Below are 57,671 nucleotides of genomic sequence, written 5' to 3'. Positions count from 1 at the left end.
AGAGCGAGACGGAGGTCTCCTGGCGGAGACCGTCCTGGCGCAGGTTGATCAACGGGTCCTGCTCCGCGAGCTGTGTCAGGGCGACGTGCAGTGCTCCCTTGTCGGCGGGGCGAAGCGGCGCGACGATCGTCTCCAGGGTCGGCGGGGCGAAGTGGTGACCGTCCGGTCGCGTCGCGCGCGGAACGCCGATGGCGTCACCGATACGGACATCGCCGATTCCCCACAGCTTGCCGATCTGACCCGCGGTGAGGGCGTCACCCGGGACGTCCGAGCCGCGCTCGTAGACGCTGAGCGCGGTGACCTTCCCCTCCTCGTCCCCACGGAACGGCAGGCGGTCCCGCACCCGCACGGTCCCCGAGAACATCCGGACGTATGCGATCTTCTCCCCGGCAGAACCCCGTTCGACCTTGAAGACGGTGCCCGAGACCGGACCGTCGGCATCGTCCTCGGCGGTGGGCAGCAGTTCGGTGATCCCGGAGATCAGCGCATCGACCCCCGCACCGGTGATCGCCGAGCCGAAGAACACCGGATGCACCAGCGCCCGCTTCGTCTGCGCCGCGAGTTCGCCCCGCAGCCGGGGACAGGAGAGCGCGGCCTCGTCGTCGACATACGCTGCCAGCAGCGCTTCGTCGCGACCGGTGAGGAGATCGACGAGTCCGGACCTGAAATCGGCGTCGGCGGCGTTGTAGGGCCGGGACGTTGCGCCGCGCGTGCCGAGCGCGGTGGCCGGGCCCATCGAGATGCTCGCCGGAGCCAGTTTCTCGGCGATGCTACGGAGCACGTCGTCGTACTGGGCTCCACTGCGGTCGATCTTGTTGACGAAGATCAGCGTGGGAATCCCCAGCCGCTGCAGCGTGCGCATCAGCACACGGGTCTGCGCCTGCACGCCCTCCACGGCGGAGATGACCAGCACAGCTCCGTCGAGCACGTTCAGCACCCGCTCCACCTCGGCGATGAAATCCGGGTGGCCGGGGGTGTCGATCAGATTGACGGTGACGTCGTCGACGACGAACGAGGCGACGGCGGACTTGATGGTGATGCCGCGTTGCCGTTCCAGCGACATCGAATCGGTCTGCGTACTGCCGTCATCGACACGGCCGATCGTGTCGATGACCCCTGCGGCGTGGAGCAGCCGCTCGGTCAGGCTTGTCTTTCCGGCGTCAACATGCGCCAGGATTCCCAGGTTCAGCGTATGCACTCGGTGTCATGTCCTTGAGATAGATGGCAATTCCCTCCTGGATGGACATGAACGTTCCGCACATAATCGGGACTCCTGGATCGATCGGGCTGTCAAAGGGAAGTGCAGCAGACGGCCGCCCCGGGAGGCAACCGCTTTATGGCCCCGGGGTTCGAAGCACCGGAACGCCGACTGCCCACCGGCGAGGCCGGCGGGCAGTCGGAGAAATGCGGGCGGCATCGGCCGCTCAAGGTCAGGCGAAGTGGGCGTCCCGCACCGGGACGGCCTTGGGGTTCGGGCCGAACGCGTTCGTCTGCTGCTCGCTGTCGGCGCTCAGCATGACCAGCAGGCAGATGTCGCCAATGAGCGGGACGGCTCCGAGGAGCACCCACCACCCTCTGCGCCCGCTGTCGTGCAGCCGGCGGACGGTGACTCCCAAGGCGGGAAGGAATGTCGGAACGATGTACACCAGTACGAGCCACGGCGATCCGATCGCCCAGTCCAGGATCATCAGGGCGGCGATGATGATGCTGTGGAACAGGGTGAACATCCAGTATTCCCGGCACCGTGCGCGCCCGCCGAATACCGCATATTTCTTGAGTACGTCGAGGTAGTAGTGCATTTCGTCCCCCCATAGGACTGATAGGCCCGTCCTAGTGGATCAAGCCAGACGGGAGAACCATATGGGGGTGATGTGCACTGGTCAAGGGGAAATGTCCCCCTGGTTGAGGACCGGCTGGTCCCGGTCGGCGGGCAGGCTTCTCGCGGATCTTATGAGGCCCCCTGGCCCCTGGGTGCCAGGGGAACCGGGAGGGTCAGGGGGCTCAAGAGACGCGTGGAAGGAAGCTGTTGCCCGCCGGCCGGGATTGCGGTCAGAGCCTCGGGTCGACCGGTTCTGACTCCAGGGCCAGGACCGCGAAGACCGCCTCGTGGACACGCCACAGGGGTTCGCCCGCCGACAGTCGGTCCAGGGCTTCCAGGCCGAGGGCGTACTCGCGCAGCGCGAGTGAGCGCTTGTGGCCCAGGAAGCGGGAGCGCAGCTTGGTGAGGTTGTCCGGACGGGTGTACTCGGGGCCGTAGATGATCCGCAGGTACTCGCGGCCCCGGCACTTGATGCCGGGCTGGACGAGGCGCCCGTTCCCGCCCCGGACCAGGGCCTGGAGCGGCTTGACGACCATGCCCTCGCCGCCGGCGCCGGTCAGTTCCAGCCACCACTCGGTACCCGCCGCGACCGACTGCTCGTCGGCGGTGTCGACGACGATCCGCCGGGTCGCCTGCAGCAGTCCCGTCGGGTCGTTGGAGACCAGGCGGTCGATCAGCGTGAGCTGCTCGTCGTGCGGGAGCGCGGCGAGGCTGCGGCCCTGGACGGCCAGGATCTGGAAGGGCGCGAGACGCACCCCGTCCAGGCCCTCGGTCGGCCAGCAGTAGCGCCGGTACGCGTCGGTGAACGCGGCGGCGTCGGTGGCCCGGCCGCGCTGGCGCGCGAGCAGGTCCGACACCGCGGTGCCACGTGCGGAGGCGGCCTCCAGGGCGGCGATCGCGCCCGGGAACACCGCGCCCGACGCGGCGCCCACGGCGGCGTACTGCCGGCGCAGCAGACCGGACGCCTTCAGCGACCAGGGCATCAACTCGGCGTCGAGCAGCAGCCAGTCCGTCTCCAGTTCGTCCCACAGCCCGGCGGTGGTGACGGCTTCCCGCAGGCGGGCCAGGATCTGCTCGGTGACCGCCGGGTCGTCGAAGAACGGGCGCCCGGTGCGGGTGTGCAGCGCGCCGCTCACCCCCGGCTCGGTGACACCGAAGCGTGCCCGTGCCACCTCCGCGTCACGGCAGACCAGCGCCACCGCGCGCGAGCCCATGTGCTTCTCCTCGCACACCACCTGGCGCACACCGTCCGCACGGTAGGCCGCGAAGGCCTCGTGCGGGTGCTCCAGATAGCCCTCCTCCTGCGAGGTCGCGCAGGGCGACATCGTCGGCGGCAGGTAGGCGAGCAGCCGCGGGTCGACCGCGAACCGGCTCATGACCTCCAGCGCGGCGGCCGCGTTCTCCTCGCGGACCGCGACCCTGCCGTGCTGCGACGTCTCGACCGCGCGACGGCCCGCCACGTCGGCGAGGTCCAGCGGTCGGCCGTCGTGGCCGCCCGGTGTCTCGGTGACGAGCGGCTTCACCGGCTCGTACCAGACGCGCTCGGCCGGCACGTCGACGAGTTCGCGCTCGGGCCAGCGCAGCGCGGTCATCTTGCCGCCGAACACCGCGCCGGTGTCGAGGCAGATGGTGTTGTTGATCCACGACGTGTCGGGGACGGGCGTGTGCCCGTACACGACGGTGGCGCGGCCCCGGTAGTCCTCGGCCCACGGGTAGCGGACGGGCAGGCCGAACTCGTCGGTCTCGCCCGTGGTGTCGCCGTAGAGCGCGTGCGAGCGGACCCGGCCGGAGGTACGGCCGTGGTACTTCTCGGGCAGGCCGGCGTGGCAGACCACGAGCTTGCCCTCGTCGAGCACGTAGTGGCTGACGAGCGACTCGATGAACTCCAGCGCGCGGGCGGCGAACTCCGGCTCCTCGCCGGAGATCTTGTCCAACTGCTCGATGGTCTCGGCGAGCCCGTGGGTGTGCTGCACGTTGCGGCCCTTGAGGTAGCGGCCCAGCTTGTTCTCGTGGTTGCCCGGCACACACAGCGCCGAACCGGCGGCGACCATGCCCATGACGAGGCGCAGCACGCCGGGGCTGTCGGGACCGCGGTCGACGAGGTCCCCGACGAAAACGGCGGTGCGCCCGAGCGGGTGCACGGCGCCCACCGGCCGGCCCGCCGCGTCCCGTTCCAGGGCGTAGCCGAGCTTGTTGAGCAGCGTCTCCAGCTCGGAACGGCAGCCGTGGATGTCGCCGATGATGTCGAACGGCCCGCTCAGGTGCCGCAGGTCGTTGTAGCGGCGCTCCAGGACGATCTCGGCGTCGTCGATCTCCTCGGTACCGCGCAGGATGTGCACCTTGCGGAAGCCCTCACGCTCCAGTCCGCGCAGGGAGCGGCGCAGTTCGCGCTGGTGGCGCTGGACGACGTGCTTGGGCATGCCGGCCCGGTCGGGGCGCGCTGCGTTGCGCTCGGCGCAGATCTGCTCGGGCACGTCGAGGACGATGGCGATCGGCAGCACGTCGTACTGGCGGGCGAGGCCGATGAGCTGCTTGCGGCTCTCGCTCTGGACGCTGGTCGCGTCGATGACGGTCAGGCGTCCTGCGGCGAGCCGCTTGCCCGCGATGTAGTGCAGCACCTCGAAGGCGTCACGGCTGGAACCCTGGTCGTTCTCGTCGTCGCTGACCAGGCCGCGGCAGAAGTCGGAGGACAGGATCTCGGTGGGTTTGAAGTGACGGGCGGCGAACGTCGACTTGCCGGAGCCGGTGGCTCCGATGAGGACCACGAGGGACAGGTCGGTCACGGGAAGTGTGCGCTTGCTGGTCATGCGGCCGACTCCTCCTTCGGGGTCTGAGCGGTCGGTGAGGTCTGGTCGGATTTCCGGGTGAAGGCCGCCAGCTGCGTCGGCGGGCCGACCTCGGGGTCGTCCGGTCCTACCGGGACGTACGCCACGTGGTAGCCGTGCCGCTGCGCGACGCGGTCCGCCCAGTCGCGGAACTCCGCGCGGGTCCACTCGAACCGGTGGTCCGCGTGCCGGACGTGTCCCGCGGGCAGCGTCTCCCACCGCACGTTGTACTCGGAGTTCGGTGTCGTGACGATGACGGTCCCGGGCCGGGCGGCGCCGAAGACGGCGTACTCCAGGGCCGGCAGCCGCGGCAGGTCGAGGTGTTCGATGACCTCGCTGAGCACGGCGGCGTCATAGCCCTTGAGCCGGGTGTCGGTGTACGTCAGCGAGCCCTGCAGGAGCTTGACGCGGGCGGCCCGGTGTTCTCCCATCTGCTCCAGACGCAGCCGGCGGGACGCCGTGTGCAGCGCCCGCACCGATACGTCGACGCCGACGATCTCGGAGAAGCGGACGTCCTTCAGCAGTTCGCCGACCAGCTGACCCTGCCCGCAGCCGAGGTCCAGCACCCGGGCCGCGCCCGCGGAGCGCAGCGCTTCGAGGATCGCGTCGCGCCGCTGGGCTGCCAGCGGTGCCGGCTTCTCCTCGGTGTCGGTGCTCTCGTCGACCGCGTTGTCGATCTCCTCGACCTCGATGTCGTCGGCGTCCGCGAGCCGGGCCAGCTCCAGACGCTCCATGGCCTGGCGCGTCAGGGCCCGGCGGCGGGACAGATAGCGGCTGGCGATCAGCTGCTGCTCGGGGTGGTTCTCCAGCCAGCCCTCACCGAAGCGCAGCAGTTTGTCGACCTCGTCGGACGAGATCCAGTAGTGCTTGGAGTCGTCCAGGACCGGCAGCAGGACATACAGGTGCCGCAGCGCGTCCGACAGCCGCAGCTCACCCTCCAGCGTCAGCCGTACGTACCGCGAGTCGCCCCACTCGGGGAACTGCGGGTCCAGCGCGATGGGTTCGGCTCCGACGGTCCAGCCCAGCGGCTCGAACAGCGCCCGCACCAGGTCGGCGCCACCACGGGCGGGCAGCACCGGTACCTCGATGCGCAGCGGCAGCGGGGCCGCGGCGCGTTCGGGGTGCGTGCGGCACTCTCCGCGCAGGGCGCTGGAGAACACCGTGCGCAACGCGACGGCCAGCAGTGACGAGGCCGCGTACGGCCGGTCGTTCACATACTGCGCGAGCGCCGCGTCGGGCGCCCCGCCCCGGTCCTTGCCCGTGCCCTTGGCACGCCGCACCAGCGCCACCGGATCCACCTCCAGCAGGAGCGCTGCCGTGCAGATCTGTGCGGACGCCTCGGGGTAGAAGACGTGCGCGTCGCCGTAGGAGGTCGAGAAGGCCTGGGCCTTCTCCGGGTGCTTGTGCAGCAGGAAGCCGAGGTCCGTTGCGGGACGCTCGTCGTTGCCGGTGAGAGATATCGTCAGGAACACATGCACGAGTATTAATGGCTTCACCCGCTGCCACCAGGCATTTTGGTGACAGAACAGGCTCGGCGCCCCCTGCGGAGCGACGGCCCGGTGGTCAGACGCTCCGGGCGATGCGCTCGAGCAGCGGGATGGCGGCGGCCAGTTGTGCCCGCTCGGCAGGGGTCAGTTCCTCGGAGATGGCCCGGGTCAGCCGGCGGGCGCGTTCCTTGTGGGCCCCCAACAGGCCTTCCCGTCCCGCATCGGTGAGCGAGAGCACGATCCGGCGGCCGTCGTCCGGGTCCGGAGCCCGGGCCACCAGCCCACGCTCCTGCAGCCCGGAGATGATCGTGGACATCGACTGCGGGCGGATGCCCTCACCCGCGGCGAGCTCGGCCGCGGCGGCGGGGCCTTCGCGGCCGAGCCGCACCAGTACCGAGGTCTGCGACAGGGTCAGTTCGCCGTCCGGCTTCACCTGCCGCAGTCTGCGAACCATCGGCCCCAGACAGGCGCGCAGGTCGGCCGCGATGCGTGCCGCGTCACTCTGGATCATCACAGTCATCAGTATAAACTTATCAGTTCTCCCTTATGATATAGGTGTCTCATGAGTGATTCCCTGACTGCCGAAACCATCCGGATCACCGGGCACGGCGGCGACGAGATGGAGGCGTACCTGGCCCGGCCCCACGGCCAGGAGCAGCGTGGTGGTGTGGTCGTCATCCACCACATGCCCGGCTACGACCGAGGCACCAAGGAGATCGTCCGCCGCTTCGCCGAGCTCGGCTACGACGCGATCTGCCCCAACCTCTACTTCCGCGAGGCACCGGGCGCCGCTCCCGATGACGCGGCGGCGGTGGGCAGGGCGAACGGCGGAGTCCCGGACGCGCGGCTGATCGGCGACGTCGCCGCCACGGCGGCCCACCTGCGGGCGCTGCCCACCAGCAACGGCAAGGTCGGCGTGATCGGCTACTGCTCGGGCGGCCGGCAGAGTGTGCTGGCGGCCTGCAACCTGGACCTGGACGCCGCGGTGGACTGCTACGGCGCGTTCGTCACCGGCACCGTGCCGGCGGAGTTCCCGCTGCGGATCACCAACCTGGTCGACCAGCTGCCCCGGCTCCGCGCTCCGCTGCTCGGGCTGTTCGGCGCCGAGGACAAGTACCCCACCCCCGAGCAGGTGGCCGAACTGGGGCAGATCCTGACCGCCAACGGCAAGGACTTCGAGTTCCACAGCTATGAGGGCGCGGGCCACGCCTTCTTCTCGACGGACCGCCCCGCCTACAACGTGGCGGCGGCCAACGACGGCTGGGAACGGATCACCGCCTTCTACGCCGACCACCTGGGGGCCTGAGCATGTGCACCTACACGACCGTCAAGGACTCCGTCGACGGCAGCGCCAAGGGGCCGAACGGCTCCTGGTTCCATGTCACCGATGTGACGGTGTACTTCGACCACCCCGTGCACGCCATGGCCGAGCACACCCTCAACATCGACTTCGCCGACCCCTCCAAGGGCCCCTCGGCGCGCGTCGCCCTCGAACTGACCGAGGAATCCGGCCGCCGGCTGATCGCCGCCATCCAGGAAGCCCTGGCGGCGGTCCCGGCCGAGCTGGCGGTCTGACGGCGGGTCGCTGCAGCCTTCTCGTGGCCGCCGACGATTGACCAGGCGGGAGCCGTAGGGCGCTCGTCAGCCGTGTGTGGTGTCGATGACGCAGAAGCGGTTGCCCTCCGGGTCGGCGAGCACGATGAAATCCGCGTCGTCGGGATAGAAGTCCCAGTCGACGCGCTCGGCGCCGAGGGACACCAACCGCTCGACCTCGGCGGCCTGGTCGGCCGCGTCTCCGGCGTAGAGGTCGAGATGGATCCGCGGCTGGTCCTGGACCGGCGTCTCGCTGCGGCCGAGGGACAGCTGTGCCCCGGTGCCTTCCGCCGGTACCAGGACCACCCAGTCGTCCTCGGCCTCTTCACGCGGCACGTATCCCAGGGCTTCCATCCAGAAGGCCGCCGCGCGCGGCACGTCCGAGACACCCAGCACGATGGAGCCGATTCGCAGCATGGGTCGATTCTGGCAGTCGCCGGCAGCCGGCGGCAGCACCGGCACAGCGACTGAGCCGCGCGGACGGGGAGCCCTCGTCGCGTCGGGCCCCGGCTCTCAGGCGTCCGCCGCGTAGCGCCAGAAGTCCCGCATCACGGCGGGCGGGGTCGGGCCGGACATCTCCAGTTGGCTGAGCAGGATGGTGACCGCGCCGGTGGACGGGGTGATGTGAGCCGCCGTTCCGGTGCCGCCGACCCAGCCGTAGCGTCCCGGCACGTTCCACGGGTCGACGGCCGCGACGTCGACGGAGCCGCCGAAGCCCCAGCCCTGGCCCTCGAGGAACAGCAGGCCGGCATCGCGCTGCGACCGGGTGAGGTGGTCGGTGGTCATCTGCCGCACCGATGCGGAGGACAGCAACCGGCGGCCGTCGACGGTTCCGTCGGCGAGCAGCAGCCGGGCGAAGGCGTAGTAGTCGTCGACGGTCGAGACCAGTCCGCCGGCGCCGGACGGGAAGGCCGGCGGGCTGCTCCACTGCCCGTCGGGGGCGTCGACCAGCTCGGGTCCGCCTGCCGGATCGGTTCGGTAGTAGCTGGTGAACCGGTCGAGTTTGCCGGCCGGTACGTCGAATCCCGTGTCGGCCATGCCGAGCGGCTCGAAGAGCCGGTCGGCCAGGAACTCGGGCAACGGACGGCCCGCAACCCGGGCGATCAGCACACCCAGGATGTCGGAGCAGGTGTTGTACAGCCAGACCTCGCCCGGCTGGTGGAGCAGCGGAATGCCGGCGAGCGTCGCCATCCAGGCGTCCGGCGCCGCGGTGAGCTGCGGCTGGGGCGGTCCTTGCTTCAGCTCGCTGAACAGCAGACCGACCGCGGGCAGCGAGAAGTCGGACGGGAAGCCGTACCCGGCGCGGAAGGTGAGCAGATCGGCCACCGTGATCGCTCTGGCGGCCGGGACCACATCGTCGACCGGGCCGGCCGGGGTACGGACGACCGTCGGCGACGCCAGTTCCGGCAGCCACTGCCCGACCGGGTTGTCCAGCGCGATCCGGCCGTCGTCGACGAGCATCATGAGCGCCGCGGCAATCACGGGTTTGGTGATCGAAGCGATGCGGAAGATCGAATCCCTCACCATCGGAGAGATGCCGTCGACGTCGGCGGAACCGACGACCTGCACCTCCACCTGGTCGCCGCGAGCCACCAGACCCACCGCTCCCGGCGTCGGCCCGTCGCTGACATGCGTTTTGAGGATGTCGTGCAGGTTCGTCATCGGTCCACCTTCTCGAGTGTGCGGTCGGAAACAGGACTCCCGGCGCGGCACGGAGTCATCGGTCCCGAGCCGTCCGATTCGATCCGGCCCGGCGCGACCCCGGTCCAGCCGCCCGCCCAACCCCCCGTCACGACAGTGGCTTGTCCAGCACCGCCTTGCTGTGGCTGAAGGTGTCGATCGAGTACTCGCCGTGATACCGGCCCATCCCGCTCTCGCCGACGCCGCCGAAGGGGAGTTCCGGGGCGGTGAGGTGAGCCACCGGGATGCCGAAGGTGAGCGCGCCGGAGGAGGTCTCGGTCAGCAGGCGCTGCTTGGTGTCGTCGGACGCGGTGAACGCGTACAGGGCGAGCGGCTTGTCGCGCTCGTTGATGAACGCGATCGCGGCGTCGAGGTCCGGCACGGACACGATGGGCAGGACCGGGCCGAAGATCTCCTCCTTCATGACGGGGGAGTCGGGGGCGACATCGGCGAGCACGGTGGGTGCCAGGTAACGCGTCGCGCGGTCGTGCGTGCCGCCGGTCACGGTGCGTCCGCTGTCGAGGAGGCCGGTGAGCCGGTCGAAGTGCCGCTCGTTGACGATGCGCCCGTATTCGGCGGAAGCGGCGGGGTCGGCGCCGTACAGATCGTGCACGGCCGAGGCGAGGTACGGCTCGACGGCCTTGGCCGTGTCGCCGATGGCCAGCACGTAGTCGGGGGCGACGCAGGTCTGGCCGGCGTTGAGGAACTTCCCGAACGCGATCCGCTGCGCGGCCGCGGCCAGATCGGCGTCCTGGTCGAGGACCACGGGGCTCTTGCCGCCGAGCTCCAGCGTGACCGGCGTCAGGTGCTTGGCGGCGGCGGTCATGACGATCCGGCCGACGGCACCGTTGCCGGTGTAGAAGATGTGGTCGAAATGCTGCTCCAGCAGCGCGGTGGTCTCCGGGATCGCGCCTTCGACGACCGCCACGGCCTCGGTGTCGAGGTAGCGGGGGAGGAGCCGGGCCATCGCGGCGGAGGTCGCGGGCGCCAGCTCGCTGGGCTTGACGACGACGCAATTGCCGGCCGCCAGCGCTCCGACCACCGGCGTCAGGGCGAGCTGGAGGGGATAGTTCCACGGCGCGATGACCAGGACCACGCCGAGCGGGTCACGGACGACGTACGCCTGCGCCGGCAGGAGCTTGTCGGGAAGCGCGGCGGGGCGCGGGGCCAGCCAGGTGTCGAGGTGTGCGAGGGTGTGGTCGATCTCGTTGATCGTGAAGCCCACCTCCGTCCGGTAGCCCTCCTTGAGGCCCTTTCCCAGGTCCGATCGCAGAGCAGCGGTGATCTCGTCGCTGTTGTCCACGAGGAGGGTGCGCAGGGCTTCGAGCTGGGCGCGGCGCCAGGCCGTCGGCTTGGTGCGACCGGTGGCGAAGGCGGAGCGCAGGCGGTCGACGACGCCGGTGGCGTCCAGGTCCGGGGTTTCGTCATGGTGTGTCATGAGACCCAACGGTACACAAAACGAAAAGCTTTCGTTTCGTATACCCTGATGACGTGACCGAGCACACCGAGAACGATTCCCCCGTACGGGGCAGGCGCCGTGACATCGGCCGTGACCGCGTCCTGCTCGAAGCCACCCTCGAGGTCCTGTACGAGAAGGGCTACGGCGGGCTGACGACGGCCGAGGTCGCCAAACGGGCCGGCGTGTCCACGGCGACGCTCTACCGCCGGTGGAGCTCGAAGCAGGACCTGGTCATCGGCACGGCCACCCAGTGGGCCCGTGACCTCGGACCGGGCGAGGACACCGGCACCCTCGACGGAGACCTCACCGCGCTCCTGCGGGACAAGGCGAGAACCCTGGACGGACCGGGAGGCCGGCTGCTGCACGTCCTGATCGGTGAGGCAGCCCACAACCCGGCGCTGGCCCAGGTCCTCGACGACGCCGTCGTCCAGCCCGTCCGGGACCGGGCCGCCGCGCTGGTGGCGCGCGCGGTCGGGCGGGGCGACATCCCGCCCCTGGAGGACACGCACGTGCTGGCCGACCTGGTGGTGGGAGCGATGGTCAGCCGGGTGTTCCTGACGCCCGGCCCGTCCTCGCCGTCACCCACGGGCGAAGCGATGGCCCGCGAACTGCGCCCGTTCCTGCTGCGAGCCCTCGGGGCCCGCCCCGCCTGACCGCCGGGTCCGCCGATCGTCCGCTCCCGCCTTCAGACATCGTCGAGCAGTGCGAGAACCCGTTGGAGACCGTCCTCGCCCACCGGCACCTGCAGGACGAGCAGCAGGTCGGGATCCTCGACCGGGCGCACCTGGTAGATCTCCAGGTCCAGCCGCCCGATCCGGGGGTGATCGATCGCCGTTGTGGCCGGGCGGAAATAGCGGACCGGGTACTCCGCCCACCACGCCCGGAACTCCGGGCTGGCCTCGGACAGCTCGGCCACCATGACGGCGGATCGCGGATCGTCCGGCTGCTCCCCGACGGCGGCCCGGAACTGGCTGAGCACCGCACGCGCGGCCGTGCTCGGTGCCGGAGGTCCGCCCGACCAGGCGGAGATCGCGGCGATCCGGGCCCGTCACGACATCCAGCAACTCACCCCGCTCACCACCACGCCGCCCACGCGCTGAGCGAGTCGAAGGCCGCCCCCAAGATCCCCGGGGGCGGCCTTCCTTCGGGGTTCTCTACCGCGCGGTGTTCGTGCGGGCCTTGCGGCGGTGGATCAGCAGCGCGAGGCCGGCGCCGCCGGCCGCGAGTACTCCGGCGGTGATGCCGAAGGGGAGGACGGCCGAGGAGGAACCGGTGTCGGCGAGCGTCTGCGGAGCCATGTTGCTGGCCGGACCCGTGGACGCTGACGGCGCGGGCACCGGCACCGGGTTCTTGGGGATGTCCTTGACGGACGTCACCGAGCCGTCCGTGTTGAGCAGCACCTGCTTGCCGTTGGGGTGCTGGAAGTCGAAGGCCGACGCGAGCGATCCGGCACGGGTGTCGAAGGAGGCGTCGCCGATGCGGTCGGTGTGCCAGTTGTCCTCGATGAACCGGGTGATCGAGGCCTGCTCGGTGCGGGTGTGGTCAACGGAGTTGACCTTGCTGTAGGGGGAGATGACCAGTAGCGGCTGACGCGTGCCGGGGCCGCAGCGGTCGGCGTAGCCACCGGCCGCGGCGGGGCCGGCCTGGCAGGCGGGGCTGTCGACCGTCTTGCCGTTGGAGCCGATCGCGGTGTTCTTCGAGCCGTTCGCCGGCTTGGCGTAGGCATGGTCGTACCAGCCGTCGGAGTCGTCGTAGGCGACGACAACGGCGGTGTCCTTCCACTGCGGCGACTGCTGCACCTTGTTGATCTGCTCGACGAGGAAGTGCTGCTCATCGATCGGGTCGGAGTAGGCGGCGTGGCCGTCCTGGAATTCCGGCGCCTTGAGGAAGCTGACCGAGGGCAGGTTCCCCGCCTTCAGCGCGCTGTCGAAGTCGGTGAGGTCGTAGGTGTGGTTGGCCGGCCCGTTGTGGCCGATCTCGGCGACGCTCGCGGGCGCCAGGTGGTGCGGGTTCGACGTCGACCTGTAGTACTGGAACGGCGAGTGGTGCGGGCTGTAGTCAACGACCTGGGCGCCGCCCAGGTTGGCGTGGGTGGTGCCGGCGCACTTCGCGTAGTGGCCCTGCTGCCCGTCCCAGGCGGTACTGGGGCGGAATCCGCCCTGGAACCAGCCCCAGCTGACCTTCTGGGCGTTGAGCAGATCACCGATGTTGCGGCCCTGCAGAACCGCGAGGGCGTTCTTGCTGCTGTGGTCGGCGTCCGAGCAGTCGTCGAAGGCCGGGTCCGGGTCGTTGATCAACGTGCCGACGCCCTTGGCGTCGGGCGAGACGACGGCGTACGGGTCGGGCGTCGCCGTCTGCTTCGGGTGCTCGGTGCCGGAGGCCGGGTCGACGGAGATCACTCCGTGGGTCTGCGCGGAGATCAGATTGATGGCCCCGGGGGTCGACGGTCCGTAGGTCGTGCCGTAGGAGTTGTCGCCGAGCGAGTAGTGCTGGGCGTAGTTCCACATCGCGGTGACGGTGTTGCCGTCGTAGTAGTCCATGACCAGGCCGGGCTCGCCGAACAGGTTGCCGGAGCACTTGCCGGAGTCGGTGTTCTGGACGTACTCGTCGGCCTTGCCGCCGTTGGCCGCGTACTGCTCGGGGCCGTAGTTGTGGTTCTGGTCGCAGGTCATGGCCTGCTCCGGGCCGAGGCGCTTGGGCAGGTACTGGTTCGGGTTCTTCTTCAGCAGGCCGGCGGTGCGCAGGGTGTCGATGTTCTTCGGGGTGCGCTTGTCCGCGGTGAACGTCGTACCGTCGGTGTTCGCCGCCACCGGGTAGGTGCCGAAGTAGTGGTCGAACGAGACGTTCTCCTGGAAGATGACCACCAGATGCTTGACCGGGGTGGTCGTCGCGGCGCCGCCGGGGTGGTAGTCGGGGGAGTCCGCCCGGGCGGGGCCCGCCCCGCTGAGGAGGGTGAGTGCCGCGGCACCTGCGCATGCTCCCCAGCGCGCGGCCCGGCGTCCGGGATCCGTCGCTCTTCCTGCGTTGCCCATGTTCTGTCAGCCTCCGCTGTCGACCGGTCGCGATGTAGGTTACGGAACGCGATCCTTCGTTCGGCCCGCGACACCCTGACCGCCTATCAGTGTCGTGCGGATGAACAGCCGGTCAGGAACAACAGGCCAACGCTTGACTTGCCGTTGACCGTTCCGGGCGGGGCGTCACCGAAGTCTTCGACTGCTATGGGCGTATATGCGGGTTCTGGGTGAGCAGGGCCCGTCCCAGCCAGTCGGTGCGGTCCCGGACTCCGGGCAGGACGAAGAAGTAGCCGCCCCCGAACGGCTGGACGTAGTCCACCAACGGCTCGCCCGCGAGGCGCTTCTGCACGGTCTCGAACTGCCGGACCAGGTCCTGCTGGTAGCAGGAGAAGATCAGCCCCATGTCGAGGTTGCCGTTGCTGTCCATGCCCCGGTCGTAGTTGTAGCCGCGGCGCAGGATGCGCTGGCCCTCGGTCTGCGGGGTGCGGGGGTTGGCGAGGCGGATATGACTGTCGAGCGGGATCACATCGCCTTTGGGATCCTGCGTGTACCTGGGCGCGTCGAACTCGGCGTCACCGTCCAGCGGCGCGCCGGTGTCGCGGCTGCGGCCGAACATCCGTTCCTGCTCGGTGATCGAGACCCGGTCCCAGAACTCGACGAGCATCCGGATCAGCCGCACCACCTGGTAGGTGCCGCCGGCGGTCCACCGCGGTTCGGCGCCCGCGCCCACCCAGAGCAGCCGGTCCGCCTCGGTCGCCTTCGCCGTGTCCGGGTTGGCGGTGCCGTCCTTGAACCCGAGGTGGTTGCGGGGCGTGCCGCTCGGGCGGGGCGGGCTGGTGAAGCCGTCCATCCGCCAGCGCACCTGCAGACCGCCGCGGGTGTGGCGGGCGATGTCACGCAGCGCGTGCAGCACGACGTCCGGGCTGGACGCGGACAGCTGCAGGCTCAGATCGCCGTGGCACCAGGCCGGGTCCAGATCGTCGTCGGGGAACGACGGCATCACGCCCAGCCGCGACGGCTTGAGATCCGTCAGTCCGAAGCGGCCGTCGAACAGGGAGCTCCCCACCCCGGCCGTGACGGTCAGACCACCTGACGGGACCTGCGGGCCGAGCACGCCGGAGTCGGACGGCGGTGCGGTGATCCCGACCGGGGGCGGGGTCCCGCCGGCGGCCAGGAACCGGGCCCGGTCGGTGAGCGTACGGAGGAGCTCCGTCAGCTCCCGGCGGCCCTCGGCGGTCACGTCGAACGAGACCATCGCCGTGGCGCGCTGCGGCGGCGTGAGGATTCCGCCCTGGTGCGCACCGTGGAAGTCACCGGGCGCGGTGGGCGTGTCCGTGGAGTCGGCGGCGGACGTGGCCGCGCTGGGCCCGGCGTCCGACACGGCGGCTCCCGACACCGCGGCTCCGGCCACCGCCGTACCGATACCGGCGGCCGCACCGCGCAGGAGTCCGCGTCGTCGCACCTGGCTCATGTCGTTCTCCGTACATCGCACAGGGCCGCCACCGGGGCCAGCCGCTCCACCAGTTCACTCATGTCGCTGTTGATCCGCTGCCGGTCCGCGCGGGGCAGCGTGCCCAGCGGAGCCCAGGTCCCGTCGTAGTCGAAGGAGTCGAGGGTGTGCTGGGTGCGGTCCAACCAGGCGTCCAGTCGCGGCAGTTCAGGGAACCGGGTCGCCAGCAGCGGGTGCAGCCGGCCGAGCAGCTCACGTGTCCCGTCGAGATTGGCGCGGGCGGTGGCGAGGTTGCTGCCGCTGCCGTAGTCGGTGCGTCCGGTCAGTTCCCGCTGCACGGTGTTCTCCAGGATCTCGTGCGCGCGCAGCCCCAGATCCCCCGGATCCATCCGCTCCTGCGGCCACCCGTCCCGCAGCGCCCGCACCGCCTCGGCGAGAGCGTCAGCGGGCCCGCGCAGCGACGCCGCGGACTCCCCGTGCCACAGCCCGTACTCGACGCGGTGGAACCCCGCGAAGCCGGGGTCGGCAAGGCTGCCGGGCAGCCCTGCCGTCGTTCCGTTGATCGCGGAGTCCGCGTCCCCGAACGTTCCGTACGCCGCGCCCATCCGCTCGTAGACCAGATGCGCGGGCAGCCACGCGCGCCGGGCCGCCGCCAGGTCGCCGGCGTCGACGGCGTCCTTCAGCGCAGCGGTCCGCTCCGCCAGCTCGACGGTTCTGGCCTGGATCCACTGCTGGTAGGCCAACGTCGGCGGGATGAGATCGTGCGCCGTCACGGGCACGGCGGCCGGTCCCCGCGCGGCCGACCCTCCGCTCACCCGTACCGTGGGACCGGTGACGGCGTCCGCGTCGTCGGGCAAGCACTTGAACGCGTACGTACCGTTCCCCAGCAGCACGCGCATCGGCCGGGTCGTGCCGGGCGCCAACCCCTCCACCTCGCCGTAGACCGCGCCGGTGGCCGGATCCAGGAGGTCGACCTCGGCGGCCCCGCTGGAGGTGTTGCGGAGATCGAACACCTGCGTCCCCGGCTGCGGGCGTACCCAGCCCTGTCCGCAGCTGCTCCGCGACACCTCCACGGAGGTGTGCGGCAGACCATCGTCCGCGTGCGGCGGCGCGGGGTCGTCCGCCGTCTGCGGGCCGTCCGGCGACCCCGCCCACAGGGCGACCCCCGCGATCAGTGCCACGGAGGCGACCACGCCTCCCGCCAGCCACACCTGCCGGCGGCGTCGGTGCCACGGCGGCCGGCCAGGATCTCCGACCTGCCCCGCAGGATCGTCGGTGTCCTGGCCGGGGTCGGAGACGGGGCCGGGGCCGGGCACAGCGGGCCTCCAAGGATGTCGGCGGTGGGAAGGCGGCGTCGTTGCATGGTAGGGCGAAGCGCGGGAGTCGAAGGACGGGTTTACGCTGGTAGTGAGGTCCGCTCCGGAGGTGCGCTGTGCCCCGACGACATCATTTCCACCTGGATCATCTCGGCCATTCGATCACCGTCAATATCCGCTCCGGCGTGAGCCGTGACGTCGAGGTGTTGGTCGACGGCAAGGAAGTCGCCCACCAGCGTGTCCGCGCCGGGTCGAGTGTGCTGACGGCCGAACTGCCGGAAGACCCCGCCCAGCCGTTCCAGATCCGCATCCACCAGCCACGCTTCGGCTCCAGCGTGCCCCAGTGCGTCCTGAGCCTGGACGACGTGGACCGGACGATGCCGCCCCGCCTCGTGGCGTGAGCCTCCGTTACTTCACCCTGTGCAGGCCGGCAACGACGGGACGGCGCGCTGCACTCCGTGGTTCTGATCCACGAGGGTGATCCGTCGCAGGTGTCATGGTTGAAGTCCGGTCAACGGCCGGGTCCCGGGGCGTGATGGTGCGCCCTCGGGGCCCGGCCGCGCTGTTTGATCCAGCCCGTGATCCACCTCGTGATCCACCTCCGCGTCCGCCGCCGCGGCGCTCCTGGCGGCCGGTCCGCTGCTCACCGTCGAACACTTTTGCGTCGTGATCTTTTGGTGGGGGACATCACCATAATTCCCGTACAACCCGAGGATTTGTCGCTCCTTCGGCTTCATTCAGGAGATTTTCGCGTCCGAACCCGTATAGCGCCGGACGTTCTGCAAGATCCACTCCGTTCAACTTTCCACATCTTGCGAGGGAATGTCCGGTAAGGAGCCAACGGGTAAGACACTCCTTTCCACTCGCGGCCGCCGCCTGCGAACATCCCGGTCGGGAGATCACGAAATGTGACTACCCGTTGGGATTCCTGCCTTCTGGGGTCGATGTACCCGAAGGCGACAAGATGGGGGCCGTACATGTCTGAACTCACCCGCCGCAGCGTGCTGCGCGGCGCCGTCACGGGCGTTGCCGCCGCCGCGTTCACCGGGGTCGCGCTGGGCCTGCCGGTGGCGCTGGCCGCCCGGGGCACCGGGAACGACACCGGGAACGACATCGACAACACCGCGGGGTCCGTCCCGCACACCGGACCTGAGGCGTTCGACGAGACCTACCGGGGCCGGCGCATACACGGCGCGCCGCGGGCCGCCGGCGGACACCACCACGGGGGGCCGGGCTACGCGGTGTTCGTGGACGGCAAGGAACTGCATGTGATGCAGAACGCCGACTCCTCCTGGATCAGCGTCGTGAACCACTACGAGACGTTCGCCACGCCGCGTGCTGCGGCCCGGGCCGCGGTGCTCGAACTGCAGGGCGCCGCGCTCGTCCCGGTCGCTGTCTGACCCGATCGTCGCCCGACCCGAACCGCCGCACCTTAATCCGACCCGTCGCGACGCGACCCGTCGGAACCCGAACCACCCGCAAAGGACGAAGACTCTTCATGGCAGTCCGTCAGAACCAAGCGAACCTCACCGCCGCACAGAAGCGTGCCTTCACCGACGCCGTACTGGAACTCAAGCGCAGTGGCCGGTACGACGATTTCGTCACCACGCACAACGCGTTCATCATGTCCGACGTCGACAACGGGGAGCGGGTCGGCCACCGATCGCCGTCCTTCCTGCCCTGGCACCGCAGATTCCTTCTCGAGTTCGAGCAGGCGCTGCAGTCCGTCGACTCCTCGGTCATGCTGCCGTACTGGGACTGGACCCGGGACCGTACGGCGTCCGCCTCCCTGTGGGGCGCGGACTTCCTCGGCGGCGACGGGCGCGCCAGCGACGCGCAGGTGACCACCGGCCCGTTCGCCTTCAACTCCGGACGGTGGGCGGTGAACGTCCGCGTCGACTCCCGCAACTATCTGCGCCGCCAGCTCGGCGGCGGAGGCCGCCCCCTGCCGACCCGGGCCGAGGTCGATTCCGTCCTCGCCATGCCCGTGTACGACATGGCGCCGTGGAACAGCCAGTCGAACGGCTTCCGCAACCACCTGGAGGGCTGGCGCGGAGTCAATCTGCACAACCGGGTCCATGTGTGGGTCGGCGGCCAGATGGGCACCGGCGTGTCGCCCAACGACCCGGTGTTCTGGCTGCACCACTGCTTCATAGACAAGCTGTGGGCGGACTGGCAGCGACTGCACCCGACCTCGCCGTACCTGCCGGCCGCGGGGACGCCGGACGTCGTCGACCTGCGCGACACCATGAAGCCGTGGAACGACATCACCCCGGCCGACCTGCTCGACCACACCTCCCGCTACACGTACGCGTGACCTGACCCGCCCGGCGGCGGAGGCGCGGACCAGGAGCGGTGGCGCTGTCGGAGGTGCGGTCTATCGTGACGTCATGAGCGCTTTGAGCCATGACCGCCATTGCTCCGAGATCGTCGCGCAGACCGGCTTGTTGTACGCCTCCATCGAGGGTGCGGACCTCACGGTCCCGGTGCCCTCCTGCCCCGGGTGGAACGCCGGCCAGCTGCTGCGGCACCTCGGCGGCGGCCAGCGCTGGGCCGAGGAAGTGGTCCGGAAGCGGGTCCTGGAGCCGATCCCGGACGATCACTTCCGTGATCTGTCCGCGTACACCCACGAGGATCCCGCGGTGCTCGGACCGTGGCTCGTCGAGGGCGCCGCGCAGCTGGCGGAAACGCTGCGCGGCGCCGGGCCGGACACGAAGGTGTGGACCCCGGTCACCGGGGGCACCACCGCGTTCTACGCGCGCCGGTTCCTGCACGAGACGGTCATCCACCGGGCCGACGCGACCCTGGCGATCGGCAAGAAGTTCACCGCCGAGCAGGAGGTCGCCCTCGACGGCATCGACGAGTGGATGGAGCTCGGCGCTCTGCCGATGCACTTCGAGGTCCACCCCTGGATGCGCGAACTCCTCGGCCCCGGCCGCACTCTGCACTTCCACGCCACGGACACCCCGCCGCAGGCGGCGGCGGAGTGGCTGATCGATCTCACCGGCGACGCCATCGTCTGGCGCCGGGCCCATGAGAAAGCCGCAGTCGCCGTACGCGGCCCGCTGTCCGACCTCCTGCTGATCATCTACAAACGCCTCCCGGCCCGGACCGAAGGCATCGAGATCATCGGCGACGTGGAACTGCTCGACTTCTGGCTGGAACGCATCGGCTTCGGGTGACGCGCCCTCCCGGATTTCGACGCGGTATCGGGCCATCGACCGCGATCCGGCCGAGCCCGTCCCGGCGCTGTCCGGCGGGTTCTCGCCGAAGGGCGTAGGTTCCGGCAACTTCCTCCCCCCGCTGGATCTCCAGGCCGACCCGGCGCTCGCCGGGGAACTGCGCACCCTGGTCGCCCGTGCCACGCCGGCCCGTCCGCCGACGTGGCTGACGGATCCGGTGGTGGTGTGTCGCGTGGGCCAAGCATCCCTCCCGGCCGGCGCGGACGGCGCCCTGGCCCAACCTCGTGTCCCGCTGCGCCCCGGAGTCGTGGAAGCCCTGGCGGGCGGGTTGGCCGTGCAGGTGGCGTGGGGTCATGTGGCACTGGCCACCACCGAGTCGGGCCTGTCCCATGCGGGCAACAGCTGGTCCACCGCACTGCAGGTCGGGTGGAGTGCGGCGGTGGCGGCGCTCCTGGCGGTCTCGGGCCGGCGGTACGCCGAGTTCCGGCGAGCCGGCGGGAACGTCCGCGGCCTGCCGGCACTTGTCGGGCTCGCTCTCGGCCTGGGACTGTGGCGGGCCGGTTCCTGGATCTCGACACCGGCGTCAGCAGCCGGTCACTGCCGTTGACCTGGATCGGAGCGATCGACGCGCTGTTGCTGCTCGGCTTCTCGGTGGGGCTCGCCACCTGGGTGGCCTACCTGGCCGGCGCCGGGCTCGGGATCCCGGTCGGAGCAGGTCGCAGTCAGGTCCCGGAGGGCCCGAACGGCAGGCCGGGCGGTGCCCTTTGTCGTCGCGGTCGCGTGTGTCGCTCATGGCGGCCACGCCGGCGGCTTCGCGGGACGTGCTCAAGGTCGGCGAGGTGTCCCGGACCACGCCCGTGGGACGGGGCGGCGGAACTGCACATCTGGGTCGTCGGAGGCGGGGACCGGCGGAAGCAGCTGCTGACGATGATGATCGATTCGCTGACCCACTGATGCGGCTGCGGGCCGGGGTCCCCGGTCCGCACCACCCTCCCGATGGGGTCAGGCAGTTCGGGGGCGGGGCTTGAGGACGGCGAAGGGCGCGCCGAACGGGTCGGCGAGCCAGGCGATCCGGCCGACGTCCGGTACGTCCTCGGCGGGTGCGAGGACGGTGCCGCCGTTCTCCTGCACCCGGGTGACGATGTCGTCCGCGTCAGCCGCGTCGAAGTACGGAATCCAGCGCGGCTCCATGCTCCCCTGGGCGGCGACCATTCCGCCGAACGAAGCGTCCTCCTGCTCGCCCTCGGCGGTGGAGAGCACGGTGTAGGTCATTCCGGGCATCTTCATCTCGCTCGACCGCCAGCCGAAGAGCGAACGGTAGAAGGACAGCGCGGCCGACGGGTCAGGAACGTGCAGCTCGACCCAGAGCAGCGTGTTGTGTTCCGACGTCTTCTCCAGGCCTTTGACCGCCCCCGGCTGCCAGACGGCGAACTCGGCGCCGCCCGGGTCGGTGAGGCAGGACATCCGTCCCGCGTCCATGACGTCGAAGGGCTCGACCCGCACGGTCCCACCGGCCTGCTCGACCGCCTTGGCGGTGGCGTCCGCGTCCGGGGTCCGGAAGTACACCGTCCAGGCCGGGGCGGCGCCCTCCTCGGTGAGCTGCCCCAGGGCCGCGACCGTCTTGCCGTCCTTCTGGAACAAGCCGTAGCCGCCCGCGTCGGGGCCGGCGGACTCGAAGGTCCAGCCGAAGACCGCCGCGTAGAAGCCGGCCGTCGCCGTGGTGTCGGGGCTGGCGAGGTCGAGCCAGTTGGGTGCGCCGGTGGTGAAGTCGGTCGTGAGCATCGTGACGATCCTGCCTCTCGCGAATGCGGTCGGAGCATGAGCGCGGGGAGATCCACCCCGAGGTGAACGATCCCTAGCGGATCGTAGCGAAACGCCCACCGGAGGACATCGCGAATGGCGGAGCGGCGGCCTCGAAAACGGGGGCCGGCGGCTCCTGTGGGCCTGGAGCCGCCGGCCCGCCGGCCGCGCGGTGCGGGGTCCGCGGTGCGGGGTCCGGGTCCTGGGCGGGTCAGATGCCGTCGGTGAACAGCAGCTTGTTGGGGGAGGTCTTGCTGACCGAGCTCAGGACGCCCTTGGTGGCGGTGTCCGCCAACCAGGCCGTGATGTCCTGCGGAGTCGCGGCCGGATGGGTGGTCTTGTACAGCAGCGCGGTCCCGGCGACATGCGGAGAGGCCATGGAGGTGCCGTCCAGAGCGACGCTGCCGCCGCCGAGCTTGGCCGACACGATGGCCTGTCCGGGGGCGTAGAGCGACACGCACTTGCCGTAGTTGGAGAAGTCGGTCTCCTGGTCCTGCCGGTTGCTCGCGCCGACGGCCACGACGCTCCCCGCCGACGCCGGGGAGGTGGTGCAGGCGTCGGTCGCTTCGTTGCCCGCCGCGACGACGGGCAGGACGCCCAGGTCGAGGAGGGAGCTGACGGCGCTGTTGACCATGGAGGACACCGGGCCGCCGAGTGAGGCGTTGAGGACCGCCGGCTTGCCGGGGTTCATCGCCGCGTTCGCTCCCGCCCATTCGAGTCCGGCGATGACTTTCAGACTGCTGCTCTTGCCGGCACAGTCGAGGACCCGGACGCTGATCAGCGTCGCCTGGCGTGCGACGCCGTACGTCTTGCCGCCGATGGTGCCCGCGACGTGGGTGCCGTGGCCCTCGCAGTCCGCTCCGTTGCGTCCCTGGGACGGGAACGCGTCGAAGCCGGGAACGGCGCGGCCCTCGAACTCACTGTGGTTGTAATCGATGCCGGAGTCGAGGACATAGGCGTTGGCGCCGGCACCCGTGGCGGTCACGGTGAAGGTGTTGTCCAGCGGCAGGTTCGGCTGGTCGATCCGGTCCAGGCCCCAGGACACCGAAGGCGCCACCGCGCCGGCGGCCGCGGTCGTCTTCGCCGGGGTGCCGGGCTCCGGCGCGCGGAACTCGGCGTCCTGCTCCACGGCCAGGACGTTCGGGTTCGCCCTGACCTTGGCCAGCTGAGCGGCCGACATCTTGGCGCCGAAGCCCCGGAGCACCCTGCTGAACCTGAACAGGGAGGACACCCCGGACTTGGTCACCGCATCGGCGACGTTGGCCTTCGGCTTGAGCTGGACGATGTACTGGTCGGCGATGGGGGACGACGCCGGGACGCGGAGCGGCGCGAGAACGGGTGCGCCCGCCCCGGCGGGGCCGGGCTTCGCGGCGGCGGACAGCGGACCTGCGGTCACCAGGGCAGCGGTGACGGCGGTCGCGATGGCGAGCTTGCTTCTGGTTTTCACTGGCGCAGGCAATCATGCGCGAACATTCATATTCCAGGTCATATGCCGCGAGTCGCGTAATTTCTGCGCGAGGGGCACGGGCCCGCTCCTCGAACCGTCAATGGAACGCAAACCGAATCGGGCCGAATGAGTTCGCCGGTAGCGGGTGCCTTGGGGAAGTCTGCGAGAAGTGCTGTGGAGGATAAGGGTTTCTCCTAATCTGTCCAGTGGGTGTTCGAGCCGTAGTGGCCAGGAAATGGATCTCGCGCTCCGCGGCGTGATCTTGGGGAATGTCCGGACCTGACTACGGCGCGAGTCCGTCCAAAACTCTGGGGGGAACCAGATCATGTCCCATCAGTCCGGCACCACACGGCCGAGCGCTCCGGAGCCGAGCGATCCGACCCCGGGCGATCCGACCCCGGGCAATCCGACGCCCGGTATTCCGCGACCGGGCAATCCGCCGCGACCGGTAAATCCACCGTAGGGTGCCCCGCCGAACGCGGCCGCCGGCCGGAGCGACCTCAACACGACGCTGACGAACATCAGAGAACTGCTGACCAACGTCGTCGGCATCGTCACCGTGCTGGCCTCCGCGCTGGCGACCTTCGGAGTCGGCGCCGTCGTCGGCCACAATGTCGCCTCGCCCGAGCCTGGCCCGACCATCACCGTCACGGCGCCGCCGGCCAAGGTGGCGACCCCGCCGACCACTCCCGGACCCGATCCGACCACTTCGTCGCCGGAGTCGCCGCCCGCCTCGACCAACGGAACGGTTCTCGGCAGCTACAGCGTCAATCTCGGTTTTGGCCACTCCATACCCCTTGGCCCCACGAAGCCCACGCAGTCCCAGTTCAGCACGACGGGATTAGGGGATCTGGGCACGGCCGCGCCCGCGGACCATCTGGTGTTCGTGCCCATCAACGGGGACAAGATGCTGAGTCTTCCAGCCGGCAGCACACCCAATTACGAGGCCTGTGCGAGTAACACCGTGTTCGCCAATCAGGCCGACAGTGCTCCGGGAACATCGTTCTGTCTGATCGAGAACGGCAGAATGGCCGGCGTCACGATCTCGTCGGCCCAGCCGGCCTATGTCGTACTGAACGTCACGGTGTGGGCGAACACCGCCTGATCGACGAGCGACCCGGGTGAAATCCGCCGGGTCGTGAATTCCGCGACCGAACGGTGTTCCCCCGGTTCACCCGGGGGAACACCGGTCCTTCAGGTGGGGAGATGCCACTGCTGGTTGGCGGCGGCGCTGTTGCAGGTCCAGATCTGCAGCCGGGTGCCGTTGGCGGAACTCGGTCCCGAGGCGTCGAGGCAGCGACCGGAACCGGCGTTGACCAGGGTGTTGTTGGTGCTCGGCGTCCACTTCTGAGCGGTGGTCCCGTTGCAGTCGTACAACTGGACCTTGGTGCCGTTCGCGGTACCGGCGGCAGTGACGTCCATGCACTTGCTCAGCGCCTTCACGCTGCCGTCCGCGCCCACCGCCCAGCTCTGCGCGCCGGTTCCGTTGCAGTCGTAGAGCTGCACCGCGGCACCGTTCGTGGAACTCGCACCCGCCACATCCACGCACTTACCGCCGTAGCCCGTGATCGCACCCGAGCCGCCGCCGGTGCCCGTCACCGTCAAGCTGTAGGTGGCTGTCTGGGCACCCGACGAGCCGGTGCCGGTGACGGTGATGGGGTACGTGCCAGGTGCGACCGCCGAGGTCGTGGCCACGGTCAGCGTCGAGCCGCCTCCCGAGGTCACCGACGCCGGGCTGAACGACACGGTCGCTCCCGACGGGGCACCGCTCGCGGTCAGCGCCACGCTCTGCGCCGTACCGCCGGACGTGACGGCCGTCGTGACCGTGGCGGTGGCCGACGCGCCGGGTGCCACCGTGCCCGAGGCGGGCGTCACGCCGAGCGTGAAGCCGGCACCCGGATTGGACGCACCGCCGCCACCGAGCCACTTGATGCCGTTGAGGAGGAACTGGTTCTGCTGGGCGCTCGCGAAGGTCGACGACAGCGCGGTGTTGGTGTCGTAGTTCATCGCGTTGTGACCGAAGTTCGCGTACAGCATCTTGTACTGGCGGTTGGTCCAGATGATCGGGTAGTAGCCGCTGTTCCAGGTCTGGGCGGGGTCCGTCCCGACCGGGAAGGTGGACGGGTCGAGGGAGGCCAGGATGTCGATGTTCGGGTTCTGGCGCAGATCGTTGTTCCAGCTGTACCACTCGCTGACCGACGAGGCGATGGTGGCCGGCAGCCCTGCCATCGACGGGTGTGCGTGGTCCTCGACCTTCAGCGTCTCGGCCGTCGGGCCCCAAGTGTTGCTCTTGAAGGTGCCGGTGCCCAGGAAGGTGTTGTGGTACCAGGACCAGCTGTTGGAAGTGGAGTCGTTGTAGGCCGAGACGTGGAAGCCCATCCAGCCGCCGCCGTTGTCCATGTACGTCTTGAACGCACTCTGCTGGGCTGCGGTCTGCGGGTGGTTGTCCAGGAACAGGACCACTTGGTACTTGGTCAGGTTCGCGGTGTTGAGCTGGCTCCAGTCACTGGTCGCGGTGTACGTGAAGCCGTTCTCCGCGGCGTGCTGCGGGAACCACTGGTTGGCCTCGTGGACGAAGCTGATGTGCGCCGCGTCGTAGGTGCCGTCGTAGAACGCCAGCACCTTGAAGGTGGGGGCCGCGTGCGCGGTGCCCGAGTCCGGGACGGCGGTGAGGCCGAGCAGGAGCATGCAGAGCGCGAGCAGCCGTATCAGTACGCGTTGCACGGGGAGTGCCGTGCGGGTTCGCAACATGGGACGGGGTTCCTCCTGGGCACGGCGGAGTGACAGTGGGGGGATCGTGCGGAGAGACCGAGGTGCGGGCGTCGGCAGCGAACAGGTCGGACGGCCTACCGACGTTCTCCTGACGGAGCATCAGTAGAAGACTTCACTTTGTTCACGACTTAATCCAGGTGGTGATTTAACCGAGGGGACACGACCCCGTCAAGACCTCGCACAGGCCCCGCAGTTGCCGCTCGCCGGCGATTGCCGGCGGCTCACGCAACCCATGGGGGCGCTGTACTGCACTGATGGCCCCGGAAAGGCGGGAAGGGGACGCCGTGGTCTTGACAGCGTCGTGGTCTAGTCCAAGCATGGTCGTGGTCGTACAGCGTTTCAGGACACTGTCCCGACCCGCTCGGGCCGCACCTCGACCGGCCGTACATCAACCGTGGGACTCTGCCTGGGGCTTGTCGTGTACCGACTGTTCCGACGCTGCGGGGCGCCGGAAGCGGTACCTTGCCTCAGCTGACCCCTCGTACCCGCGTGCCCGCACGGGCCGGTATGTGTAGCCCAGGTGTCGCCATGTCCCGTCCGTCATGCCCTGTCATGTTCTGTCGTACGACGAGGACGTGAGTGCTTACCCCCCGTCGTCTCTGTGCCCGGAACCCGCAGCCCCCCATCCGTGAAGCGAGGAGCACGACTGCCTTCCGGCTTTCCACCGTCCCCCACTGAGGAGCCCGTCATGTCGGCGTCACCCCCCACCCGACGCATCAGCCCCCGCCCCCTCGCACTGTTCGCCGCCGCCGTGCTCCTGCTCTGCGGCTGGCTCCAGCAGGCGCTGTCCCCCCAAGCCTCCGGAGCCGAGAACACGTCTCCCGCGGCGGCCGCCGCCACGTTCACCGATGACTTCAACGGTGCCGCGGGAAGCGCGGTCGACAGCTCCAAATGGGGCTACGAGACCGGCGACAACGTCAACAACCACGAGCGGGAGTACTACACGAGCGGTAACCACAACGCTGCCCTCGACGGCCAGGGCAATCTCGTCATCACCGCCCGCAAGGAGAACCCGGCCAACTACCAGTGCTGGTACGGCACCTGTCAGTACACCTCCGCCCGGCTCTCCACGCCCACCAAGTTCACCCAGGCGTACGGCCACTTCGAGACCCGCATGAAACTCCCGCGCGGCCAGGGCATGTGGCCCGCGTTCTGGATGCTCGGCAACGACATCGGCACGGCCGGCTGGCCCGGCAGTGGTGAGATCGACATCATGGAGAACGTCGGCTTCGAGCCCGGCTCCGTACACGGCACCATCCACGGCCCCGGCTACTCCGGAGCCGGCGGCATCGGTGCCGGTTTCACGCTCCCCGGCGGCCAGAGCTTCTCCGACGCCTTCCACACCTTCGCCGTCGACTGGGCGCCGAACTCCATCAAGTGGTCCGTCGACGGCAATGTCTACGAGACGCGCACCCCCGCCGACCTCAACGGCAACCGCTGGGTGTTCGACCACCCCTTCTACCTGCTCCTCAACCTCGCGGTGGGCGGTGACTGGCCCGGCGACCCCAACTCCGGCACCACGTTTCCGCAGCAGCTCGTCGTGGACTACGTGCACGTCACCACCAGCGACACCTCGGGCGGCGGCACCGGCCACCCGCTCACCGGAATCGGCAACAAGTGTGTCGACGTAGCGGCGTCGAACAGCGCCAACGGCACGCCCATACAGCTCTACGACTGCAACGGAACGGGCGCGCAGGCCTGGACCTCCTCGTCCGACGGCACCCTGCGAGCGCTCGGCAAGTGCATGGACGTCACCGCCGCGGGCACCGCTGACGGCACCAAGATCCAGCTCTACGACTGCAACGGCACCGCAGCGCAGAAGTGGACCGCGGGCGCCGGAAGCACTCTCGTCAACACGGGATCGGGCCGCTGCCTGGACGCCACCGGCGCCAGTTCCGCCAACGGCACCCGGCTCCAGATCTGGGCCTGCAACAGCTCCGCCGCCAACCAGCAGTGGCACCTCGCCACCTGACCGACACGTCGGAACGTCAGGTGCCCGGCCGGCCCTTGAGCCGGCCGGGCACATCTCGGAGCGCTACGGTCGTTCGCTCGGGACCGGCTGAATCGCGGACCACCGGGCGAGCATCCGCTGACGCATGTCCGTGCTGAGGCTGCTCACGCCCTGGAGCGAGGCATGGCCGGCGGCCATCCTGCCGACGACTCCGAGTCGGTGGACGAGCCGCTGCCGAGCGGTTGCCGTACCCCACTTCCAGTCCCGCCTCGGGACACGTGCCAGGTGGTCGGTGCCGTCGCGGTGTGCACGCTGGACCAGCGCGTCGCCGCGGATCAGCCAGCCGGCGCACGCGTCGGTGAGGTCGCCCTGGATCTCCGATCCGGTCGCCGCGCGCCACGCGGTTCGGTAGGCGTTCTCGGCCCGCTCCAGCAGCGGTTCGTTCGCCGAGGTGACGCACCAGCAGGTGGGAAATCCGATGCGCAGATAGGCGAGCTCCATGACGCCGCTGCCCAGCGAGGCCTGCTCGAAGTCGATGAACCTGACTCCCGCCGTGGTGTGCAGGTCGTTGCCAGGGCACGGATCCCCGTGCAGAAGCGCATGCCCGGGTGCTCGGTCGAGCCGGTCGATGAGGGCTTCGAGTTCTTCGGACACTCCGGGCGGCACGGGAGCCTCCAGCACCGCGGCCAACCGGAGGAACGCGTCGACGTCGTCCTGACCCGGACCCTGCCAGCGGGGGAGCACGCCGACATCCTGCGGACCGGTGGTGGTGTGCAGCTGGGCCAGCGCGGCGGCGTAGTCGACGATCCAGTCGCCGGCGGGTTGTTGGTGCTCCCAGTGCTCCAGCACCACCACACGCTCGCCGGGATCGGTGGCCAGCAGCGCGGGCACCACGGGTGATGCGGCCCGGCCGGCCAGCCGCAGAGCGGTCACCTCACGTGTGTACCGCTCGGCGGCGTCGGGGCCCTCCACGAACTGCTTCACCACGGCCGACGCTCCAGGCAGCTCAACGCGCCACACACGTGAGCGGGGGCTGCTGCCCAGTCTGCGTGAGCGACCGGGCGATCCCAGTTCACTCCTCAACTCGTCCCCGAACGGCAGCCGCGATCCCATGGGCCCATCCTTCCATGCGGCTCCGCGCCGGCCGGCTGCCCCTGGACCCTGGCGCTCCACCCTGCTGCGAGCGGGCTGGGCCGTCATGGTGAGGGGCGGACAGGCCCGACTGTTGATCATCGCACTGATGTTCCGAGCATGCGCGTCCAACGAGATCGTGATCTGTGACGGGAGTGATCTTGAGCGAGTGGATGGCCCATTGCGGGCTTCAGTTCGAGCTGCGATTGTTCACGTTCAGTGCTACGGATTTGGTTTAGAGTCCCATCATGCAACTTCCTGCCTTCGTTGACCTCCGGCCAATCGGCAGGTGCAACTTGACTTGTCCCTTCTGTTTCGGGCCCAGGCATGAGGTTCCCTCCATGTCTCGAAGGGACGCCCTGCGGGTTGCCGAAGTATTACGAGATGCCTGCGTGCAGGGAGTGGTGGTTTCTGGGGGCGAGCCCACGCTTCTGCCTTATCTGGCGGACCTTGTCGGCGCGTTGCATCGATCCTCTCCCTCGGGAGACCCGGGGCCGCGAGTCGTCCTCAGTACCAATGGGCTGGCGCCTCTGCGAACGATGGAGCGCATCCTCCCCAGCCTCTCCTGGATCGCCCTGCCCCTGGAATCCGCGGACCCCATCGAACACGCGGCCTTGCGGACAGGCGTCGCACCGCATCGCGAGAAGGTACTCGCGCTGCTCGCGGAAGTGCGAAAGAACCACAAGCCGGTTCAGGTCAAATTGGGGACGGTTGTCACGCATCTCAACCTTTCTGGGGCTTCTAGGGTTCTCGACCTGATTGAGGAGGACTCCTGGCTTCCCGATGTGTGGAAGGTGTACCAGATGTCGGAGACCAACTACGGTGCGGACAATCGGGACTGGCTCGCGGTCAGCCAGGAGGACTTCGACGAAGTGGTCAGGAAGTGCGAGAAGGCCGCTGCCGAGCGTGGAGTCACTCTGCGTGTCTATCGGAACTCCACCCGCACGGGCAGCTACTTCTTCATCGACCCGGACTGCGAGATGGTGGTGGTCGACGAGGCCGGCGAGCGGCGTATCGGAAACCTGTTCGACGAGCTGGCGAAGTGCTCGGAGGGGATGAAGGGCGCATTTCCCTCAGGGGAGCTGATTTCTCTGACGAGAAACATGGACAACTTCGTGAACACCTACCCTGATGCGTGAGGGACGGGGATGGCGGAGCACGTACGGGTAGGCGTCCAGGCGATCGTGCGGGTCGGGGATCGTGTACTCCTCGGACTGCGTGCCAATGCCTTCGGTGCCGGCACGTGGGGACTGCCCGGCGGTCATCTCGAACTGGGTGAGACCTTGATCGAGGCCGCCCGCCGGGAGTTGGAGGAGGAGACCGGTGTCCGCGCCATCGGCGCGCGGGTCGTCTGCGTGACGGATCCTGATCCGGCTGCGAATCACCATATACAGGTCGGAGTAGAGGTGCTGGCGTTTGAAGGGGACATCCGGGTATGCGAGCCGGAGCGCTGTGTGAGGTGGGAGTTCTGGCCGCTGGATGCGTTGCCGGAGGCGCTCTTCGTCGGTTCGGTCGGCGTTGTCCGAAGTTTCAGCGCGGGCGCTCTGCACCTTCCTTGACGGCTCTTCCCGGCTTGTCGTCACTCAGCGCGGACACCACATCGCGAAGAATCTGCTTGTGCTGTTCCTCGTGGGCGCCGAACTGCCCCCAGGTGCTGGCCAATTCCCACTGGGTATTGAATGCGGCCACGCTGTCGTCGTAATATCTGCTGCTCTGGCTGAACCGGATCTCGAAGGCACTCAGTCCTCGACGGGTCCGGAAGTCAGGGTTGGCCGTCAGATAGGGTTCAAAGAATCCCATGTCCGTGGTGAGGAGCGTGGACCCGGAGATGTCCATCGGGGTCAGCCGCAACTCGATGAGGTCTCCGTACTGTTCCTGAAGCCGCAAGTAGGACTGGATCACCGGGAGGAACGTTTCCAGGTAGTACTGGCTGTCCTCGACGAGGTCCACGATGTTCTGAACGTTGGCCTTCTCCGTCGTCGCGTCCCGCTTGCTGAAGACGGCCAGGCTGTTCCATGGGCTGCTGAGCACGACATGGAAGTGGATATGTCGTTCGAGAGCACGAATGATCGCTGGGTAGAACAGATCCACGTGGCTGAGAAAATATGAGGCACCGGCATGCGCGATCAGCCGGATGATGGATCGCTCCCTCGTGAGCGCCGACTTCTTCGCTTCGTTGCGCTCGGTGTTCTGCTGAGGTCGGTACACCTGATCGATCAGGTAGGGAAGTTCCTGGGCGGGTGTCACGGCGGCACGCAATTCAGCGAGTTTTCGACGCACTTCGCGTGTCTGGGGATGATCCCTGCCGAGTGTCGCCGAGGCGTTGTCCGCGACTGTCTCCAGCATGGCCACGGCGCGTTTCCTGCGAGCGTCGAACGTCGGGCCTTGCTCCGCTGCAGTGAACTCTGCTTCCGCCAGGGACGCCTGCGTGACGATGGTCTGCCGATGGTCGGAACCGAGAATCGCCGAGGCGTTCAGGGAGATGGTCTCCAGATCACCCAGGGTCTGTTCGCTGACGTCGGTGTCGTCGGATGCTGCGGCCACCTCGAACTTCGCGGCGGTCAGGGCCGCCAGCGCCGCGATGGCTCTCGGATGTTCACTTCCCTTGACGCGAATGAACTGCTCGGCCGAGGTGCTGAAGTCGTCCAGTGCTCGCCCGATGGCCGGCTGGTCCTGCTGGATCCTGGCTATCTCGAGCAACACCCAGTCGGTGGTCAGCCGGGCTTCCGGATTGTCGACGCTCCAGTACTTCCCCATGGCCCGCACCGACTGTTCGGCCCATATTCGGGCGTCCTCCAGGTCGTCCGCCCGCAGACTCACGGCACTGAGGTTGGAGAGGATCCGGGCGAGCTCAGGGGCGGCGCTGCGGCGCGCCCTGTTGAGGGCGCAGCTCAGGACGAGCCGGGATCGCTCCACATCACCGTGTTCCGCCAGCAACATGCCGAGGTCGTTCCAGACGGCGGCGGGATAGATCTCCTGGTCGGCCTCCGATATCTCCATATGGCGCAAGGTCAGATCGGCTATGGTCAGCGATCCCTGCTTCAGGCCGATGGCCGACAGGAGCTTCGCGAAATGGGCGAGTCGCTGAGCGATCGCCTGGTGAGGTTCCCCCACCAGGTCGCGGTGGCGGAGACACGCCACGAACCGTACGAGGAGGTCATCTCCCGTCGGACGGGATTCGCCGGCTTCCAGGAGGTAGCCCTCCGCCAGTTCTATGGCGTCGTTCAGGGTCTCGAGTGCGTTCACGTTTCCTTCCGGAGCCCCGGCGCCCATGGGTGATCGTTCTGTCATGACAGCCGTCCCCTCCACAACGGGTATATGTTGCCGCCCAGATCGGATTTTTCGAGGGCCTCCGCTATGGCCTTTCTGGATGAGGAGTCGTCTTCCAGATCGCTTTCTTCCGCTACGGCGTAAGGCTTGACCAGCGGGGAAGTCTGGATCCCTGCTGTGCCGTTCGCTGCCGAGCCGGCGCCGGTGCCCGGCCATACGCCGGTCGGGACGACCAGTCTGATACCTGCCAGGCTGCGGACCGCCTCCTCTATCGTCACGGCGAATGCCGAGTCGGCCGGCGCCGTGCAGTACGGCGGCCTCTTGACGAGGAGGCCCAGTACGGTGGATGCGCGATGAGGGGCTTCTCGTTCGATCGGACTGCCGGAGAACTGGCGGTGGTCGTCGCACGGACCGTCGCACTGCAGGCGGAGGGCGTTGACGACCCTGTGCTTCGTACTGCCGTAACGCAGGGAGACTTCGACGACATTGCCGGACAGAAAATCGTCGGAGTCCGATAATCGATGAACGGCCTTCCAGGGGTCGCCGTGCTTCACACGATCGAAGAATGCTTCGGGAAGCGGTGGCGGCTGTTGGAATCCAAGCCTCAGTAACGCCAGGTCGGACAGCATGTCGTAATCCTTCAGCAGCCCCGTCGCGAACGTGCTGTCCGGTAGGCGAACCTTCAACAGCTCACTGTCGGAAGGGCGATCCCGAAGGCAGTGCTCGGCGGTGACAGCGAAGTTCCGTGTCAGTCTTACCCCGAATCCCAGGAGGAGATCGTCACGGAATATCTCTATGAAGTTCTCATTGTGCGTCACGCGTCGGGCCCCCCGTTCGGTTCCGGAATCGAACCCCCTTGCGCTTTCCGTGCCCATCGGCACGCGCCTCCGCGCGCAGCAGTTCCACGAAGCGCCGGTCCGCCTCCTCCGCATTCCTGACCCCCTCCGTGACGATCACCCATAAGGGATCACGGTCGGAGCGCCGGGGGTTGGTCTCCTCCTGGGTCTTCCATATACCCCAGGCATTGATCCACTCACGCATGGCCTCGAAGGTCTTTTCATGCGCCGCGAGGAGCTGATCGGAACCATAGATCTCGAGCTTGGCCAGTACGGGGGTGATGTCCGCCCGGTCGGTCTGGGGATTCCGGCGTTCGGGGAGGATTCCCGTCCGGAGCATCTCCCCGCGGTCGTGGGCAATACGGTGGATCAGGATCAGGGCTTCGTCGTAGACCGCCATCCGCCGATCCCAGACGCGATGTTCGCGCTCACGCCTGGTCGTGGAGCGCTGCGCGATCCCCACGCTGAGGAGCGAAGCGAGGGCGCCCAGCGCTGTTCCGATCAGTACGGCCTCAGGGGGAGTCAGTCTCACGCCGCCATCGTGGCGCCCAGCCCGGGTGTACGGGTCCGTAATCAGCGAAGTGCGGTTCGGGACAGGGCTCCGTGAGCGATTTTCAGCCTGTCGGCAGAGACGGGGGATGTCCCGTGCCGTGGGACGGGGGCAGCCCGGCGGTGCGGCGCAGCCAGTCGTCGAGAGCGAAGAAATCCCGGTCGGTCAAGCCCCAGCGGGGGTCGACCCGGTGGAGGAGGGCTTGTCCCTGATGCTGTGCGGAGACCCAGGTGCGGTCGGCGTCGGTGATCTCATCGTCGACCCAGACGAAGGCGCGACCTGCGGCCCATTCGACGAGCGCGCGGGTCTTCCAGTGCAGTCCGGCCCGCTCATCCAGAGCATCCGGATCATACGGCTGGTTCGGGTCGTTCCGTTCGTCCTGGTCCTCGTCCTCGTCGGAGGGCTCGGGCCAGTTCACGACCGGCAGATCCGGCAGGCCGAGCAGCGGGGCGATGCACTCGTTCGCGTCGGCCATCCATGTCGTGGCCCAGACCAGATCGCACGGCAGTGCCGCCAGTCGGGGGCCGTACTCGGGATTGATCCTGGCCAACAGCGGATGCGATCCGGCTCCCTGCCGACCGGTACTCGTCCGATACGTCGGATAGCCGTTCGGATGCTGTTGCGGTGTCGCCCCGAACGGGATGAGCGGGCCGTCGACGTCGAGGAAGAGCAGTGGGCGCTGGACGGATCCGTTCACGGTTGCACGATAGTGGTCCCTTCGCCGGGGACTGTCGCTCGACGCGAGCCACCGACTGGTGTGTCAGCGGCAGCTACTACGGTGGTGGGCAACGAACGGCACGAGCGAACACCCGGGCGACCAGCGGGGGCACACATGACGGACCGGCCCGGACTTCCGGAGGACCTGGACCGGCCTGCGGTCGAGGCCGTTGCCGCCGAGATCCGCCGCCGCGGTGGCACCCGACTCACGACCAGCCGGCACCCGGGCGAGGACGGCCCCGAGCGCTTCTACCTGGGGGCTCGGTGTCCGGCCGACGGGTGAGATGAGCGGAGACCAGACGGTCGGGGAATGGGACCTGAGCCAGCACTGATCCGATCCTCTGCGACGCCGGGGCTGCCGCGTCGGATGCGCTCAGATCAGCAGGAACCCCGCGATGACCGACGCCGCGTTCGCCGTCACGGATGCCGCGTACGGGACCGGGCCGTTCAGCCGGAGCATACGGCGGAGGAGCAGCGCCTCCACCATGCATACGGTTGCCTCGGCCACGGCGAAGTATCCCCAGTAGTCGGCGGCCGGGACCTGGGCGAGGAACCACCAGAGGGGTGGGTGCGTCACACAGTTGACCATCAGGGTGGCGGCACCGGCGCGCGCCGGCCGGACGCGGGCCGATACGGTGAGCGCCGCGATGTAGACAGGGACCTCGACGAGCAGCGTCAGGGCGAGGGCGAACAGGTACGGCACGGCGGGATCGTGTCACGGGGAGGGGACGGATGGCGAGCGCGCAGGCGGCGGGCCTGCCCGCCGTGCGGGGGCTGGGTGCCGCGCCGGTGGCGGGGTTCGTGTGCGCGGCGGCCGTCGCCCTCGTGGCGGCGTTGCGACTGCCGGCCGGGACAGCGGTCATCGGGCTGGCGACGTTCGGAATCCTGCACAACGTGCTGGAACTGCGGTACGTGGCCGGCCGCTTCGAAGGGGTGCTGCGCGGGCCGTTCCTGCGGCTGCTGGGCCTGCTGATCACGGGGATCGTCGTGTGCCGCCTGCTGCCGCCGTCGACGGCGACGCGCACCGGCGAGATCCTGCTGGCCTACGGGCTGCTGGGCACCGCGTGTGCGCACGCGCTGCGCTCCCGGCTGCAGCTCCTGGTGGCCTCGGTCGCCGTGCTCGCGGCGGCGGCCGGCACCTCACTGGCCTTCCCCGCCTACCACTTCGTGGTGCTGACGCATCTGCACAACGTCGTCCCGCTGCTCTTCCTGTGGGAGTGGTCGCGCCGGTTGCCGCAAGGGCGGGCCACCTTCCGTGCGGTGCAGTGCGGATGGGTCCTGGTGGTGCCCGCACTGCTGATGGCCGGGGCGTTCGACCACTGGCTGGCCGCCGGTACGGCCTGGACCGACCGGTTGTCCGCCGCGTACACACCGCCGGCGTGGCTGGACTCGACGCTGAGTCTGCGCTTCGTCGCGGTGTTCGCCTTCCTGCAGACCATGCACTACGTGGTCTGGGTCTGGTTCCTGCCGCGCTATGCGCCCGATGCGACGCGGTCGTTCGAGCGACGGGTGCCGGTCGTGCGCGGCTGGCGGGCCTGGGCGCTGGGCCTGGGCGTGGCCGTGGTCCTCGCGTCGCTGTTCGCGACGGACTACGCGCAGGGCAAGGCGCTGTATGCGGCGATCGCGAGCTACCACGCCTATCTGGAGTTTCCGGTCCTGTTGATGCTCATTCTGGGACTGGGGCCGGTCCCGGCTCCGGTCGCCGGGCCCGTCGAAGGGAAGAACACACGTGTCTCTACTGGCTGATGTCGCTCCTGATCCGCCCTCCTCGGGCGGGCATGTCGTCCTCACCGTGGTGGGGGTTGTGCTGCTGGTCGGTGTCCTCGTGCTGGTCATGGTCGCGCTGTCCCGCCGCAAGTGAGCGGTGCCGGGGGCGCGCGTCAGCGACGGATCAGGCGGACGTGGGTGACTGCTGCCGAGCTGACCTGCTCGGCCACCTGGTAGCCGTCGATCGATTTGCCCCAGTTGTCGAACAGGCGCACGCCCTTCCCGGCGAGCATGGGCGTGACGACCAGGTGCAGTTCGTCGAGCAGCCCGGCACGCACGTACTGCTGGATGGTGCCGGGGCCACCGCCGAGGCGCACGTCCTGGCCCGCCGCGGCTTCGAAGGCCCGCCGCAGCACCGTTTCGGCGGGCTCGTCGGTGAAGTGGAAGGTCGTTCCACCCTTCATCGGCAACGACGGCCGCAGGTGATGGGTGCGGACGAACACGTCATGGTGGAAGGGCGGGTTGTCACCCCACCAACCGGTCCATGACTCGTCCTGCCACGCTCCCCGCACGGGCCCGAACATGTTGCGGCCCATGATGGTGGCGCCGATGTTCTCGTCGCCCCGCTCGACGTAGTCGGCGTCGATCCCCGCTGTGCCCTCGTCGCGGGCGCGCAGCGCGGCGAACATCCACTCGTGCAAACCGTCGACGCCGTCCCCGAAGGGTGCGTCCAGGCGCTGGCCCGTGCCGGTGGCGTAGCCGTCCAGGGTGATCGTGATGTTGTGTGCGCGCAGCTTGGGCATGGCGTTCTCCTTGGTCCGTCTCTCGTTGTTTTCCGCTCTCACCTATGCGTCGAACGAGATACGGCCGAATCGACAGCTCCTCCGAGAATTCTCCCTCAGGCGAGATCGATATGGACGCTGGTGGACTTCACGCGGGCAGTCGCCTGCATGCCGACCTGCAGTTGCAGTTCCTCGACGGCCTCGCGGGTGAGCAGTGAGACCAGCCGGTGCGGGCCGGCCTGGATCTCGACCTGGGCGGCGACGTCGCCCAGTTTGACCGCGGTGACGATGCCGGAGAAGGCGTTGCGCGCGGATGTGTACGCCTCGCCGTTCTCCGCGGCGGCCTCCTGCGCGACTTCGACGCAGAAGGCGGCAAGGTCCGGGCCGTCGACGAACCGGCGGGTGTTCTCGCGGCGGGTGGGAAAACGGCCGGCATCCGCCCAGCGCCGCGCCGTGTCGACGCTCACGCCGAGCAGGTTCGCCGCCTGACCAATGGTGTAGGACTCCATGAGCCGAAGACTAAGCCCAACTCCGCGCGTCGCCGTCGGCGGCAGTGCTGGTGGGCACGGTTTTGGAGACCCACGGGCGACACGCCACCACCCGCCCCACGACCGGTGGCCGGTGCTCCGGTCCGCTGACCGGAACGCGGCATGACAGGGGGCTCCCGTCACTCCCATGCTGCAGACCGTCAGTCCGACTCCTTCGTGGGATTCGGCGATGTCGAAGCGGGGGCGGGTCATGAGCGACGGAGCGGATTCCACGGTGGAGGGTGCGGTGCTGTCGCTGCCGAAAGGCGGCGGTGCGGTCGGCGGCATGGGGGAGACGTTCACTCCGGACCTGTTCACCGGGACGGGGAATTTCACGGTGCCGATCACGGTCCCCGCCGGCCGGCTCGGATTGGCACCGCACCTGTCGCTGGGATACAGCACCGGCAACGGGAACGGGCCGTTCGGCCAGGGATGGCAGCTGAGCCTGCCGGGGGTGTCCCGCAAGACGTCCCGAGGCATTCCCCGATACGCGGACACGGAGACGGCCGGGCCCGCCGGGCCCGGGGCGGACCGGGCCGATGTGTTCGTCCTGTCGGGGGCCGAGGATCTGGTGCCCGTCGACGGTGGCCGGCCGGGCCGGGTGCGGTACCGGCCGCGGACGGAGGGCCTGTTCGCGCGGATCGAGCACGTCAGGGACGCCTCCGGGAACTACTGGGAGGTCCGCGGGAAGGACGGTCTGCTGACCCGTTACGGGACGCCCCGTCCGGCCACCGCGGACGCCACCTGGCGCGACCCCGCAGTGGTCGCTGATCCCGAGGACGCGAGCCGGGTCTTCGGGTGGCGGATCACCCGGACCGAGGACGCGCTGGGCAACGTGATCCGCTACGACTATCTGCGCGACCACGGCCAGGAGGCGGGGCACGCGTGGGACAGTCCGCTGCTCGCCCGGATCTCCTACGCGGACTACGGAGACCGGGCCGAACCGTCGTTCCTCGTCGCGGTGGACTTCGACTACGAGTCGCGGCCCGACGCGTTCTCGGACCACCGGTCCGGGTTCGAGGTGCGGACGTCGTTGCGCTGCCGCACCGTCCGGGTGACCACCCACGCAGCGGACGGCATCGCCCGGGTGGCCCGTGAGTGCCGGTTCACCTACCAGCAGGCCGGGTTCAACGGTGTCTCACTGCTCATCCGCGTCGACGTGGTCGGGATCGACGGCCAGGATCTGCCGCCGGGCCAGGACCCGTTACTGGAGAACCTGCCGCCGCTGACCTTCGGGTACTCGGGGTTCGATCCGGCCGTGCGCCGGTTCGAAGCGCTGGCCGGGCCGGCCCTGCCGACGGCGTCGCTGGGCGACCCGACGCTGGCCCTGGTCGACCTGCGGGGGACGGGACTTCCCGACCTGGTCGAGTTCGGGGCCACGAAGCGTGTCTGGCGCAACGCCGGCGACGGTCGGTTCGAGCTTCCCCGGCAGATGGCCGAGGCGCCGCCGGTGTCCCTCGCCGATCCCGGGGTGCGGTTCATGGACGCCGACGGTGACGGCCGCGCCGACCTGGTCGTGCCTGTGGTGACCTCGGGCGGCCGGACTTCCGGTGCGACCGCGGGCTACTACCCGATGACTCTCGCGGGCGGCTGGAGCCATCGCTCGTTCCGGCCCTACCGGCAGTCGCCGTCGGTCCGGCTCTCCGATCCGAACGTGAGACTGCTCGACCTGGACGGTGACGGGCTCACCGACGTGCTGCGTTCGGGTACTCGCCTGGAGTGCTGGTTCAACGATCCCGACCTCCGCAAGGCGTGGCAGCGCACTTCACAGAGCACCGGACCGCTCGTGGATCTGGCGGATCCCCGGGTGCGGTTCGCGGACATGACCGGCGACGGACTGCAGGACATCGTGCTGCTCCGCAACGGGAACATCGCGTACTGGCCGAACCAGGGCCATGGCCGCTGGGGAGCGCGGGTGACGATGCGCCGGTCGCCCCGGCTGCCCGACGGCTTCGATCCGCGCCGGGTGCTGCTCGGCGACGTCGACGGGGACGGCGCGGCCGACCTGATCCATGTCGACCACGGGCGGGTGCTGCTGTGGGGCAACCAGTCCGGCAACGCCTGGACCGAAGAGCCGGTCACCATCACCGGCACTCCGGCCGTCACGGGCAGCGATTCGCTCCAGCTGTCCGACCTGTACGGAACCGGGATGGCCGGCCTGCTCTTCAGCCGGGCCGACGACGGTTCGGGGAGGCCGCACCTGCGCTTCCTGGACTTCGCCGGTGGCGTCAAGCCGCATCTGCTGACCGTGATGGACCACCACCTCGGAGCCACCACGCAGGTCACCTACGCGCCGTCGACGCAGGAGTACCTCCGTGACCAGCACCATCCGGAGACTCGCTGGCGCACCACCCTGCCGTTCCCGGTGCAGGTGGTGTCCCGGGTCGAGGTGAGCGACGCGCTCTCGGGCGGCCGGCTGACCACGAAGTACCGCTATCACCACGGCTATTGGGACGGCGTGGAGCGGGAGTTCCGCGGCTTCGCGATGGTCGAACAGCTGGACAGCGAATCCTTCGGGACGGCGCCCACGACAGGGCCCGGCGCCGTGCCGGACGGGCACTTCTCGCCGCCCACCCTCACGAAGAGCTGGTTCCACCCGGGACCGGTCGCCGCCGTGGAGGCGGGGGAGTGGACCGAACTGGATCTGTGGCACGAATACTCCGGCTTGGACGTACCGATGCTGTCCCGCCCCCCGGGGCAGACCGCCTTCCTGGCCGCCTTGCCCCGAAGCGCCCGCAGGGCCGCGCTGCGGACGCTGCGCGGACAGCTGCTGCGCACGGAGCTGTACGGTCTGGACGGCACCGACCGCGAGCACCGCCCCTACACCGTCACCGAGACGATCTCCGGGGTGCGGGAGGAGTCGCCACCGCCGGCCGGCTCCGGGGACGGGCTGGAGGACGTGCGGGAACGAATCTTCTTCCCGTTCAGCCTCGGCAGCCGGACCACCCAGTACGAGCGCGGCGACGACCCGATGACCCGGTTCACCGTCCCCAGCGGCTACGACGGGTACGGCTTCCCGGCAGGGCAGATCTCCATCGCCGTTCCCCGGGGCCGCGACCCGATGGCCGCCGTCACCGCCGCACCCCAGCCGTACCTGGCCACGTATGCCACCACCGAGTACTCCCGCCGCGACGACGCCGACCACTATCTGATCGACCGGGTGGGCCGGACGACCAGCTACGAAGTGGTCAACGACGGCCGGCTCAGCGTCGCGCAGCTGCGCGACGCGATCCTTTCCGGCCCGACGGAGGCCGGTCTGTCGCTGCGGGTGATCGGCCACGCCCGCACGTACTACGACGGCGACGCGTTCACCGGACTGCCACTCGGCACCCTCGGCGACCACGGGCTGCCGGTCCGCACCGAGTCCCTCACGTTCACGGATGCCTTCCTCAACGCCCTCTATCCGCCCGGCGACCCGCTCGCGATCGGACCGCGGCCCGTGTATCTGGCCCCCGGCGGGGTCGCGACCTGGCCGGCCGAGTACCCGCCCGGGTTCCGCGCGGCGCTGCCCGGTCTCGCCGGCTACACGCACCACACGGACACCGACGTGCCCGGATCGCCCGGCGGGTACTACGTGACCGGCGCTCGGCGCCGCTACGACGTGCACGTCGCCGGCCGGGTGCCGCGAGGACTGCCGGTCGCGTCGCTCGACCCGCTGGGCGCGCAGAGCCAGATCGTCTACGACCAGCACGATCTGCTGCCGGTACGGCTGATCGATGCCGTCGGCCTCGAGACCCTCGCGGTGCACGACTACCGCATGCTGCAGACCAGGGAGACGACCGACGCCAACGGCAACACCGGCACGGTGACGTTCTCTCCCATCGGGCTCGTCACCGCCCACTTCGTGCGCGGCAAGCGGGGCGAGGGTGACCGCGACGCGGCGAGTTCGCGGACGACCTACGATCTGCTCGCTTTTGCCGAGCGCGGTCGACCCGCCTCCGCGCGCACCGTCCGCCGGGTGCGCCACGACACGGACACGAACGTCCCGGCCGCCCAGCGCGACGAGGTGATCGTGTCGGTGACGTACTCCGACGGGTTCGGGCGGCTGCTGCAGACCCGCTCCCAGGCGGAGGACACCCTCTTCGGCGACCCGACCCACGGCGGCGGCGCCATACCCGGCGAGGACCTCGCGCCGGTCGGCGACACCACCGGTCGAACACGCGGCCCCGCGGACCCGGACAACGTGATCGTCTCCGGTGCGCAGGTCTACGACAACAAGGGCCGGGTGGTGGAGAAGTACGAGCCGTTCTTCTCCACCGGCTTCGACCACGTCCCGCCGCTCGGTACCCGGACGGGCCAGAAGACAAGCATGTTCTACGATCCGCGCGGGCAGGTCGTACGAACGCTGAACCCCGACGGCAGCGAACAGCGCGTCATCCTCGGAATCCCCGCCGACCTGGCGGTTCCCGAGGTGTTTGTACCGACGCCATGGGAGTCCTACACCTACGACCAGAACGACAACGCGGGTCGCACCCACGGTGACACCGCGGGGGCGTATCGCGGTCATTGGAACACCCCGGCCAGCACCGAGGTCGACGCCCTGGGCCGTACGGTGCGCACCGTCGCCCGCAACGGGGTGGCGGACGCCGACCTGTTGACCTCCAGATCGGTGTACGACATCCAGGGCAATCTGGTGACGGTCACGGACGCGCTCGGACGGGATGCGTTCCGGTACCGCTTCGACGTGGCCAAGCGGCGCTGGCGTACGGACAGCATCGACGCGGGGCGCCGGGACAGCGTTCCGGACGCGCTCGGCAATCCGGTCGAAGCCCGCGACAGCAAGGGTGCGTTGACGCTCGGTGTGTCCGATGTTCTGGGCAGGCCGACTCATGTCTGGGCGCGGGACGACTCCGCAGGGTCTGTGACACTGCGCCGGCTCATCGAATACGGGGACGGTGGTGCCTCCGACCAGCCGGCCACCGACCGGGCCGCGGCCCGCGTGGTCAACCTGCTCGGCCGTCCGGTGCGCCAGTACGACGAGGCGGGCCTCGAAACCGTCACCTTGGTCGACTTCAAGGGCAACGTGCTGGAATCCGCCCGGCGGGTGATCGCCGACGCGCCGATCCTCGCCACGTACACGGCGGCGAAGACCAAGGGCTGGCAGGTGGTGCCGTTCCAGGTGGAGTGGACACCCGCGGCCGGACAGGGGCGGGCGGCGCGCGATGCGCAACTGCTCGAACCCGGTGGCTACGTCACGACGACGGGCTACGACGCGCTCAACCGGGTCGTCAGACACGTGCTGCCGACCGACGTGGAGGGCCGACGCAGAGAACTCCACCCCACGTACAACAGGGCGGGCGCACTCGAGGGGATGCGCCTCGACGACGCGGTCCATGTGCAGCGGATCGCCTACGACGCCAAGGGACAGCGGTCCCTGGTCGCCTACGGCAACGGGGTGATGACCCGGTACGCCTACGACCCGCACACGTTCCGGCCGACCAGGCTGCGGAGCGAGCGGTTCACCCTCGCCGCTGACGGGCTGACCTACCGTCCGACCGGAGCCGCACTGCAGGACTACGGCTACGACTACGACCTCGTCGGGAACATCCTCACCGTCCGCGACCGGGCACCTGGCAGCGGCATCCCCAACAACCCCGACGCGCTCGGTGCCACCGACCCCGTCCTGCGCAAACTGCTCGGCAGCGGTGACGCACTCGACCGGCGGTTCAGTTACGACCCGGTCTACCGGCTGCTCGCCGCGACCGGCCGCGAGTACCAAGCGCAGCCCGCCGGGGATCCGTGGAGCGACCTGCCGCGCGGCACTGATGTCACGAAGGCGCAGGCGTACACGGAGACGTACCGCTACGACGCGGTGGGCAGCGTCCTCAGCCTCGGCCACAGTGGCACGGGCGGCTTCAGCCGCGCCTTCGACGTCGCGACCGACAGCAACCGGCTGCGGGCGATGGCCGTGGGGAAGACGCCGTACACCTACACGTACGACAGCAACGGCAACCTGGTCGCCGAGACGACCTCGCGGCACTTCGCGTGGAACCACGCCGACCGGCTGAAGGCGTTCGCGACCCAGACTCCGGGCGCCGAACCCTCCGTCCACGCCCAGTACCTGTACGACGCGTCCGGCCTGCGGGTGAAGAAGATCGTCCGCCGCCAGGGCGGTGCCGTCGAGGTCACCCACTACGTCGACGGCACCTTCGAGCATCACCGCTGGGCCGCTGCGGCGCCCGCATCGGCGGCCGCCCCGGGAGTGGGCGAGAACAACCAGGTCCACGTCATGGACGATTCCCGGCGGGTCGCGCTGGTCCGCCTCGGCCCCGCCCACCCCGAGGACCGCGGCCCGGCGGTCGCCGTCCAGCTCTCGGACCACCTCGGCAGCAGCACTGCCGTCGTCGACGGCGCGGGCACTCTCACCAACCGCGAGGAATACACCCCGTACGGCGAAACCAGCTTCGGCAGCTACACCCGCAAGCGCTACCGCTTCACCGGTTGCGAGCGGGACGAGGAGAGCGGTCTGGCCCACCACTCGGCGCGCTACTACCTGCCGTGGACGGCTCGTTGGAGCGGCTGTGACCCCAGGGGACCGGCCGGCGGCGTCAACCAGTACCAGATGTGCGGCGGTGGCCCGATGAACAGGACCGACACCGCGGGGACGGACTGGGAGTTCACCTGGGATCCGCGGGAGTGGGAGCCCCTCGAGTTCACCAAGGAGGAGATCGCCCCCCGGGTGGAGGGCGGGGCCAAGGTACTGGGTGGCGCGGCGGCCTTCGTCGCGGGAGCGGCGTTGTGCGAGACGGGCGTGGGCTGCGTCGTCGGCGCCCCGCTGATGGTGGCAGGCGCTGACGTCGCAGGTTCGGGGGCGGTGCAGGCGCTGGGCGGCAGGCCTCGGCCCACCGCGGTCGGCGCTCTTCTCGGCCCCTCGGCGCAGCGTCTCGAGGAGAACTTCGTGAGCGCGGCAGGTCTGGCTCACACGGCCGCTCAGGGATATGTGATGTGGAAGACGGGCCGACCGCTGGGAGCGGTGCCCAGCGGCTCGGCTCCGAAAGGTCCCGGCGCGACGTCCGCCGACGGTGGCGGGCGGTCAGGTTCGCCGGGCGGGGCGGGTGCGCCGCCGGCCGAGCCGACCTACCTCAAGTCCACGGCCAGTGACCCTGCTGCGACTGTTCAGCCGGCAGCCCCGAGCGGTCCGGCACTCTTCCGGGGCACAACACGCGGTTATCAGGGCAGCGCCGGAACGCAGCGGGTGGGGATCACTCCCACGACCACCGATCCGGGAGTCGCCACCGTGTTCGGCGCGCACGCCGAACAGTTCGGGCAGTCGGTCATCCAGATCGCACAACCGGGGGATCTGGTAGGAGTCGCCACTCACGAGGGATACATCGCCTCGGAGCTGGAAGTCGGAGTCGAGCTGAGCCCCGCGGAGTTCGCGAGCCGCGCCAGCATCGAGATCCCGACGAGTGCCGCCCGTGCGATTCTGGGGCGGATGGGAATCGAGATACCGGGGCGGATGAGTATCGAGAACATCTCGCCGACTTTGGCCAATACCCCGAAACTCACTCCGGCACAGACCCAGCAGTTCATCAAGGAGGCCGCCGCCCATGGCAAATAGAGCCCGCATCAGCGTCGAGGACACCGAGGAAGCGACCGTCGACCGCGCTGTGTGCATCGTGCGCTGCCTGGAGGGTGTGGTGTCCCCCGGGGACATGTTCGACGTGGCCACGTCCACCGGCGGCGAGGACGCTCGGGTCGCCTTGTATGTCACTCGCATCTGGCGCTACGGCAGGCCGATCGACCTGCTCGGTCCTCCGCACTCGGCGAAGGTCGAACTGACAGGTCAGGGGACGCTCTCACTGCCGGGCGTGACGCACCTGACCATGACGACAGGCGCATAGCACCGTGTCGCGCCCATGCCTTGTCATGAAACCGCTCATTTCCAGCAGATCGACTATCGGACGGGGTTTCTCGTGATGGACAGAGAATTATCAGCAGTGGACTCCGGGCCGGTGGAGTCCATCATCGAGCAGCCGGGGCCGACGCCGGACCCCATCCAGCCGTCGGTGAGCGTTTCCGCGCAGGCCGGGCGGGTGGTGGCGGGAATTGCCGCCACGGTGTCGGTGGATGCCTTCCGAGGTGCGAGCTTCAGATGGGATTTCATCAACGGGAAATGGATATCGACTCCTCTCGTCGCGTACGTACAGACCGCCGTCAGCATCGACGGCGTCGAGAAGGCACGGGAGAACCGGAGCGGTGGGGACTTCGCTCTGACGTTCCCGACGCCTGGTACCCACACGGTCACAGCTCAAGGCGTCACCGACACGGGGCGGGTCTTCGTCTCCGGCCCGGTCAATTTCCAGGTGGCGGCGGCGGTTCCACCGGCTTTCACGGTGACGGCGCCGGCCGAGGGTGCGGTGGTCGATCTGGGGGAGAGCCCTGGGTCGGTCGATCTGAGGGTCAGCATTCCGGCCGACCAGTTCTTCCCGGTCACGGTCAGTATCGCCGTGGACGGTCAGTTCGTTTCGGCCGAGACGATCTCCAGCACCCAATACCAGAAGACCCTCACCCTCAGCTCCCTGCCGCTGGGACCGCGGCCGATCGCGGTGACCGTCGGCGACCGGGACGGTTTCACGTCGACAAAGGTCCGCACGATAACCGGCCGTGACGTCGGACTGCCCCGCGCGCCCGTCGTTCCGCAGGCCGACGTTCTCGGTGACAAGGACGGGCAGGGGACCGCGCACATCAGCGGAACCGCGGAGGACCCCCAGAGCGGGATGATCGGCGGAAAAGCGGCGGTGGCCTGGGCCCTGAGTCCCGAAGGAACCAGAACGACGGCGCAGGCACTGACCCCCGGCGACTTCCGCAAATGGCTTGCCGACGTGCCGCTGAAAGGGTTCGGCGCGCACACGATCTATGTGTGGGCGACCGACGCGGCAGGCAACACGATGCTCAAGCCGACGGAGTTCCCGGTCGTGGTCATCAGCGACTTCAAGCCGAAGACGCTGGAGGAGCGGCTCAACGAACGGGAGTATCTGGTTGCCCTGCTGTCCTTCGCCCAGGAGCAGGTCAAGGTTCCGGGACCACCGGAGGCGTCGCTGGACACCGCCACCCTTGTCCGTGTTCTGGGCCAGCCGCTCGACCGGCTGAGCCAGCCGCTGTCCGCGGCCGCTGACCAGGGCAACGTCGACATCAACCAACTGCGTGTGCCCGTGGAACTGCTCCGGGCACGCATCGCGGCCACCGGGACCCCTGCCGGGCCCGGAGCGACAGGCGAGGAGGCCTACCGCAATGCGGCGTACACGTCGCTGCTCGCCGCGGTGGGCACCTCCTACGCGGAGCTGCGGCTGGTCCGGGGCGCCGCGCCCGCCGTTCGCCAGGCATTGGCGGCACGACTCGGCATCCGGTTGTCGGCGGCCAAACCCGATGAGCTGGACCAGCTGGTACTGGATGGCCCGGGCCTCACCGAAGCGGCGCTGGAAACCCTCTTCGGTCTCACCTCCACCACCCGGTCCGACCCGCTGCGTACGCCATCGACCCCGCTGCTGCTCACCTGGCAGCTGGCCGGGCTGGCGCTGTCCTGGGCCGATCAGGACCAGCACCCGACGACGCCGCGGGCGTACGGGGTGCTCGCCGACCCGGATGTGATCAGCGCCGCCGACGTCATCGAGGGTCCGAACGGTGACCCCGTCCGGCTGTTGCTGACGCAGCGAGCCGGGACGCTCGCCGGCTACGAGCAGATGCTCGACGCACTGCGCGTCAATGCCGCCACCGCGATCCTGGGACTCACGGCCATGGTGACCCAGGCGTTGCCCGGTGCCGACCTCGCCCGTTGGGAGAGCAAGGAGAACCAGGGCGCCGACATCAGTGGCCTGCTCGCGTCGGTCGGACTGAGCCGCCCCGGTTTCCTCCTCCTGCGGAAGCTCGCCCGGCTCGCCGCCACCGGGAACCTCTCGGCCGCCGAGTGGAAGGACGCCGTCTCGGTCCTCACCGGGGCCCACAAGCGCCAGCTGTTCCCGGTCTGGACGACCCAGGAGACCGCGTTCGCGCTCTCCCCCGACTACTTCGTCCTCTCCGGTGCCGGTCCGCGGGTCAGCACGTACCGCGTCGACAGCGATGCCCGTCACGACTGGCAGTCCGTGCTGCGCAGCCGGACCACGCAGCGCGCGGACATCATCGAAGGGAACGGGCAGGCAGTCATCGCGGCCGAGCAGGTCGCCCTGCCGATTCTGCGCGACGCCCTGCTCGACGACCTGAAACCCACGACCACGGGTGTCATCGGGGAGGAGATGACGGCCCTGTTCCTCGTCGATGTCCTCGCCGGCGGATCGCTGCGCACCACCCGCGTCAAGCAGGCGCTGGAGAGCATTCAGTCGCTCCTGTCCGCCAAGAGATCCGGCGAGATGCTGCCGACGCATCCTGCGTTCAGCTGGAGACTCGGCAACCCGGACACGTTCACCCGCGCATGGGTCTGGATGGGTGAAATGGGAAGCTGGCAGGCCGCCACCACGGCGTTCCTGTTTCCCGAGCGGAATCTCGACCCGACCCTGCTGGTGCCGCGCGGCAGGCCGCAACTGGCCGCCTTCTTCGAGGCCATCCGCGGGCCGGGCGTCTTCAGCGCGCAGAAGGCCGTGAAAGCAGCGGGCGACTACGCGGGCTCGGCCTTCAAATATCTTGATCCCCCCAGGTCGGCCACGCACCAGGACGACCTCAGGAGGCTTCAGGTGGGCAGGCCGGACGCGGAGAACCGGGAGACCTTCTGGGCCGTGCCTCTCCTGCTGGCCCAGCGGCTGCAGACCGCCGGTGACTACCGTGCGGCGCTCGACTGGTACTGGCTCGTGTACCCGTACGACGACGGCGTGGCCAAATCCTGCTACCTCCGGATCGCCACCGAGACAGCGGTCCGCCCCGATCTCAAATTCCCTCCCCAGTGGACGGAGAAGCTGGATCCGTTCGGGCTCGTGGACAACCGTCCGGCCCCCTACACCCGTGCCACGCTGCTGGCGGTGATCCGGTGCCACATCGACTTCGCGGACTCCGAATTCAGCCGCGAGACGGGTGAGTCGGTCGCCCACGCCAGGACCCTCTACCTCGCCGCCCGCCGACTGCTCTCCGTTCCCGCGCTGCGCCCGCTCGAGCCGATGAATCCCGGTGAGCCGATCCTGCCGATCCCGGAGCTGGAGTCGCTGTCGGCGCGGGTGAACGTACAGCTCGCCAAGTTGCGTCAGGGGCGGAACATCGCGGGCATGCCCCGTACGCAAGGTGTCGTCGGGACGATCACGGTGAGCCAGCCCACGCCCTTCCGCTTCAAGACGCTGATGGAGCGGGCGCATCAACTCGTGTCCCAGGCAACCCAGATGGAGGCGGGCTACCTCGCCGCACTCGAGAAGTACGACGATCGCAGCCTGCGGGCCTTCGACGCGGGCAAGGGGATCGATCTGACCAACGCACAGATCGGCCTCGCCACCAGTCGGGTGACGGAGGCCAACGACGCGGTCAAGGCGGCGGCAGCCCAGCGTGCCAAGGCCGACGTCATGGTCAGGACCTACGAGCGGCAGATCGGTCTGCCGCCGAACCAGTACGAGCGCGACCTCCTCGACCAGTACGGCGAGATGAGATCCATCCGGAACACCATCAACGCCGTCGACACGGCGGTCGGTGTCCTGCAGCAGGCGTACAACGCGGCTGACCTCGCAGGTGCGGTCTTCTCCGGCGGCGCCAGGCCGGCCATAGCGATGTCCATCACGGCCGGACTTGTCAGCAGGGGCATCTTCCAGGCCAACGAGAACACCCTCCAGGCACGGATGGATGCCAACCAGCTCAAGGCCGGCATCGAGCAGCACAAGGACGAGTGGCGCCTGCAGAAGACCTCTGCCGAGCAGGACTCACTGGTCGCGGCCGCGCAGATGGTGACGGCCAACGACCAGGTGACGATAGCCACTCAGGAGCAGGCGATCGCCACCCTCCAGCGCGACCAGGCGACAGCGACGCTGAAGTTCCTCAACGACCAGTTCACCAACGCCGATCTGTATCTGTGGATGAGCAACACGCTCGGCGGGACGTACCGGTACTTCCTGCAGCAGGCCACCGCCACCGCGCGGCTGGCGCAGGCGCAACTGGCCTTTGAGCGGGCCGAATCGGCCCAGACACTGATCGGCAACGACTACTGGCAGACGCCGGCCGAGACGACCGACACCAGCAATCAGGTCAATCGCCGGGGGCTGACCGGAGCGGAACGGCTCAGCCAGGACCTGAGCGGCCTGGAGGAGTACGCCTTCCGGTCGGAACGCCGGCGTCTCAACCTGTCCCAGACGTTCTCCCTCGCCCAGCTCATGCCGGTGGAGTTCCTGGAGTTCCGTCGTACCGGATCCATCGCCTTCGCCACCCCGATGTCCCTGTTCGACGGTGATTTCCCCGGTCAGTTCTGCCGGATGATCAGCCAGGTACGCGTCAGCATCGCCGGGCTCTTTCCGCCGGAGCGGGGCGTTCGCGCCACGCTGGCCTCCAACGGCATCTCCCGGGTGACCACCCGGCAGGACAGCGGCTTCAAGGACATCGTGGTGCGGCACGACCCCGGAGTGGTCGCTCTGACGTCACCGGTCAACGCCAGCGGGGTCTTCGAACTCGACGCCCAGGCCGACATGTTGCGGCCGTTCGAGTCCAGCGGCGTGGACACCACGTGGGAACTCCACCTTCCGCCCGCCGCGAATCCGATCGACTTCGCCGCGATCGCCGATGTGATGCTCACGATCGACTACACGGCCCTGTACGACGACGGCTACCGCAGCCAGCTGATCAACCGGTTCAACGGATCCCGGGAGCGCGGTTCGGACCGGGTGTTCAGCCTGGCGACCGACTTCCCCGACCAGTGGTACGACCTCAACAACCCCGCAGACCCGAAGGCCCGCTCGGTCACGCTCAACCTGCGGGACATCGATTTCCCGGTCGGGATCTCGGGCCTCGTCACCTCCGCGGTCGCCGTCCGGCTCGACAGTGGTGAACCGGTGCCCAACACGCTGCTGTCGCTGCGTCGCATCAAGGGCGGTGGAAGCGCCACCACCACGGAAGGCACGGCCAGCACCCGGCGGGGCAACGCCGCGACCTGGGCCTCGCTCTCCGGAACCAGTCCCAGGGGAGACTGGCTGCTCGGATTCGGCGAGGACGCCGCTGCTCTGTTCGACTCCGGCAAGCTGGACGACATTCAGCTGGTCATCAGCTGGACCGGGCAGGGACCGGCCTGGACGTCCTGACCCGATGACCATCCGCCCGGACGGGCGGCCGCGCACAGCGGCTGCCCCTCCGGGCGGTGCCATGAACGTCAGGCGAGCCAGCCGTAGGGCAGCCGGAGGACGGCGGCCACACGATCGGCGACGACCGGAGCGTGCGGTGGAACGCCTCCGTCGGCAAGGCCGCGGGTGAGATGGAGATGCAGGGACTGGAGCGTGGCGAAGGTGTTGAAGGCCCAGGGTGGAACGGGGCCGGGGCCGCCACCGTCGAGGGCGTCCGTCACGATGCCCAACCAGCCGGTGGCCTGCTCGGCCGTCAGGTCCGGAGCGAGCAGGATGCGGCTGAGCGCGTGGGCGAGACGGGCATCCTCCAGCTGCGCGTAGCGGTAGTCGGTGTGTTCGGCCGTCATCCGGCGGGCCCACAGTTCCAGCAGTTCGGTGCGGCGGGCGGGCAGCGCCTGTCCGAACGCGGCGGCCGCGTCGGCGCCGTGTGCGACGGCGTGCAGCCAGCCGAGGGAGTCGTCCCAGCCGCGGGTGTCGAGCTCCGACGGGTACCAGGAGGCGAAGCCGGCGTACCAGCGCTCCGCGGCCGTCCGCGGCACCGTGCCGGGGGCGGCCTGTCCGCGGGTCAGAACGCACCGGAGCACGAGGGGCGCGAAGGTCCTGGCCTGGATCTCCCGATGGGTGAAACGGTCCGCGGCGGCGTCACCGAGGTCCTCCAGAACCTCGTCGAGGTGACCTTCGCGTATCCAGCGCGCGGCGGCGGTGTAGGCGTGCTCGTCCCGGACTTCGGGGTCGGGGGACACGAGCATGGCCGACAGCTCGTCGCCCAGCCGGGCGGTCGGTACGGCGGCGGGGAACGGGAAATCCGTGGCGGCGATCGACGACCAGTCGACAAGATCCGTACTCATCGCCCGAGCCTTCCACGCCCCTCGAAGACCGGCAAGGAAAGCGATCGGCTTTCGGTTCCGCCTCCGCGCCGCGAGATGAGCCTCAACCCCGTGGGCCGGGCGTACTACGACCTGTCCACGTCGCGCTGCGTACGGAACTCACGCTCCGCGGTGCTGAACTCGAGTGTCGTCGGAACCGTATTCCCTGCGAAGCCGGGGTGCGGGGTACGAGCCGGCGTTCGGTCAGGGTGGGCGGCGCGCGCGGCCGTGGGGGTCGGTCGACGACACCACGGGCAGCGCCGGCAGCGTGGTGATCGCATCGAGACGGGGGTCTCATCGATGAGGCAGTTGAACGAGCCGTTGAACCGGCCAGGCGCGTACGAGCCGGAGACAGGGGTCCTGGCGGATCTCCCGCCGTGGGCCGGCGGGCGTGGTGTGCTGCAGGGCGCATTCGGACTGCTGGGGGCTGTGGACCGGGCCGGGGAGGCAGGACTGACGAGGCTCGCGTCGGAGTGCGGGCTGCCCAAGACGACCGCGTACCGGCTGCTGGAGCAACTGGTCGCGCTGAACGCCGTCGAGCGGTGCCACGGGGGATACCGGATGGGTCCGCGCATGTTCCAGCTCGGGCAGGAGTGGCAGCCGCATCCCGGGCTGCGGGCCGCGGTGCGGGAGCCGGTGCGCCGCCTGCTGGGTGCGACCGGCGCGACCGTGGGCATCAGCGCGTTACGCGAGGGTCAGACGCTGGTACTGGACTGGACGCCCGGCGAGAACACGGTGGTGCCACCGCCACGCAGCGGCACGGTCTGGCCGTGGTTCACCGCGGCGGGCAAGGTGCTGGTGGCCGGGGCGGACCGCGCTCTGCCGCTCGACCGGCTCCCCGCGTCCTGGCCTCGCGAAGCGGCGGCGATCCGGGACCGCGGTGCCGCGTTCGACCGTGAGGAGGTGGTGCCGGGAGTGTGCTGTGTGGCCGTTCCGCTGTACGCCGCGGACGATGTCCCGGTGGCGGCGTTGTGTGTCCTGACGCATCCCGCACAGCATCTGGAACGGCTCGCGGATGTCGTGCAGCGGACGGGCAAGGCCATCAGCGCGTCGCTGCGCGTCCGGTGAGCGGGTCCGCCGACCGGCACGGCGCGCGGTGCGTCATCGGTGCTCGGGCGCCGGCTCGGCGTCGTCGGCGAGAGCGGCACGTACCTGCTCCCGCGCAGCCGGCCGCGCCGGGACGTCAGGACGTGCGGCGCGCCGGCGAAGGCGGCCGGGGTGAGCGGCTTTCCGGCGAGGGGGTGCCCGCGCCGGACGACGGCGACCATCTCGTCGGTGAACGACGGCGACCATCTCGTCGGTGAACAGCGTCTCGACGAGGGGTTCGGGCGCCGGTGAGGTGATGACCCGGATCTCCAGGTCCGCTGTCCCGTCGCGCAGGACGAGGTCGTCGTCCGCCCTGGTGTGCGCACATGTGCGCATGCATCGGCACTTTCTTCCTGCGGCGCAAGCAAATGCGGCGGACGGTTCGCTGGGGCTGATGACCTCCGGCGAACCCGGCCTTGCGAAGTGATGGGTGCCCTCTTCGCCGCGGGCAGGCCTCTTCACCTTGGACGGGTGGGCTCCTATCATCCGTGCGGGGTGCGCGCACTCGATGACGACGGCGAACCGGCGTCATGGAACATCCGCGACGGTGCGCCGGACGTGAAGGACCCGGTGAACGCCTGCTCGGCCGGGACCATGCTGGAACCGACCTCGCAGGCGCCGAGGCACGGTTGCAGCATCCGGTTCGCCAGGCCGGACGGGCTCGGCGCCGGGAAGGCGACACTCGACATCAAGGTCACCGTGCGGTGCGTGTCGCGTTCACCCCGCCCGTGCTCGCTGCTCGGCGGGCAGTACGCGCCGTCCTCCGGGCATCCCGTGACGGCGCTCGTCACCACCACACACACGATGACCTTCGCTCCGGACTCCTCGGCTTCCGCCGGTGGCACCGATTCTCCCGACCCGTCGGATTCGGCCTCGGACGACACGCAGGGGCCGACCGGTGACCCCTCCGAAGTGACGCCGTCCGACTCGGCAACGCCCTCCGAAGGCGGGACGTGACCCCGGACCCTGAACCGAATCCGATCCCGGATCCTGAACCGAATCGGGGCCCGGAGCCCGACGCTCCACTCGTGGACAGCCAGATCTGGGCACGCCTGTGGACGGTGGCCAACGTCATCGCGCCGACCACCGCACTGACCACCCTGCTGTTCTACTTCGGCTACGTGGCGACGACGGCGCGCTTCCGCTACTTCGGTGTCTACCTCGACATGGTCGACCTGTCGTTGCAGGAGATGCTGCTCTACGGCGTGGAGGTCGTCTATCCGCCCCTCATCGTCCTCGCGGTCATCAGCCTGCTGGTCATCGCCGCCCACACCACGGTCCGCTGGATGGTGTCCTCCTCGGATCGCGACGCCATCACCGGTTGGGTGGGGCTGTTCACCGTTCTCCTCGGGCTGCTGGTGTTCACCAGGGGCGTCGTCGGGCTCCTGATACCGCGCGTGGCGCGCACCGAGACGATCGCGACGACACCGGTCTGTCTGGGGTGCGGCGCCCTCGCGATCGCCTACGGCCTCGGACTGCTGCGCACCTTCGCCATCCGCTGGGACCGGCACCGTGCGGCGGTCGGCGACCCGTCCGCGGATCCGCCTCCTGCTCTGCCTCCGCCCGCGCCTCCTTCGCCCGCCGCGCACAGCGGTGAGCTCGCCGTTTGGCTGGAGTCCCCCGCTGTCCGGCGCATCAGCCGCTATGCCCTGGCCTGGGTCGCCGTCATCGTCGTAGCCGGCTCTTTCTGGACGGCCAACAGCTTCGCCGCCGCGTACGGCCGGGGCCGGGCGCTGGACGACGCGGCGTCACTCGAGCACCGTCCGGAGGTCGTGCTCTACACCAAGGAACCCCTGCGGGATGCCCCCAGCGGAGTTGAGCAGACGGAGGTCGCCGGCGCGGCGAAGGACTCCTACCGCTTCCGCTACCGAGGGCTGCGCCTGCTGGTCGAGTCGAACGGCAGGCTGTTCCTCGTCCCCGCGCAGTGGATCGCCGGCAACAGCGAGACCCTGGTCGTCCCCTACGACGACTCCATCCGCATCGGCCTCATCGCGGGATGACGGGGTCCGGCTCCGCGTCCGGGCAGCCGATTTCGGCGCGGTGTCAGTGCCGGCTGCAATGCTGATGGGCATGGGTGAACTGATCTGGCGCCGGGTCTACGGTGCCGACCATGACGATCCGGATCCGGGGCCACGGACCGGTCACGTATACCGGGAACTGGTCGGCGGTCCCCTGGACGGACTGCTCCTCGACGTCACCGGCTGGACGAACCGGCAACTGCAGGAAAGTGCCGCGCTGATCACCGAGATCGGCAGGTTCGGCCCGGGAGGCCGTGCCCTCTACGGCCCCCGCGCGGGCGACCCGGATCACTGGGACTGGGAAGGCGACACCCGGTGACACGGTAGGTCCTGTGCGGCAGACCGCGGTGAGCCTGAGACGCCGGGTCGGACGGTCCTGGCCATGGTCCTGTCCAAGGCCATCCGATCCGGCGCATCTCGATGCCACCGCGGGCCGGGTCGAACCGCGCACTACGCTTTGGCGTCGCCGTCCCACAGGTCGGTGCTGTGAGCGTCGACGAGAGCGGAGATGCGGGCCAGCACCTCCGCGGCGGGCAGGGCGTCCAGGCGGCGGCCGTCCCGCAGGCGCAGGGCGACCTGGTCGTCGACGGCCTCCTTGGCACCGATCACCGCCTGGTAGGGCACAAGCCGTGCGAGCCGGATGCGCGCACCCAGGCTGCCGCGCTCCGGCCCGGCGAGTTCCGCGCGCAGCCCCTGGTCGAGACAGCGGTGGACGAGTTCGGCGGCCTGCGGCAACTCGGCGTCGGAGACCGGGAGAACGACGAGCTGGGTGGGCGCGAGCCAGGCGGGGAAGGCGCCTCCGTGCTGCTCGATGAGGTGCGCGACGGCACGCTCGACGCTGCCGATGATGCTCCGGTGGACCATGACCGGCCGGTGTTTCGCGCTGTCCGCGCCGATGTAGTGCAGATCGAACTGCTCGGGCTGGTGGAAGTCGATCTGGATGGTGGACAGGGTGGACTCGCGGCCGGCGCCGTCGACGACCTGGACGTCGATCTTGGGTCCGTAGAACGCGGCCTCGCCCCCGGCGGCTTCGTAGGGCAGGCCGGAGCGGTCCAGGACCTCGGTCAGCAGGGCGGTGGACCGCTCCCACTTCTCCGGGGCGGCCACGTACTTCCCGCCGGGGCCGGGGAGCGAGAGCCGGTAGCGGCTCGGGCTGATGCCGAGCGCCTCGTACGCCCGGCGGATCATCTGCAGCGCCGACCGGGCCTCGTCGGCGACCTGGTCCAGGGTGCAGAAGATGTGCGCGTCGTTGAGCTGGATGGCCCGCACGCGGGTCAGCCCGCCGAGCACGCCCGACTGCTCGGAGCGGTACATGCCTCCCAGTTCGGCCATACGCAGCGGCAATTCGCGGTAACTGCGGGAGCGTGAGCGGTAGATCACCGCATGGTGCGGACACAGGCTCGGCCGCAGCACGACCTGCTCACCGCCGAGGTCCATCGGTGGAAACATGTCGTCGCTGTAGTGGGACCAGTGCCCCGAGATCTCATAGAGCTCCCGCTTGCCGAGCACCGGCGAGTACACGTGCCGGTAGCCCGCGCGCCGTTCGGCGTTGCGGATGTACTCCTCCAGCGCGTGGCGCACGGTCGCACCGTCGGGCAGCCAGTACGGCAGCCCGGCACCGATCAGCGGGTCGGTGTCGAACAGTTCCAGCTCACGACCGAGTTTGCGGTGATCATGCATCGTGGTCTCCTCGCGGACAGTGAGGCGAGTGACCACACGGCGAAGCCCCGGGGCACTCGCCCCGGGGCTTCGGACTAAGACATCAGTCAGCGCGCCGGGACACTCTCCGGCGTCGTCGTCATAGCAGCGCGCTTCATGCGTTCACGCTAGTGCGCTGTCCACGAACGTTGGCCGGGCTGGTGATCCCTGAATGATTTTTGGGGTGTTGGGGCTTGGCGGCGGCGCTGTGGTGGCAACGTGGTTGTCATCCAAGGTGAGCGAGGTGCCTCATGGCTGAGCGGGTTCGAGCACGACGGTTAACTGATCAAGAGGGTCAGAAACTTCAGCAGCTGGTCCGGCGGGGCCGCCACGAGTCGGTGCGGGTTCGCCGGGCACTGATCATCATGGCGTCGGCATCCGGCACCACCGTGCCGGCGATCGCGCACCTGGTCGCCGCGCACGAAGACACCGTGCGCGATGTGATCCACGCCTTCAACGACAAGGGCCTGGCCGCCCTGGACCCTCGGTGGGCGGGAGGCCGTCCCCGCCTGATCAGCGATGACCAACGCACTTTCATCATCGCGACGGCCACCACCCGCCCCATCACCCTGGGCTGCCCCTTCACCCACTGGAGCCTGCGCAAACTCACCGACTACCTGGCCCGCAACCGGATCAAGACCGTGAAGATCGGCCGGGAACGGCTCCGGCAGATCCTGCACGAGCACGACATCACCTTCCAGCGCACCCGCACCTGGAAAGAGTCCACCGACCCCGACAAGGACACGAAACTCGACCGTATCGAGCACGTGACCAGCCACTTTCCGTATCGGTGCTTCGCTTTCGATCAGTTCGGCCCGTTGTCGATCCGCCCCTGGCACGGCTCCACCTGGGCCGCTCAAAACAGACCGGACCGGATGCCGGCCACCTACCACCGCACCCACGGCATCCGGTACTTCCACGGCTGTTACTCCCTCGGCGACGACCAACTATGGGGCGTCACCCGTCGCCGCAAAGGCGGTGACCACAGCCTGTCCGCCCTGAAGTCAATCCGTGCTGCCCGACCCGACGGCGCCCCCATATACGTGATCCTGGACAACCTGTCCGCGAACAAGACCCCAACCATCCGCACCTGGGCGCGAAGGAACAACGTCGAGTTGTGCCTGACGCCTACCAGCGCGTCGTGGGCCAACCCGATCGAGGCCCAGTTCGGTCCCTTACGCACCTTCGTCATAGCCGGCTCCGACCACCCCAACCACACCGTGCTCGAGCGAAGACTCCAGAACTACCTGCGATGGCGCAACCTCAACGCCCGCCATCCCGACGTCCTGGCCGCCCAACGCCGAGAACGTGCCAAAGTCCGCAGCGAACGCCAACAACGCTGGGGCCGCCCACGACCCAAAGCCGCCTAACCACACCCGGCCAACGTTCGTGGACAACGCACTAGTGTCCTGCGCCAGTAGTTGATCGTTAGATGCTGTGTGACTTCTACTGCTGG

General features: G+C 69.2%; 49 protein-coding genes and 1 pseudogene (1 of these 50 running past the window's edge). 25 read left to right on the top strand and 25 right to left on the bottom strand.

The features are described from left to right. The 5 genes from C6N31_RS32935 to C6N31_RS32915 all read right to left on the bottom strand — a co-directional run. Nucleotides 1-1,198, bottom strand: partial view of an elongation factor G gene (locus C6N31_RS32935; protein WP_138356675.1) — the 5' portion only. It extends 800 nt beyond the left edge of the window; only the first 1,198 of its 1,998 coding nucleotides appear in the window; the start codon lies at nucleotides 1,196-1,198; its stop codon lies beyond the left edge, outside the window. A gap of 232 nt (nucleotides 1,199-1,430) precedes the next feature. Continuing rightward, complete coding sequence (locus tag C6N31_RS32930; protein WP_138356674.1) at nucleotides 1,431-1,799, bottom strand: DUF805 domain-containing protein; 369 nt, start codon at nucleotides 1,797-1,799, stop codon at nucleotides 1,431-1,433. A gap of 250 nt (nucleotides 1,800-2,049) precedes the next feature. Next, nucleotides 2,050-4,626 carry a polynucleotide kinase-phosphatase gene (locus tag C6N31_RS32925; RefSeq protein WP_138356673.1) on the bottom strand — a complete coding sequence of 859 codons (2,577 nt, stop codon included), beginning with the start codon at nucleotides 4,624-4,626 and terminating at the stop codon, nucleotides 2,050-2,052. After that, a complete protein-coding gene (locus C6N31_RS32920) occupies nucleotides 4,623-6,116 on the bottom strand; it encodes a 3' terminal RNA ribose 2'-O-methyltransferase Hen1 (RefSeq protein WP_198358861.1) in 1,494 nt (497 codons plus the stop codon). The genes C6N31_RS32925 and C6N31_RS32920 overlap by 4 nt, the downstream gene beginning before the upstream one ends. A gap of 91 nt (nucleotides 6,117-6,207) precedes the next feature. Continuing rightward, nucleotides 6,208-6,651 carry a MarR family winged helix-turn-helix transcriptional regulator gene (locus tag C6N31_RS32915; protein WP_138356671.1) on the bottom strand — a complete coding sequence of 148 codons (444 nt, stop codon included), beginning with the start codon at nucleotides 6,649-6,651 and terminating at the stop codon, nucleotides 6,208-6,210. A 42-nt stretch (nucleotides 6,652-6,693) separates the two neighbouring features. Between C6N31_RS32915 and C6N31_RS32910 the strand changes: the two genes are divergently transcribed. Both C6N31_RS32910 and C6N31_RS32905 read left to right on the top strand, forming a co-directional pair. After that, nucleotides 6,694-7,437, top strand: a complete 744-nt coding sequence (locus C6N31_RS32910; RefSeq protein ID WP_198358860.1) for a dienelactone hydrolase family protein — start codon at nucleotides 6,694-6,696, stop codon at nucleotides 7,435-7,437. A 2-nt stretch (nucleotides 7,438-7,439) separates the two neighbouring features. Continuing rightward, nucleotides 7,440-7,706 carry a DUF6295 family protein gene (locus tag C6N31_RS32905; RefSeq protein ID WP_198358858.1) on the top strand — a complete coding sequence of 89 codons (267 nt, stop codon included), beginning with the start codon at nucleotides 7,440-7,442 and terminating at the stop codon, nucleotides 7,704-7,706. A gap of 66 nt (nucleotides 7,707-7,772) precedes the next feature. Here the strand turns inward: C6N31_RS32905 and C6N31_RS32900 are convergent, their stop codons facing one another. From C6N31_RS32900 to C6N31_RS32890, 3 genes are all read right to left on the bottom strand, one after another. Beyond that, nucleotides 7,773-8,141 (bottom strand): VOC family protein, encoded by a 369-nt coding sequence (locus C6N31_RS32900; protein WP_164294139.1) that lies wholly within the window; start codon nucleotides 8,139-8,141, stop codon nucleotides 7,773-7,775. Between the two features lie 96 nt (nucleotides 8,142-8,237). Further along, nucleotides 8,238-9,386: a serine hydrolase domain-containing protein gene (locus C6N31_RS32895; RefSeq protein WP_138356667.1), complete on the bottom strand. Its 1,149-nt coding sequence runs from the start codon at nucleotides 9,384-9,386 to the stop codon at nucleotides 8,238-8,240. A gap of 127 nt (nucleotides 9,387-9,513) precedes the next feature. Further along, nucleotides 9,514-10,842 (bottom strand): aldehyde dehydrogenase family protein, encoded by a 1,329-nt coding sequence (locus C6N31_RS32890; RefSeq protein WP_138356666.1) that lies wholly within the window; start codon nucleotides 10,840-10,842, stop codon nucleotides 9,514-9,516. Nucleotides 10,843-10,895: 53 nt separating this feature from the next. Here C6N31_RS32890 and C6N31_RS32885 point away from each other — a divergent pair, with 53 nt between their 5' ends. Continuing rightward, a complete protein-coding gene (locus C6N31_RS32885; protein WP_187145166.1) occupies nucleotides 10,896-11,516 on the top strand; it encodes a TetR/AcrR family transcriptional regulator in 621 nt (206 codons plus the stop codon). 32 nt (nucleotides 11,517-11,548) lie between these two features. Here the strand turns inward: C6N31_RS32885 and C6N31_RS32880 are convergent, their stop codons facing one another. Next, complete coding sequence (locus C6N31_RS32880; protein ID WP_198358856.1) at nucleotides 11,549-11,842, bottom strand: MmyB family transcriptional regulator; 294 nt, start codon at nucleotides 11,840-11,842, stop codon at nucleotides 11,549-11,551. On the opposite strand from C6N31_RS32880, the gene C6N31_RS32875 reads away from it, so the two are divergent. Continuing rightward, nucleotides 11,781-11,963, top strand: a complete 183-nt coding sequence (locus tag C6N31_RS32875; RefSeq protein ID WP_198358881.1) for a hypothetical protein — start codon at nucleotides 11,781-11,783, stop codon at nucleotides 11,961-11,963. The genes C6N31_RS32880 and C6N31_RS32875 overlap by 62 nt on opposite strands. A gap of 54 nt (nucleotides 11,964-12,017) precedes the next feature. Here C6N31_RS32875 and C6N31_RS32870 read toward each other — a convergent pair whose 3' ends face one another. From C6N31_RS32870 to C6N31_RS32860, 3 genes are all read right to left on the bottom strand, one after another. After that, nucleotides 12,018-13,895, bottom strand: coding sequence for a phospholipase C (locus tag C6N31_RS32870; RefSeq protein ID WP_198358854.1), 1,878 nt, complete (start codon nucleotides 13,893-13,895; stop codon nucleotides 12,018-12,020). Nucleotides 13,896-14,079: 184 nt separating this feature from the next. Further along, nucleotides 14,080-15,348 (bottom strand): iron uptake transporter deferrochelatase/peroxidase subunit, encoded by a 1,269-nt coding sequence (gene efeB, locus C6N31_RS32865; protein ID WP_198358852.1) that lies wholly within the window; start codon nucleotides 15,346-15,348, stop codon nucleotides 14,080-14,082. Next, entirely contained in the window at nucleotides 15,345-16,643 is a 1,299-nt protein-coding gene (locus C6N31_RS32860; protein WP_438817435.1) for an EfeM/EfeO family lipoprotein, read from the bottom strand. Before C6N31_RS32860 ends, efeB begins: the two co-directional genes overlap by 4 nt. A 185-nt stretch (nucleotides 16,644-16,828) precedes the next feature. On the opposite strand from C6N31_RS32860, the gene C6N31_RS32855 reads away from it, so the two are divergent. The 5 genes from C6N31_RS32855 to C6N31_RS32835 all read left to right on the top strand — a co-directional run bounded on the left by C6N31_RS32855 (nucleotide 16,829) and on the right by C6N31_RS32835 (nucleotide 20,432). Further along, nucleotides 16,829-17,044: a hypothetical protein gene (locus tag C6N31_RS32855; protein WP_232485944.1), complete on the top strand. Its 216-nt coding sequence runs from the start codon at nucleotides 16,829-16,831 to the stop codon at nucleotides 17,042-17,044. Nucleotides 17,045-17,620: 576 nt separating this feature from the next. Further along, nucleotides 17,621-18,043, top strand: a complete 423-nt coding sequence (gene melC1, locus C6N31_RS32850; protein ID WP_138356661.1) for an apotyrosinase chaperone MelC1 — start codon at nucleotides 17,621-17,623, stop codon at nucleotides 18,041-18,043. A 98-nt stretch (nucleotides 18,044-18,141) separates the two neighbouring features. Next, nucleotides 18,142-18,960: a tyrosinase MelC2 gene (gene melC2 / locus C6N31_RS32845; protein WP_138356660.1), complete on the top strand. Its 819-nt coding sequence runs from the start codon at nucleotides 18,142-18,144 to the stop codon at nucleotides 18,958-18,960. Nucleotides 18,961-19,033: 73 nt separating this feature from the next. Continuing rightward, nucleotides 19,034-19,825 carry a maleylpyruvate isomerase family mycothiol-dependent enzyme gene (locus tag C6N31_RS32840; protein ID WP_198358851.1) on the top strand — a complete coding sequence of 264 codons (792 nt, stop codon included), beginning with the start codon at nucleotides 19,034-19,036 and terminating at the stop codon, nucleotides 19,823-19,825. Nucleotides 19,826-20,057: 232 nt separating this feature from the next. After that, on the top strand, nucleotides 20,058-20,432 hold the full coding sequence (locus C6N31_RS32835; protein WP_198358849.1) for a hypothetical protein: 375 nt from the start codon (nucleotides 20,058-20,060) through the stop codon (nucleotides 20,430-20,432). A 395-nt stretch (nucleotides 20,433-20,827) separates the two neighbouring features. Here C6N31_RS32835 and C6N31_RS32830 read toward each other — a convergent pair whose 3' ends face one another. After that, complete coding sequence (locus C6N31_RS32830) at nucleotides 20,828-21,607, bottom strand: VOC family protein (RefSeq protein ID WP_138356657.1); 780 nt, start codon at nucleotides 21,605-21,607, stop codon at nucleotides 20,828-20,830. A gap of 229 nt (nucleotides 21,608-21,836) precedes the next feature. Next, the gene (locus tag C6N31_RS32825; protein ID WP_244809674.1) at nucleotides 21,837-23,072 is read right to left on the bottom strand and encodes a S8 family peptidase; all 1,236 of its coding nucleotides are present in this window, start codon (nucleotides 23,070-23,072) and stop codon (nucleotides 21,837-21,839) included. A 559-nt stretch (nucleotides 23,073-23,631) separates the two neighbouring features. On the opposite strand from C6N31_RS32825, the gene C6N31_RS32820 reads away from it, so the two are divergent. Then, nucleotides 23,632-24,177 (top strand): hypothetical protein, encoded by a 546-nt coding sequence (locus tag C6N31_RS32820; protein ID WP_138356655.1) that lies wholly within the window; start codon nucleotides 23,632-23,634, stop codon nucleotides 24,175-24,177. An 89-nt stretch (nucleotides 24,178-24,266) separates the two neighbouring features. On the opposite strand, the gene C6N31_RS32815 is transcribed toward C6N31_RS32820, so the two are convergent. Next, complete coding sequence (locus tag C6N31_RS32815) at nucleotides 24,267-25,823, bottom strand: ThuA domain-containing protein (RefSeq protein WP_138356654.1); 1,557 nt, start codon at nucleotides 25,821-25,823, stop codon at nucleotides 24,267-24,269. Nucleotides 25,824-26,532: 709 nt separating this feature from the next. Here C6N31_RS32815 and C6N31_RS32810 point away from each other — a divergent pair. After that, complete coding sequence (locus tag C6N31_RS32810) at nucleotides 26,533-27,816, top strand: glycoside hydrolase family 16 protein (RefSeq protein WP_138356653.1); 1,284 nt, start codon at nucleotides 26,533-26,535, stop codon at nucleotides 27,814-27,816. 63 nt (nucleotides 27,817-27,879) lie between these two features. On the opposite strand, the gene C6N31_RS32805 is transcribed toward C6N31_RS32810, so the two are convergent. Next, the gene (locus C6N31_RS32805; RefSeq protein WP_138356652.1) at nucleotides 27,880-28,908 is read right to left on the bottom strand and encodes a phosphotransferase family protein; all 1,029 of its coding nucleotides are present in this window, start codon (nucleotides 28,906-28,908) and stop codon (nucleotides 27,880-27,882) included. Nucleotides 28,909-29,174: 266 nt separating this feature from the next. Between C6N31_RS32805 and C6N31_RS32800 the strand changes: the two genes are divergently transcribed. Together C6N31_RS32800 and C6N31_RS32795 are read left to right on the top strand one after the other, a co-directional pair. Next, a complete protein-coding gene (locus tag C6N31_RS32800; RefSeq protein WP_138356651.1) occupies nucleotides 29,175-30,065 on the top strand; it encodes a radical SAM protein in 891 nt (296 codons plus the stop codon). A 9-nt stretch (nucleotides 30,066-30,074) separates the two neighbouring features. Beyond that, complete coding sequence (locus C6N31_RS32795; protein WP_138356650.1) at nucleotides 30,075-30,485, top strand: NUDIX domain-containing protein; 411 nt, start codon at nucleotides 30,075-30,077, stop codon at nucleotides 30,483-30,485. On the opposite strand, the gene C6N31_RS32790 is transcribed toward C6N31_RS32795, so the two are convergent. From C6N31_RS32790 to C6N31_RS32775, 4 genes are all read right to left on the bottom strand, one after another. Further along, nucleotides 30,457-32,172 (bottom strand): tetratricopeptide repeat protein, encoded by a 1,716-nt coding sequence (locus C6N31_RS32790; RefSeq protein ID WP_138356649.1) that lies wholly within the window; start codon nucleotides 32,170-32,172, stop codon nucleotides 30,457-30,459. The genes C6N31_RS32795 and C6N31_RS32790 overlap by 29 nt on opposite strands. A gap of 41 nt (nucleotides 32,173-32,213) precedes the next feature. Further along, nucleotides 32,214-33,014, bottom strand: a complete 801-nt coding sequence (locus C6N31_RS32785) for a hypothetical protein (protein ID WP_138356648.1) — start codon at nucleotides 33,012-33,014, stop codon at nucleotides 32,214-32,216. Next, on the bottom strand, nucleotides 33,001-33,495 hold the full coding sequence (locus tag C6N31_RS32780; protein WP_138356647.1) for a hypothetical protein: 495 nt from the start codon (nucleotides 33,493-33,495) through the stop codon (nucleotides 33,001-33,003). Before C6N31_RS32780 ends, C6N31_RS32785 begins: the two co-directional genes overlap by 14 nt. A gap of 151 nt (nucleotides 33,496-33,646) precedes the next feature. Then, on the bottom strand, nucleotides 33,647-34,279 hold the full coding sequence (locus tag C6N31_RS32775; protein ID WP_138356646.1) for an HAD domain-containing protein: 633 nt from the start codon (nucleotides 34,277-34,279) through the stop codon (nucleotides 33,647-33,649). Between the two features lie 171 nt (nucleotides 34,280-34,450). Between C6N31_RS32775 and C6N31_RS32770 the strand changes: the two are divergent. Next, nucleotides 34,451-34,631 (top strand): annotated as a pseudogene (locus C6N31_RS32770) (GNAT family N-acetyltransferase); the annotation flags it as partial. Between the two features lie 41 nt (nucleotides 34,632-34,672). On the opposite strand, the gene C6N31_RS32765 reads toward C6N31_RS32770, so the two are convergent. Continuing rightward, on the bottom strand, nucleotides 34,673-35,002 hold the full coding sequence (locus C6N31_RS32765; RefSeq protein ID WP_198358847.1) for a hypothetical protein: 330 nt from the start codon (nucleotides 35,000-35,002) through the stop codon (nucleotides 34,673-34,675). A 29-nt stretch (nucleotides 35,003-35,031) separates the two neighbouring features. On the opposite strand from C6N31_RS32765, the gene C6N31_RS32760 reads away from it, so the two are divergent. Both C6N31_RS32760 and C6N31_RS45290 read left to right on the top strand, forming a co-directional pair. Then, nucleotides 35,032-36,045 (top strand): hypothetical protein, encoded by a 1,014-nt coding sequence (locus tag C6N31_RS32760; protein WP_187145167.1) that lies wholly within the window; start codon nucleotides 35,032-35,034, stop codon nucleotides 36,043-36,045. Continuing rightward, a complete protein-coding gene (locus C6N31_RS45290; RefSeq protein ID WP_269285412.1) occupies nucleotides 36,029-36,160 on the top strand; it encodes a hypothetical protein in 132 nt (43 codons plus the stop codon). The genes C6N31_RS32760 and C6N31_RS45290 overlap by 17 nt, the downstream gene beginning before the upstream one ends. Before the next feature lie 19 nt (nucleotides 36,161-36,179). On the opposite strand, the gene C6N31_RS32755 is transcribed toward C6N31_RS45290, so the two are convergent. Together C6N31_RS32755 and C6N31_RS32750 are read right to left on the bottom strand one after the other, a co-directional pair. After that, nucleotides 36,180-36,809: a dihydrofolate reductase family protein gene (locus tag C6N31_RS32755; protein ID WP_198358846.1), complete on the bottom strand. Its 630-nt coding sequence runs from the start codon at nucleotides 36,807-36,809 to the stop codon at nucleotides 36,180-36,182. A 95-nt stretch (nucleotides 36,810-36,904) separates the two neighbouring features. Beyond that, complete coding sequence (locus tag C6N31_RS32750) at nucleotides 36,905-37,297, bottom strand: TOBE domain-containing protein (RefSeq protein ID WP_138356643.1); 393 nt, start codon at nucleotides 37,295-37,297, stop codon at nucleotides 36,905-36,907. Between the two features lie 229 nt (nucleotides 37,298-37,526). Between C6N31_RS32750 and C6N31_RS32745 the strand changes: the two genes are divergently transcribed. The 3 genes from C6N31_RS32745 to C6N31_RS32735 are packed head-to-tail and all read left to right on the top strand — an operon-like array spanning nucleotide 37,527 to nucleotide 50,508. After that, nucleotides 37,527-44,876 carry a SpvB/TcaC N-terminal domain-containing protein gene (locus C6N31_RS32745; RefSeq protein WP_198358844.1) on the top strand — a complete coding sequence of 2,450 codons (7,350 nt, stop codon included), beginning with the start codon at nucleotides 37,527-37,529 and terminating at the stop codon, nucleotides 44,874-44,876. Further along, nucleotides 44,866-45,159, top strand: coding sequence for a hypothetical protein (locus C6N31_RS32740; protein ID WP_138356641.1), 294 nt, complete (start codon nucleotides 44,866-44,868; stop codon nucleotides 45,157-45,159). Before C6N31_RS32745 ends, C6N31_RS32740 begins: the two co-directional genes overlap by 11 nt. 15 nt (nucleotides 45,160-45,174) lie before the next feature. Further along, complete coding sequence (locus C6N31_RS32735; RefSeq protein WP_198358843.1) at nucleotides 45,175-50,508, top strand: Tc toxin subunit A-related protein; 5,334 nt, start codon at nucleotides 45,175-45,177, stop codon at nucleotides 50,506-50,508. A gap of 68 nt (nucleotides 50,509-50,576) precedes the next feature. On the opposite strand, the gene C6N31_RS32730 is transcribed toward C6N31_RS32735, so the two are convergent. Next, the gene (locus C6N31_RS32730) at nucleotides 50,577-51,395 is read right to left on the bottom strand and encodes a DUF2785 domain-containing protein (RefSeq protein WP_198358842.1); all 819 of its coding nucleotides are present in this window, start codon (nucleotides 51,393-51,395) and stop codon (nucleotides 50,577-50,579) included. 318 nt (nucleotides 51,396-51,713) lie between these two features. On the opposite strand from C6N31_RS32730, the gene C6N31_RS32725 reads away from it, so the two are divergent. The 5 genes from C6N31_RS32725 (at nucleotide 51,714) to C6N31_RS32705 (ending at nucleotide 54,836) form a co-directional block, all read left to right on the top strand. Further along, nucleotides 51,714-52,481, top strand: coding sequence for an IclR family transcriptional regulator (locus C6N31_RS32725; RefSeq protein ID WP_138356638.1), 768 nt, complete (start codon nucleotides 51,714-51,716; stop codon nucleotides 52,479-52,481). A gap of 39 nt (nucleotides 52,482-52,520) precedes the next feature. After that, entirely contained in the window at nucleotides 52,521-52,751 is a 231-nt protein-coding gene (locus C6N31_RS32720; RefSeq protein ID WP_138356637.1) for a hypothetical protein, read from the top strand. 243 nt (nucleotides 52,752-52,994) lie between these two features. Further along, entirely contained in the window at nucleotides 52,995-53,456 is a 462-nt protein-coding gene (locus C6N31_RS32715; protein ID WP_138356636.1) for a hypothetical protein, read from the top strand. A gap of 71 nt (nucleotides 53,457-53,527) precedes the next feature. Then, a complete protein-coding gene (locus C6N31_RS32710; RefSeq protein WP_138356635.1) occupies nucleotides 53,528-54,499 on the top strand; it encodes a hypothetical protein in 972 nt (323 codons plus the stop codon). A 70-nt stretch (nucleotides 54,500-54,569) separates the two neighbouring features. Further along, a complete protein-coding gene (locus C6N31_RS32705) occupies nucleotides 54,570-54,836 on the top strand; it encodes an MDR/zinc-dependent alcohol dehydrogenase-like family protein (RefSeq protein ID WP_138356634.1) in 267 nt (88 codons plus the stop codon). Between the two features lie 131 nt (nucleotides 54,837-54,967). On the opposite strand, the gene thrS is transcribed toward C6N31_RS32705, so the two are convergent. Next, a complete protein-coding gene (thrS, locus tag C6N31_RS32700) occupies nucleotides 54,968-56,287 on the bottom strand; it encodes a threonine--tRNA ligase (RefSeq protein WP_198358878.1) in 1,320 nt (439 codons plus the stop codon). A 179-nt stretch (nucleotides 56,288-56,466) separates the two neighbouring features. Here thrS and C6N31_RS32695 point away from each other — a divergent pair, with 179 nt between their 5' ends. Beyond that, complete coding sequence (locus C6N31_RS32695; RefSeq protein WP_138356632.1) at nucleotides 56,467-57,585, top strand: IS630 family transposase; 1,119 nt, start codon at nucleotides 56,467-56,469, stop codon at nucleotides 57,583-57,585. The last annotated feature ends 86 nt before the right edge of the window (nucleotides 57,586-57,671 follow it).

The organism is Streptomyces fildesensis, from assembly GCF_016107395.1.
Lineage (GTDB): Bacteria > Actinomycetota > Actinomycetes > Streptomycetales > Streptomycetaceae > Actinacidiphila > Actinacidiphila fildesensis.
The sequence above is the reverse complement of the archived record's forward strand: the minus strand, read 5'-3'. Positions and strand labels throughout refer to the sequence as shown.

Coding starts and splice junctions, on each gene's coding strand:
- C6N31_RS32760 (WP_187145167.1), top strand. CDS start 35,032: ATGGCGAGCGCGCAGGCGGCGGGCCTGCCCGCCGTGCGGGGGCTGGGT.
- C6N31_RS32755 (WP_198358846.1), bottom strand. CDS start 36,809: ATGCCCAAGCTGCGCGCACACAACATCACGATCACCCTGGACGGCTAC.
- C6N31_RS32705 (WP_138356634.1), top strand. CDS start 54,570: ATGGGTGAACTGATCTGGCGCCGGGTCTACGGTGCCGACCATGACGAT.
- C6N31_RS32870 (WP_198358854.1), bottom strand. CDS start 13,895: ATGGGCAACGCAGGAAGAGCGACGGATCCCGGACGCCGGGCCGCGCGC.
- C6N31_RS32890 (WP_138356666.1), bottom strand. CDS start 10,842: ATGACACACCATGACGAAACCCCGGACCTGGACGCCACCGGCGTCGTC.
- C6N31_RS32875 (WP_198358881.1), top strand. CDS start 11,781: ATGACGGCGGATCGCGGATCGTCCGGCTGCTCCCCGACGGCGGCCCGG.
- C6N31_RS32725 (WP_138356638.1), top strand. CDS start 51,714: ATGAGGCAGTTGAACGAGCCGTTGAACCGGCCAGGCGCGTACGAGCCG.
- C6N31_RS32905 (WP_198358858.1), top strand. CDS start 7,440: ATGTGCACCTACACGACCGTCAAGGACTCCGTCGACGGCAGCGCCAAG.
- C6N31_RS32805 (WP_138356652.1), bottom strand. CDS start 28,908: ATGGGATCGCGGCTGCCGTTCGGGGACGAGTTGAGGAGTGAACTGGGA.
- C6N31_RS32900 (WP_164294139.1), bottom strand. CDS start 8,141: ATGCTGCGAATCGGCTCCATCGTGCTGGGTGTCTCGGACGTGCCGCGC.
- C6N31_RS32815 (WP_138356654.1), bottom strand. CDS start 25,823: ATGTTGCGAACCCGCACGGCACTCCCCGTGCAACGCGTACTGATACGG.
- C6N31_RS32695 (WP_138356632.1), top strand. CDS start 56,467: ATGGCTGAGCGGGTTCGAGCACGACGGTTAACTGATCAAGAGGGTCAG.
- C6N31_RS32810 (WP_138356653.1), top strand. CDS start 26,533: ATGTCGGCGTCACCCCCCACCCGACGCATCAGCCCCCGCCCCCTCGCA.
- melC2 (WP_138356660.1), top strand. CDS start 18,142: ATGGCAGTCCGTCAGAACCAAGCGAACCTCACCGCCGCACAGAAGCGT.
- melC1 (WP_138356661.1), top strand. CDS start 17,621: ATGTCTGAACTCACCCGCCGCAGCGTGCTGCGCGGCGCCGTCACGGGC.
- C6N31_RS32800 (WP_138356651.1), top strand. CDS start 29,175: ATGCAACTTCCTGCCTTCGTTGACCTCCGGCCAATCGGCAGGTGCAAC.
- C6N31_RS32730 (WP_198358842.1), bottom strand. CDS start 51,395: ATGAGTACGGATCTTGTCGACTGGTCGTCGATCGCCGCCACGGATTTC.
- efeB (WP_198358852.1), bottom strand. CDS start 15,348: ATGAGCCAGGTGCGACGACGCGGACTCCTGCGCGGTGCGGCCGCCGGT.
- C6N31_RS32895 (WP_138356667.1), bottom strand. CDS start 9,386: ATGACGAACCTGCACGACATCCTCAAAACGCATGTCAGCGACGGGCCG.
- C6N31_RS32840 (WP_198358851.1), top strand. CDS start 19,034: ATGAGCGCTTTGAGCCATGACCGCCATTGCTCCGAGATCGTCGCGCAG.
- C6N31_RS32915 (WP_138356671.1), bottom strand. CDS start 6,651: ATGACTGTGATGATCCAGAGTGACGCGGCACGCATCGCGGCCGACCTG.
- C6N31_RS32930 (WP_138356674.1), bottom strand. CDS start 1,799: ATGCACTACTACCTCGACGTACTCAAGAAATATGCGGTATTCGGCGGG.
- C6N31_RS32910 (WP_198358860.1), top strand. CDS start 6,694: ATGAGTGATTCCCTGACTGCCGAAACCATCCGGATCACCGGGCACGGC.
- C6N31_RS32750 (WP_138356643.1), bottom strand. CDS start 37,297: ATGGAGTCCTACACCATTGGTCAGGCGGCGAACCTGCTCGGCGTGAGC.
- C6N31_RS32745 (WP_198358844.1), top strand. CDS start 37,527: ATGAGCGACGGAGCGGATTCCACGGTGGAGGGTGCGGTGCTGTCGCTG.
- C6N31_RS32830 (WP_138356657.1), bottom strand. CDS start 21,607: ATGCTCACGACCGACTTCACCACCGGCGCACCCAACTGGCTCGACCTC.
- C6N31_RS32925 (WP_138356673.1), bottom strand. CDS start 4,626: ATGACCAGCAAGCGCACACTTCCCGTGACCGACCTGTCCCTCGTGGTC.
- C6N31_RS32740 (WP_138356641.1), top strand. CDS start 44,866: ATGGCAAATAGAGCCCGCATCAGCGTCGAGGACACCGAGGAAGCGACC.
- C6N31_RS32735 (WP_198358843.1), top strand. CDS start 45,175: ATGCCTTGTCATGAAACCGCTCATTTCCAGCAGATCGACTATCGGACG.
- C6N31_RS32795 (WP_138356650.1), top strand. CDS start 30,075: ATGGCGGAGCACGTACGGGTAGGCGTCCAGGCGATCGTGCGGGTCGGG.